Source organism: Variovorax sp. V15 (genome assembly GCF_041154425.1).
In the GTDB taxonomy this organism is placed as follows: Bacteria; Pseudomonadota; Gammaproteobacteria; order Burkholderiales; family Burkholderiaceae_C; genus Variovorax; species Variovorax guangxiensis.
Genome location: NZ_AP028659.1, coordinates 6,487,952 through 6,545,502, shown reverse-complemented (window position 1 = coordinate 6,545,502; position 57,551 = coordinate 6,487,952). Strand labels below are relative to the sequence as shown.

General features: G+C 67.5%; 50 protein-coding genes (2 of these 50 running past the window's edge). 41 read left to right on the top strand and 9 right to left on the bottom strand.

All coding sequences use genetic code 11. From position 1 onward, the window contains the following. The 8 genes from ACAM57_RS30900 to ACAM57_RS30865 form a co-directional block, all read left to right on the top strand. Window positions 1-643 carry the 3' portion of a transporter substrate-binding domain-containing protein gene (locus tag ACAM57_RS30900; RefSeq protein ID WP_125952686.1) on the top strand. It extends 110 nt beyond the left edge of the window, so 643 of the gene's 753 nt are visible here — the last part of the coding sequence; the start codon falls outside the window, past its left edge; its stop codon occupies window positions 641-643. 7 nt (window positions 644-650) lie between these two features. Then, window positions 651-1,319, top strand: a complete 669-nt coding sequence (locus ACAM57_RS30895; protein ID WP_369660077.1) for an amino acid ABC transporter permease — start codon at window positions 651-653, stop codon at window positions 1,317-1,319. Then, window positions 1,316-1,891 carry a HutD family protein gene (locus ACAM57_RS30890; RefSeq protein WP_369660076.1) on the top strand — a complete coding sequence of 192 codons (576 nt, stop codon included), beginning with the start codon at window positions 1,316-1,318 and terminating at the stop codon, window positions 1,889-1,891. The genes ACAM57_RS30895 and ACAM57_RS30890 overlap by 4 nt, the downstream gene beginning before the upstream one ends. Before the next feature lie 27 nt (window positions 1,892-1,918). Continuing rightward, a complete protein-coding gene (hutI, locus tag ACAM57_RS30885; RefSeq protein WP_369660075.1) occupies window positions 1,919-3,145 on the top strand; it encodes an imidazolonepropionase in 1,227 nt (408 codons plus the stop codon). Continuing rightward, window positions 3,142-4,527 carry a formimidoylglutamate deiminase gene (locus ACAM57_RS30880; RefSeq protein WP_369660074.1) on the top strand — a complete coding sequence of 462 codons (1,386 nt, stop codon included), beginning with the start codon at window positions 3,142-3,144 and terminating at the stop codon, window positions 4,525-4,527. Before hutI ends, ACAM57_RS30880 begins: the two co-directional genes overlap by 4 nt. Before the next feature lie 15 nt (window positions 4,528-4,542). After that, the gene (gene hutG / locus ACAM57_RS30875; RefSeq protein WP_369660073.1) at window positions 4,543-5,367 is read left to right on the top strand and encodes an N-formylglutamate deformylase; all 825 of its coding nucleotides are present in this window, start codon (window positions 4,543-4,545) and stop codon (window positions 5,365-5,367) included. A 41-nt stretch (window positions 5,368-5,408) separates the two neighbouring features. After that, the gene (locus tag ACAM57_RS30870) at window positions 5,409-6,461 is read left to right on the top strand and encodes a homocysteine S-methyltransferase family protein (protein WP_369660072.1); all 1,053 of its coding nucleotides are present in this window, start codon (window positions 5,409-5,411) and stop codon (window positions 6,459-6,461) included. A gap of 74 nt (window positions 6,462-6,535) precedes the next feature. Then, complete coding sequence (locus tag ACAM57_RS30865) at window positions 6,536-7,144, top strand: SH3 domain-containing protein (protein WP_369660071.1); 609 nt, start codon at window positions 6,536-6,538, stop codon at window positions 7,142-7,144. Between the two features lie 11 nt (window positions 7,145-7,155). On the opposite strand, the gene ACAM57_RS30860 is transcribed toward ACAM57_RS30865, so the two are convergent. The 3 genes from ACAM57_RS30860 to ACAM57_RS30850 all read right to left on the bottom strand — a co-directional run bounded on the left by ACAM57_RS30860 (window position 7,156) and on the right by ACAM57_RS30850 (window position 9,888). Continuing rightward, window positions 7,156-8,205: an NADP-dependent oxidoreductase gene (locus ACAM57_RS30860; protein WP_369660070.1), complete on the bottom strand. Its 1,050-nt coding sequence runs from the start codon at window positions 8,203-8,205 to the stop codon at window positions 7,156-7,158. Between the two features lie 90 nt (window positions 8,206-8,295). Continuing rightward, window positions 8,296-8,913: a TetR/AcrR family transcriptional regulator gene (locus ACAM57_RS30855; RefSeq protein ID WP_126022513.1), complete on the bottom strand. Its 618-nt coding sequence runs from the start codon at window positions 8,911-8,913 to the stop codon at window positions 8,296-8,298. Between the two features lie 33 nt (window positions 8,914-8,946). Beyond that, entirely contained in the window at window positions 8,947-9,888 is a 942-nt protein-coding gene (locus ACAM57_RS30850) for a LysR family transcriptional regulator (protein WP_184640506.1), read from the bottom strand. Between the two features lie 100 nt (window positions 9,889-9,988). On the opposite strand from ACAM57_RS30850, the gene ACAM57_RS30845 reads away from it, so the two are divergent. Next, a complete protein-coding gene (locus tag ACAM57_RS30845; protein WP_126022511.1) occupies window positions 9,989-10,429 on the top strand; it encodes a PACE efflux transporter in 441 nt (146 codons plus the stop codon). Window positions 10,430-10,450: 21 nt separating this feature from the next. Here the strand turns inward: ACAM57_RS30845 and ACAM57_RS30840 are convergent, their stop codons facing one another. Next, window positions 10,451-11,383, bottom strand: a complete 933-nt coding sequence (locus ACAM57_RS30840; protein ID WP_369660069.1) for a lipase secretion chaperone — start codon at window positions 11,381-11,383, stop codon at window positions 10,451-10,453. Between the two features lie 7 nt (window positions 11,384-11,390). Beyond that, window positions 11,391-12,281 carry an esterase/lipase family protein gene (locus ACAM57_RS30835; protein WP_369662499.1) on the bottom strand — a complete coding sequence of 297 codons (891 nt, stop codon included), beginning with the start codon at window positions 12,279-12,281 and terminating at the stop codon, window positions 11,391-11,393. Window positions 12,282-12,591: 310 nt separating this feature from the next. Between ACAM57_RS30835 and metH the strand changes: the two genes are divergently transcribed. Genes metH through ACAM57_RS30815 form a run of 4 tightly spaced genes read left to right on the top strand, consistent with a single transcriptional unit; the run spans window position 12,592 to window position 18,614 of the window. Then, entirely contained in the window at window positions 12,592-15,330 is a 2,739-nt protein-coding gene (metH, locus tag ACAM57_RS30830) for a methionine synthase (RefSeq protein ID WP_369660068.1), read from the top strand. A 52-nt stretch (window positions 15,331-15,382) separates the two neighbouring features. Further along, on the top strand, window positions 15,383-17,197 hold the full coding sequence (locus ACAM57_RS30825; protein ID WP_369660067.1) for an ArnT family glycosyltransferase: 1,815 nt from the start codon (window positions 15,383-15,385) through the stop codon (window positions 17,195-17,197). Beyond that, complete coding sequence (locus tag ACAM57_RS30820; protein WP_369660066.1) at window positions 17,194-18,216, top strand: glycosyltransferase family 2 protein; 1,023 nt, start codon at window positions 17,194-17,196, stop codon at window positions 18,214-18,216. Before ACAM57_RS30825 ends, ACAM57_RS30820 begins: the two co-directional genes overlap by 4 nt. Continuing rightward, entirely contained in the window at window positions 18,213-18,614 is a 402-nt protein-coding gene (locus tag ACAM57_RS30815) for a GtrA family protein (RefSeq protein ID WP_126022507.1), read from the top strand. The genes ACAM57_RS30820 and ACAM57_RS30815 overlap by 4 nt, the downstream gene beginning before the upstream one ends. Window positions 18,615-18,633: 19 nt before the next feature. On the opposite strand, the gene ACAM57_RS30810 is transcribed toward ACAM57_RS30815, so the two are convergent. From ACAM57_RS30810 to ACAM57_RS30800, 3 genes are all read right to left on the bottom strand, one after another. After that, window positions 18,634-19,833 carry an amidohydrolase family protein gene (locus ACAM57_RS30810; protein ID WP_369660065.1) on the bottom strand — a complete coding sequence of 400 codons (1,200 nt, stop codon included), beginning with the start codon at window positions 19,831-19,833 and terminating at the stop codon, window positions 18,634-18,636. Beyond that, complete coding sequence (locus tag ACAM57_RS30805) at window positions 19,788-20,534, bottom strand: TetR family transcriptional regulator (protein WP_126022505.1); 747 nt, start codon at window positions 20,532-20,534, stop codon at window positions 19,788-19,790. Before ACAM57_RS30805 ends, ACAM57_RS30810 begins: the two co-directional genes overlap by 46 nt. 106 nt (window positions 20,535-20,640) lie before the next feature. Next, window positions 20,641-21,414, bottom strand: coding sequence for a ferredoxin--NADP reductase (locus tag ACAM57_RS30800; protein WP_126022504.1), 774 nt, complete (start codon window positions 21,412-21,414; stop codon window positions 20,641-20,643). A gap of 323 nt (window positions 21,415-21,737) precedes the next feature. On the opposite strand from ACAM57_RS30800, the gene ACAM57_RS30795 reads away from it, so the two are divergent. From ACAM57_RS30795 to ACAM57_RS30660, 28 genes are all read left to right on the top strand, one after another. Beyond that, a complete protein-coding gene (locus ACAM57_RS30795) occupies window positions 21,738-23,351 on the top strand; it encodes a 6-hydroxynicotinate reductase (RefSeq protein WP_369660064.1) in 1,614 nt (537 codons plus the stop codon). A 2-nt stretch (window positions 23,352-23,353) separates the two neighbouring features. Then, window positions 23,354-24,271: a UPF0280 family protein gene (locus ACAM57_RS30790; RefSeq protein WP_126022502.1), complete on the top strand. Its 918-nt coding sequence runs from the start codon at window positions 23,354-23,356 to the stop codon at window positions 24,269-24,271. A gap of 21 nt (window positions 24,272-24,292) precedes the next feature. Then, the gene (locus ACAM57_RS30785; RefSeq protein ID WP_126022501.1) at window positions 24,293-24,934 is read left to right on the top strand and encodes an amino acid synthesis family protein; all 642 of its coding nucleotides are present in this window, start codon (window positions 24,293-24,295) and stop codon (window positions 24,932-24,934) included. 44 nt (window positions 24,935-24,978) lie between these two features. After that, window positions 24,979-25,563: an amino acid synthesis family protein gene (locus ACAM57_RS30780; RefSeq protein WP_093206762.1), complete on the top strand. Its 585-nt coding sequence runs from the start codon at window positions 24,979-24,981 to the stop codon at window positions 25,561-25,563. Window positions 25,564-25,642: 79 nt separating this feature from the next. Then, window positions 25,643-26,848, top strand: coding sequence for an ABC transporter substrate-binding protein (locus ACAM57_RS30775; RefSeq protein ID WP_369660063.1), 1,206 nt, complete (start codon window positions 25,643-25,645; stop codon window positions 26,846-26,848). Between the two features lie 148 nt (window positions 26,849-26,996). Continuing rightward, a complete protein-coding gene (locus ACAM57_RS30770; protein WP_369660062.1) occupies window positions 26,997-28,937 on the top strand; it encodes an ABC transporter permease in 1,941 nt (646 codons plus the stop codon). Further along, window positions 28,934-29,734: an ABC transporter ATP-binding protein gene (locus tag ACAM57_RS30765; protein ID WP_126022497.1), complete on the top strand. Its 801-nt coding sequence runs from the start codon at window positions 28,934-28,936 to the stop codon at window positions 29,732-29,734. Before ACAM57_RS30770 ends, ACAM57_RS30765 begins: the two co-directional genes overlap by 4 nt. Beyond that, complete coding sequence (locus ACAM57_RS30760) at window positions 29,731-30,465, top strand: ABC transporter ATP-binding protein (RefSeq protein WP_369660061.1); 735 nt, start codon at window positions 29,731-29,733, stop codon at window positions 30,463-30,465. Before ACAM57_RS30765 ends, ACAM57_RS30760 begins: the two co-directional genes overlap by 4 nt. Before the next feature lie 34 nt (window positions 30,466-30,499). After that, complete coding sequence (pncA, locus tag ACAM57_RS30755; RefSeq protein WP_369660060.1) at window positions 30,500-31,225, top strand: bifunctional nicotinamidase/pyrazinamidase; 726 nt, start codon at window positions 30,500-30,502, stop codon at window positions 31,223-31,225. Window positions 31,226-31,307: 82 nt separating this feature from the next. Continuing rightward, the gene (locus tag ACAM57_RS30750) at window positions 31,308-32,441 is read left to right on the top strand and encodes an ABC transporter substrate-binding protein (RefSeq protein ID WP_184640604.1); all 1,134 of its coding nucleotides are present in this window, start codon (window positions 31,308-31,310) and stop codon (window positions 32,439-32,441) included. After that, window positions 32,419-32,919, top strand: a complete 501-nt coding sequence (locus tag ACAM57_RS30745) for a (2Fe-2S)-binding protein (RefSeq protein ID WP_126022494.1) — start codon at window positions 32,419-32,421, stop codon at window positions 32,917-32,919. Before ACAM57_RS30750 ends, ACAM57_RS30745 begins: the two co-directional genes overlap by 23 nt. Then, entirely contained in the window at window positions 32,916-36,671 is a 3,756-nt protein-coding gene (locus ACAM57_RS30740) for a molybdopterin cofactor-binding domain-containing protein (protein ID WP_369660059.1), read from the top strand. Before ACAM57_RS30745 ends, ACAM57_RS30740 begins: the two co-directional genes overlap by 4 nt. 92 nt (window positions 36,672-36,763) lie before the next feature. Further along, window positions 36,764-37,945 (top strand): fumarylacetoacetate hydrolase family protein, encoded by a 1,182-nt coding sequence (locus ACAM57_RS30735; RefSeq protein WP_369660058.1) that lies wholly within the window; start codon window positions 36,764-36,766, stop codon window positions 37,943-37,945. A gap of 152 nt (window positions 37,946-38,097) precedes the next feature. Further along, window positions 38,098-39,198, top strand: a complete 1,101-nt coding sequence (gene tssA / locus ACAM57_RS30730) for a type VI secretion system protein TssA (RefSeq protein WP_369660057.1) — start codon at window positions 38,098-38,100, stop codon at window positions 39,196-39,198. Window positions 39,199-39,283: 85 nt separating this feature from the next. After that, the gene (gene tssB, locus ACAM57_RS30725) at window positions 39,284-39,853 is read left to right on the top strand and encodes a type VI secretion system contractile sheath small subunit (protein WP_184640478.1); all 570 of its coding nucleotides are present in this window, start codon (window positions 39,284-39,286) and stop codon (window positions 39,851-39,853) included. A gap of 30 nt (window positions 39,854-39,883) precedes the next feature. After that, a complete protein-coding gene (tssC, locus tag ACAM57_RS30720) occupies window positions 39,884-41,392 on the top strand; it encodes a type VI secretion system contractile sheath large subunit (RefSeq protein WP_019658415.1) in 1,509 nt (502 codons plus the stop codon). Between the two features lie 49 nt (window positions 41,393-41,441). Then, on the top strand, window positions 41,442-41,924 hold the full coding sequence (locus ACAM57_RS30715) for a type VI secretion system tube protein Hcp (protein WP_126022489.1): 483 nt from the start codon (window positions 41,442-41,444) through the stop codon (window positions 41,922-41,924). A 134-nt stretch (window positions 41,925-42,058) separates the two neighbouring features. Then, window positions 42,059-42,922 carry a type VI secretion system accessory protein TagJ gene (locus ACAM57_RS30710; RefSeq protein WP_369660056.1) on the top strand — a complete coding sequence of 288 codons (864 nt, stop codon included), beginning with the start codon at window positions 42,059-42,061 and terminating at the stop codon, window positions 42,920-42,922. Between the two features lie 8 nt (window positions 42,923-42,930). Further along, the gene (tssE, locus tag ACAM57_RS30705; RefSeq protein WP_126022556.1) at window positions 42,931-43,458 is read left to right on the top strand and encodes a type VI secretion system baseplate subunit TssE; all 528 of its coding nucleotides are present in this window, start codon (window positions 42,931-42,933) and stop codon (window positions 43,456-43,458) included. Next, the gene (gene tssF / locus ACAM57_RS30700; protein WP_369660055.1) at window positions 43,458-45,329 is read left to right on the top strand and encodes a type VI secretion system baseplate subunit TssF; all 1,872 of its coding nucleotides are present in this window, start codon (window positions 43,458-43,460) and stop codon (window positions 45,327-45,329) included. Before tssE ends, tssF begins: the two co-directional genes overlap by 1 nt. Continuing rightward, window positions 45,326-46,576, top strand: a complete 1,251-nt coding sequence (gene tssG / locus ACAM57_RS30695; RefSeq protein ID WP_369660054.1) for a type VI secretion system baseplate subunit TssG — start codon at window positions 45,326-45,328, stop codon at window positions 46,574-46,576. Before tssF ends, tssG begins: the two co-directional genes overlap by 4 nt. 124 nt (window positions 46,577-46,700) lie before the next feature. Further along, entirely contained in the window at window positions 46,701-49,451 is a 2,751-nt protein-coding gene (gene tssH, locus ACAM57_RS30690) for a type VI secretion system ATPase TssH (RefSeq protein WP_369660053.1), read from the top strand. A gap of 20 nt (window positions 49,452-49,471) precedes the next feature. Next, a complete protein-coding gene (locus tag ACAM57_RS30685; RefSeq protein ID WP_369660052.1) occupies window positions 49,472-51,811 on the top strand; it encodes a type VI secretion system Vgr family protein in 2,340 nt (779 codons plus the stop codon). Window positions 51,812-51,814: 3 nt separating this feature from the next. Beyond that, on the top strand, window positions 51,815-52,282 hold the full coding sequence (locus ACAM57_RS30680; protein ID WP_369660051.1) for a hypothetical protein: 468 nt from the start codon (window positions 51,815-51,817) through the stop codon (window positions 52,280-52,282). After that, on the top strand, window positions 52,279-54,948 hold the full coding sequence (locus tag ACAM57_RS30675; protein WP_369660050.1) for a DUF2169 domain-containing protein: 2,670 nt from the start codon (window positions 52,279-52,281) through the stop codon (window positions 54,946-54,948). Before ACAM57_RS30680 ends, ACAM57_RS30675 begins: the two co-directional genes overlap by 4 nt. Next, window positions 54,945-56,021, top strand: coding sequence for a pentapeptide repeat-containing protein (locus ACAM57_RS30670; RefSeq protein ID WP_369660049.1), 1,077 nt, complete (start codon window positions 54,945-54,947; stop codon window positions 56,019-56,021). Before ACAM57_RS30675 ends, ACAM57_RS30670 begins: the two co-directional genes overlap by 4 nt. Before the next feature lie 49 nt (window positions 56,022-56,070). After that, on the top strand, window positions 56,071-56,772 hold the full coding sequence (locus tag ACAM57_RS30665; protein WP_369660048.1) for a DUF3540 domain-containing protein: 702 nt from the start codon (window positions 56,071-56,073) through the stop codon (window positions 56,770-56,772). A 29-nt stretch (window positions 56,773-56,801) separates the two neighbouring features. Beyond that, window positions 56,802-57,182: a PAAR-like domain-containing protein gene (locus ACAM57_RS30660; protein WP_132751858.1), complete on the top strand. Its 381-nt coding sequence runs from the start codon at window positions 56,802-56,804 to the stop codon at window positions 57,180-57,182. 26 nt (window positions 57,183-57,208) lie between these two features. On the opposite strand, the gene ACAM57_RS30655 is transcribed toward ACAM57_RS30660, so the two are convergent. Then, window positions 57,209-57,551 carry the end of a PP2C family serine/threonine-protein phosphatase gene (locus ACAM57_RS30655; protein ID WP_369660047.1) on the bottom strand. It continues 482 nt past the right edge of the window, so only the last 343 of its 825 coding nucleotides appear in the window; its start codon lies off the right edge, out of view; its stop codon occupies window positions 57,209-57,211.

Genomic DNA, 57,551 nt, shown 5'->3' with positions numbered 1-57,551 from the left:
CACCTTCCCGCCGATGGAGTTCGTGGAGAACGGCAAGCGCACCGGCTTCGACGTGGAACTGGTCGAGGCCATCGGCAAGACGCTGGGCCGAAAGATCGAGTGGATCGACATCGACTTCAAGGGCCTCGTGCCGGGCCTGATCTCCAAGCGCTTCGACATGGCAGTCTCTGGCATCTACATCACCGACGAGCGCAAGAAGGTGGTCGACTTCACCGTGCCCTATTACGCGGGCGGCCTCGTGGTGATGGTGAAGGACGGCAACACGGCCATCAAGACGCCGGCCGACATCAACGGCAAGAAGGTCAGCGTGCAGGTGGGCACCAAGTCGGTGAGCTACACGAAGGAGAAATTCCCGCAGGTGCAGCTGATGGAAGTCGAGAAGAACCAGGAGATGTTCAACCTCGTCGACATCGGCCGCGCCGACGCCGCCGTGACCGGCAAGCCCGCCGCCTACCAGTACGTGCGCACGCGCGGCGGCCTGAAGGTGCTGCCCGAGCAGATCACCACCGAGGAATACGGCATGGCCATCCGCAAGGACACGCCCGAGCTGACCAAGGCGGTGAACGGCGCCATCGAGAAGCTGAAAGCGGACGGCACCTACGACCAGATCGTCAAGAAGTGGTTCAGCACGGCTGCCAAGTAAGCCCGCCATGGATCTCGATTTCTCGCCCGTCTGGGAAGGCTGGCACGACCTGCTGCGCGGCGCGCTGGTCACGGTGGAAATCACCGCCTGCGCGCTGGCGCTGGGCTGCGTGCTGGGCCTGCTGGTCGGCATCGGCCGGCTGAACCCGAAGCGGCGCTGGCTCTACGGCATCTGCACCGCCTATGTCGCGGCCATTCGCGGCACGCCGCTGCTGGTGCAGCTGTTCATCCTGTTCTTCGGCCTGCCGCACTTCGGCATCCTGCTGCCGGCCTTCGTGTGCGGTGTGCTGGGGCTCGGCGTGTATTCGGGCGCCTACGTGTCGGAGATCGTGCGCGGCGCGATCCAGTCGATCGACAAGGGCCAGACCATGGCGGCGCAGTCGCTGGGCATGACGCCCGGCCTCGCGATGCGCCACATCGTGCTGCCGCAGGCGGTGGTGCGCATGATCCCGCCGCTGGGCAACGAGTTCATCGCGCTCATCAAGAACTCGGCGCTGGTGTCGTTGCTGACCATCCACGACGTGATGCACGAGGGGCAGAAGATCATCAGCGTGTCGTACCGCTCGCTGGAGGTGTACCTGGCCATCGCGGTCGTGTACTTCGTGCTCACCGGCACGATGACGCTGGTGCTGCGGCACTTTGAGCAGCGCCTGCGCCAGGGCGGGATGGTGCGATGACCGGCGTGCTTCGTCGCTTCTCGCGCGCCTCGCTGCCCGCCACGCCGTGGAAGAACGGCGGCGGCACCACGCAGGAGATCGCCAGCTGGCCGCAGGGCGCGGGGCTCGACAGCTTCGGCTGGCGCGTGAGCATCGCCACCATCGCGGCGGCCGGGCCGTTCTCGGTGTTCGCGGGCGTGGACCGCAGCATCACGCTGCTCGAGGGCGACGGCGTGCGGCTCTTCACGCACGACGGGCGCATCGAACACCGGCTCGACACCGCACTGCAGCCATTCGCTTTCAGCGGCGACGAGGCCATCGACTGCACGCTGCTCGGCGGCGCCTCGAACGACTTCAACGTGATGACCCGGCGCGGCCAGTGGCGCGCCGAAGTTCGCGTGCTGGACGGCGCCACGGCCATCGAGCCTGCGCCGCACGGCGTGCTGCTGGCGCTGCGCGGTGCATGGCGCCTGGACGACGAAGCCTGCGGCGAGGGCGAAGGCCTGCAGTGGGCCGATGCCGCGTGCGGCTGGCAGGCGATGCCCGAGGGCGCCGGCGCGCGGCTGCTCGCGGTGCGCATCCTGCCGGCCTGAGCTGCCGACGCAACAACAGGAACAACGATGAAACCCGTCAACGAATTTCCCTCGGCCGACGGCCTCTGGACCGGCATCCGCCTTGCCGCCGATGCGGGCGTGGAAGCCGCCATCGTGGTGGAGCAGGGCGCGGTCCGCTGGGTCGGCGCCCGAAGCGCGCTGCCGGCTGAATTCGCCGGGCTCGTGCCGCACGATGGCGGCGGTGCGCTCGTCACCCCGGGGCTGGTCGATTGCCACACGCACCTCGTCTACGGCGGCCAGCGCGCCAACGAGTTCGCGATGCGCCTGGGGGGCGCCACGTACGAAGAAGTGGCGAAGGCCGGCGGCGGCATCGTCTCGTCGGTGCGCGCCACGCGCGAGGCCGACGAGGACACGCTCTTCGCGCAGGCCACCGCGCGGCTGGAGCAGCTGCTGGCCGACGGCGTGTGCGCCATCGAGATCAAGTCGGGCTACGGCCTCTCGCTGGAGCACGAGCGCAAGCAACTGCGCGTGGCGCGGCGCCTGGGCGAGGCCTACGGCGTGACGGTGCGCACCACTTTTCTCGGCGCGCATGCGTTGCCGCCCGAGTACGCGGGCCGCAGCGGTGAGTACATCGATCTCGTGTGCGACGAGATGCTGCCCGCGCTCGCGGCCGAAGGACTGGTCGACGCGGTGGACGTGTTCTGCGAGCGCATCGCCTTCTCGCTCGCCGAGACCGAGCAGGTCTTCAAGGCCGCGAAGGCGCTGGGCCTGCCGGTGAAGCTGCATGCGGAGCAGCTCTCTGACATGGGCGGCGCCGCATTGGCCGCGAGCTACGGCGCGCTCTCGTGCGACCACATCGAGCACCTGTCGGCCGAGGGCATCGCGGCGATGCGCAGATCCGGCACCGTGGCCGTGCTGCTGCCGGGCGCCTACTACACGCTGCGCGACACGCACCTGCCGCCCATCGCCGCGCTGCGCGCCGCGGGCGTGCCGATGGCGGTGTCGACCGACCACAACCCCGGCACCTCGCCCGCGCTGAGCCTGCTGCTGATGGTGAACATGGCCTGCACGCTGTTCCGCCTCACGGTGCCCGAGGCGCTCGACGGTGTCACCGTGCACGCCGCGCGCGCGCTGGGCCTGCAGGACACGCACGGCGCCATAGCGCCCGGCATGCCCGCCAACTTCGTGCTGTGGAACGTGCGCGAGGCGGCCGAGCTCGCCTACTGGTTCGGACAGCAGCCCGTGCGCACGGTGGTGCGGCAAGGGCGCATCGCCATTGGAGCCAACGCATGACGACAAACACCCTTTTCGCTGCCGACGCGCTGCTGCCCGAAGGCTGGGCCCGCAACGTGCTGCTGGCGTGGGACGACGCGGGCCGGCTCACGCAGGTGCAGGCCGGCGCGCAGCGCCCCGCCGGCACCGAGGCCGCGCGCGGCCCCGTGATCCCGGGCATGCCCAATCTGCATTCGCACGCCTTCCAGCGCGCCTTCGCGGGCCTCACGGAACACCGCGCCGAGCAGCATGACAGCTTCTGGAGCTGGCGCACGCTGATGTACCGCTTTGCCGCGCGCCTGGGCCCGCAGCACATGGAAGCCATCGCGACCTGGCTCTATGCCGAGATGCTCGAAGCGGGCTACACCGGTGTGTGCGAGTTCCAGTACGTGCACCACGACGTGGACGGCCGCCCCTATGCCGACGACGCCACGCTGAGCCTCGCGCTGCTGCGCGCGGCGAAGAAGGTGGGCATCGGCTTCACGCTGCTGCCGGTGCTCTACCAGACCGGCGGCTTCGGCGAGCAGCCGCCCACCGAAGGACAGCGCCGCTTCGTGCGCTCCACCGAATCGATGCTGCGCCTGCTAGAAGCGCTCAAGCCGCAGTGCGATGCTCAGGGCGCACGGCTGGGCCTCGCGCCGCATTCGCTGCGCGCCGTGCCGCCCGAGGGGTTGCGCGACGCCATCGCGGGGCTCGAGGCCATCGACCGCACGGCGCCCATCCACATCCACATTGCCGAGCAGACCAAGGAAGTGGACGACTGCGTGGCCTGGAGCGGCCTGCGCCCGGTCGAATGGCTGCTCGACCACGCGCCGGTGGACGAGCGCTGGTGCCTGGTGCACGCCACGCACATGAACGACGCCGAGTACGAATACGCGGCCCGCAGCGGCGCGGTCGCGGGCCTGTGCCCGACCACCGAGGCGAACCTGGGCGACGGCATCTTCGACTTCGCCAAGTGGCGCAGCCACGGCGGCGCCTGGGGCGTGGGCTCCGACAGCCACGCCAGCGTGAACGCGGCCGAGGAACTGCTGATGCTCGAATACAGCCAGCGCCTGGCCCGGCGCCAGCGCAACGTCGGCGCCAGCGCGGCGCAGCCGCACGTCGCGACCGCGCTCACGCTGGAGGCGGTGCAGGGCGGGGCGCGGGCCTCGGGCCGCGCCACGGGCGGGCTCGCGGCGGGGCAGCAGGCCGACTTCGCGGTGCTCGATGCCTCGCACATCGCGCTGCAGGGCCTGCCCGCGCCCGATATGCTTTCCGCCCACGTCTTCGCGAGCCATCGCACCTCGGCCATCGACGGTGTCTGGGTCGCGGGCCGGCCGCGTGTCTCGGCCGGGCGCCACGCGCTGCACGACGAAGCCGCCGCCGCCTTCGTGGCCGCGCGCACCCAACTACTCCAGGATTGATCGAACGAGACCCCCATGGCCTTCACCACCCACGAACCGCCGTTCCGTTTCCGCCAGGGCACCCGCCCGTTGCTGATCTCGATGCCGCACGTCGGCACCCACGTGCCGCCGGCGCTCGCCGCACGCCTCACCGAAGAGGCGCGCCATGTGCCCGACACCGACTGGCACCTCGAGCGGCTCTACGACTTCGCCGACGAGCTCGGCGCCTCTGTGCTGGTGGCGACGCATTCGCGCTACGTGATCGACCTGAATCGTCCGCCGGACGGCGCCAGCCTCTACCCCGGCCAGAGCGTGACGGGCCTGTGCCCGGTCGACACCTTCGACGACACGCCGCTGTACGCCGACGCCGCCGACGTGCCGGGCGATGCCGAAGTCGCCGAGCGCCGCGAAGCCATCTGGCAGCCCTACCACGCCAAGCTCGCCGAGGAGCTCGCCCGCATCCGCGCGCAGCACGGCGTGGCCGCGCTGTGGGACGCGCACTCCATCCGCTCGGTGCTGCCGCGCTTCTTCGAAGGCAAGCTGCCCGACCTGAACCTGGGCACCGGCAAGGGCATCAGCTGCGACCCGGCGCTGGCGCAGACGCTGCTGGGCATCGCCGAAAGCGCCACCGGCTACACGGGCGTGCTCAACGGCCGCTTCACCGGCGGCTACATCACGCGCAACTACGGCAATCCCGCGCAGAACGTGCACGCGGTGCAACTGGAGATGACCCAGTCGAGCTACATGCAGGAGAAGCTGCCCTTCGACTACCTGCCCGAGGTGGCGGCGGGCGTGCAGCCGCACGTGCGGCGGATGATCGAGGCGGTGCTGGCCTTCGTGGAAGGCCGCGCAAAGGGCTGACCGCGGGCAGGGGCAGGCCCCCTTCCTACAATCGGGGGTCTATGAAGCCCGTCACCTACACCCGCGGCCAGGCCCTGCCCGGCATCCTCGCCCAGCGCATCGCCATCCTCGACGGCGCCATGGGCACGATGATCCAGCGCTTCAAGCTGACGGAAGAGCAGTACCGCGGCGAGCGCTTCAAGGACTTCGAGCGCGACGTGAAGGGCAACAACGAGCTGCTCTCGCTCACGCGGCCCGACGTGATCCGCGACATCCACGAGGGCTACCTCGCGGCGGGCGCCGACCTCATCGAGACCAACACCTTCGGCGCGACCACCATCGCGCAGGAGGACTACAAGATGGCGCACCTCGCGCGCGAGATGAATCTCGAATCGGCCAAGCTGGCGCGCGCGGCCTGCGACAAGTTCAGCACGCCCGACAAGCCGCGCTTCGTGGCCGGCGCCCTCGGCCCGACGCCCAAGACGGCGAGCATCAGCCCCGACGTGAACGACCCGGGCGCGCGCAACGTCAACTTCGAGGAACTGCGCGCTGCCTACTACGAGCAGACCGAAGCGCTGGTCGAGGGCGGCGCCGACGTGATCCTGGTCGAGACCATCTTCGACACGCTCAATGCCAAGGCCGCGCTGTTCGCGGTCGACGAGTACTTCGACAACAGCGGGCAGCGCCTGCCGCTCATCATCAGCGGCACGGTGACCGATGCCTCGGGCCGCATCCTCAGCGGCCAGACCGTCACCGCCTTCTGGCACAGCGTGCGCCATTCGCAGCCGCTGGCCATCGGCCTGAACTGCGCGCTGGGCGCGGCGCTGATGCGCCCCTACATCCAGGAGCTGGCGCGCGTGGCCGGCGACACCTTCATCAGCTGCTACCCGAACGCCGGCCTGCCCAACCCGATGAGCGACACCGGCTTCGACGAGACGCCCGAGGTCACCTCGCGCCTGCTGCACGAGTTCGCGTCGGAAGGGCTGGTGAACATCGTGGGCGGCTGCTGCGGCACCACGCCGGACCACATCGCGGCGATCGGCAAGGCGGTCGCGCCGATGGCCGGCCGGGTGCTGGGCACCAACAACGCCGGCTTCTACAAAGAGGCAGCTTGAGCGCTCCGGTCGCGTCCGCGGCCGATTGACGGGCCCCAGCCCCCGGCCTACGCTGGGGCGCAAGGAGCCTTGCCATGAACTCATCACTCGCCTGGCGCTGGGCCGCCGTCGGCACTCTGGCCCTGGCGCTGCCGCTCGCCGCGCAGGCGCAGCAGGCCTTCACGCGCGGCGCGGTCAACCTGCGCGCGGGGCCTTCGGGCGACTATCCGCTGGTGGCCCGTCTCGGGCCCGGCCAGCCGCTCGAGGTGGTGGGCTGCACCAGCGGCTACGGCTGGTGCGACGTGGTGCTGCCCGATGGCGGGCGCGGCTGGATCTGGGCGCGCAACCTCGACTACGCCTACCAGGAGCAGCGCGTGCCGCTGGCCACGTACGGCGCGCTGATCGGCGTGCCGATCATCGGCTTCGCCATCGGCAGCTACTGGGCCGACTACTACCGCGACAGGCCCTGGTACGGCGACCGGCGCTGGTGGGGCGGCCGGCCGCCTCCGCCCGTGGCGGGCTGGCGTCCGCCACCGCCGGTACGGCCCGGATGGCAACCGCATCCGTGGCAGCCGGGGCCGGGGTTCCGGCCAGGGCCGCCGCCGGGCAAGCCGCATCCGCATCCCGGAGGGGGCGGTGGGCATCGTGGGGGAGGCCGTGGCGGTGACCATGGCGGAGGTCACGGCGGCGGGCACCGGCACTGAGGGCCGGTGCCTCAGGCTTCCGCGACGCGCACCACGCGCTTGCCGAAGTTGCGGCCCTGAAGCAGGCCGATGAACGCATCCGGCGCGTTCTCCAGGCCGTCGATGCGGTCCTCGCGCAGCGTGATCTTGCCGGCCTCGACCCACTCGTCCATCTCGCGCCGGAACGCATCGAAGCGCTCGCCGTAGTGGTCGAGGATGACGAAGCCCTGCATGCGGATGCGCTTCTGCAGCAGCGCCGCCGTCAGCAGCGGCAGCCGGTTCGGGCCCGGGGGCAGTGCCTCGCTGTTGTAGTCGGCGATATGCCCGCACACCGGCACGCGCGCGCCGATGTTGAGCAGCGGCAGCACCGCGTCGAACACCTCACCTCCGACGTTCTCGAAGTAGACGTCGATGCCCGCGGGGCAGGCGGCCGCGAGGCGCGCTGCGAACGCCGGGTCGCGGCGGTCGATGCAGGCGTCGAAGCCCAGCACCTCGACTGCGTGGCGGCATTTGTCCGCGCCGCCCGCGATGCCGACCACGCGCGCGCCCTTGAGCCTGGCGATCTGCCCTACCACCGAGCCGACGGCGCCGGTTGCGGCCGCCACCACCACCGTCTCGCCCGGCTTGGGGTGGCCGATGTCGAGCAGGCCGACGTGCGCGGTGAAGGCTGGCATGCCGAGCCCGCCGAGCGCCAGCGAGGGCTGGGCCATGTCGCCGAGCGGCATCAGGTCCTGGCCGTCGGACAGCGCGTAGTCCTGCCAGCCGGCGTTGCCGAGCACGAGGTCGCCCACCCGGAACTGCGGATTCCGGGACTCGACGACGCGGTTGACCGTGCCGCCCGGCATCGGCTCGCCCACTTGCACCGAGGCGGGCGCATAGAGCGGCGGCACCTCGTCCATCAACTGGCGCATGTACGGATCGAGCGACAGGTGCAGCGTGCGCAGCAGCACCTGGCCCTCGCCGGGCGCGGGGACGGCGGCTTCCTCCAGCCGGAAGTTCTCCGGCGTCGGCAGGCCGCGCGGCCGGGCGGCGAGGACGATGCGGCGGTTGACGGTATCGACGGCGTTGCTGTTCTGGGACATGGGGCGTGGCTCCTTGGTTAATAGACCAGTCGTCTAGTGCGTGGGCGAAAAAAGGCGGGAGCGCGTTCGCCTCCCGCCGGGTGATTTCCTTCAGTGGTCCGAAGACAGGCCCAGCTGCTGCCGGGTGTCGCGCATCGCCGCGTCCAGCGACGAGCGGTCGCGCGTGATCTTGGCCAGCAGGCTGGCGCCGAGCCAGCGCTGGTAGAGCGCGACGGCGACGCCCTGGGCGTCCTGCCCTTGCGGCATCGCCTTGATCGAGCCGTCGGCCCGGCCGGCTTCGATGCAGCCTGCGAGCCGGTCGGTGATGCCGCGGGTGCCGCGCGCCAGCGCCGCGCGCATGCTCTCGGACAGGTCGCAGACCTCGGCGCCAAGCTTGACGACGAGGCAGCGGCTCTGCGCCTCCTCGCCGGTCTGGGAGTCGAGCCAGTCGTCGAAGTAGGCGATCAGGCGCTGGGCGGCGGTGCCGGATCCCTCGGTCAGCAGGGCGTCGGTGCGCCCGAGGTACTCGCTGAAGTAGGCCTCCAGAACCGCCTCGCCGAAGACTTCCTTGGAGCCGAAGTAGTGATAGAACGAGCCTTTCGGCACCTTCGCCGCCGCCAGCACCTCGGCCAGTCCGACGCCGGTGAAGCCCTTTCGCAGCAGCAGCGGATGGGCCACGTCGAGGATGTGCTGGCGGACGTCGGTGATGGGTGCGGCTGCGGCGTTCATGGGCCGCACTCTAGCGGCAATTAGACCAGTCGTCTAGTCTTGCGAGCCAATGGTGTCGCCGCTGACTTTGGGGCTGCATTCGCCCGCCGCAGCCCGTCCCTTGGCGATCAGATTCACGAAATGCTGGGCTCCCAGGCCGAGTGGGCGCTCACGTGACCACACGACGTCCACCCACAGGTCGAGCCCGTTGCTGAGGTTCTCGAACGGAATCTCGACCAGCGCGCCCGCCGCCACATGGGGCCGCGCGAAGTTGCGCGGCAGCCAGCCCCAGCCCAGCCCGGCGGTGATCAGGCTCAGCGCGGCCAGCGCGTTGTCGGAGCGCCAGACGTGGCGCGCGAACACGAAGCGCGGGTCGCTGGTGGCGAGGTCGCGCCCGGCCACGACGATCTGGCGGGTGTTGGTCAGGTGGTCCTCGCGCAGCCGGCCGCCGTTGGCGGCGAGCACGGGATGGTCGGGCGCCATCACCGCCACCATGAGCTCGCTGCCCACTTCCTGGAAGCCCTCGCGCCCGTCGAGGCTGGGCCGCTCGAACACCAGCGCGAGCTGTGCGCGTCCGCTGTGCAGCAGCGCCAGCGCATCGGCCTGCGGCGCGGCAAGCACCTCGACCTGCAGCAGCGGATGCTCCCGCGCCAGCTCCGACAGCGGACCGGTCCACGGTGCGGCCAGCAGTTCGGGCGCGATGGCCAGCGTGAGCCGGTCTTCCAGTCCCTGCGTGAGCGCCAGCGCTTGAACCTGAAGCTGCTTCAGCTGGGCCGCCAGCAGCCGCGCCTGCGGCTCCAGCGAGCGCGCTGCGGCCGTGGGCTGGGGCTCGCGGCCGCTGCGGTCGAACAGCTGCAGGTCGAGCTCGGCCTCGAGGTTGGCGACAGCCATGCTCACCGCCGACGGCACCCGGCGCAGCGCCCGCGCGGCGGCCGAGAAGGAGCCGTGGTCGATCACGGCCAGGAAGACTTCGACGTTGTCGCTGGAAAAGGCCATGGCGCCGATCTTTCAATAAAACTGAAACAAGTTAACTTTTTATATCAGCCCGGGACAAATAAAGTCCAGTCATCGCATCAACGAACACAGAGAGAAAGCCATGCAAGGGATTCAGCGTCGCATCGTCTACATCAGCCTCTACGAAGGCATCGCCATCGTGGCCGCCAGCGCGGGCCTGGCCCTGATGACGGATGCCGGCCTGGGCCATTCGGGCGCGATGGCGGTGGCGGCCTCGGTCATCGCGGTGATCTGGAACCTGGTCTTCAACTCGCTCTTCGAGCGCTGGGAGTCGCGTCAGGTCGTGCGCGGACGCAGCCTGCGCCGCCGCATCGCGCACGCCATCGGCTTCGAGGGAGGCCTGATCGCCTTCCTGGTGCCGATGTTCGCCTGGGGCCTGGGCGTCACGCTCTGGCAGGCGCTGGTGATGGACCTGGGGCTGGTGGTGTTCTTCCTGGTCTACACCTTCGTCTTCAACTGGGCCTTCGACCGCGTGTTCGGCCTGCCGGCTTCGGCTGCGGCGAAGGTGCCGGTGGCGGCCTGAGGGCCGCCCGGGCAGAGAGGATCAAGGCGGCGTGGCCGCCTTTTTCTTTTGCTCGGCCGCCCGCATCTCGAGCGCGGCCTGCAGTCGCAGCGCCTCCTGCGGCGTGAAGAGTTCCGCCTGCAGCTGTGCCCGCGCGGCTTCGTCGGCCGCGGCGTAGCGCGACAGGCGGCTCTGCCAGTCCTGCTCCTGCCGGTCGAGCGTCGCGAGACGCTGCGCCGCCTCGTAGCCATACTGCTTGGAGCGCTCCTCGAAACGCTCCTGCGGACTGGCGCCGCGTGCTTCCAGTGCGGCGGTCTGCTCGCCCACGGCCAGTTGCGCGACGGAGGCGACGCGATCGGCGCGCTGCTCCGGCGTGAGCCATGTCTCCTCGGTCTTCGCCAGCGCCTGGCGCTTCTGCTCGGCGGTGAGGCCGGCGTTGCGCTCGATCTCCAGCTTCTCGACGCTGAAGCGGTCGAACTTCTCGTCGGCGGCGAACAGGCCCTCGACTTCCTCGGGCGCGAAGTAGCGCGAGCGGATGCCGGCGCGCGCATCGAGGATCCGGCGCAGCCCCGCCGGATCGCCGATGTTGGCTGCCGGCAGCGCCTCCAGCGCGTTGCGGTAGTCGATGTAGCGCTCCAGCAGGCCGAGCGCGCGCACGCGCCATTCGGGCGGCAGGTACCTGTCGATCCTGGCGCGCATCTCGGCCATCAGGCCTTCCTTGTCGCGCGCCTGGCTGCCGTCGAGCATCTGCTCGAAGGTGCGCAGCAGGGCGGGCGTCAGCAGCGGATCGGGGGCGTGGGGGCTTGCGTCTGGCGCGAATCTGGACACATCGGGAAGGTCCGACGAGGTGGCCGGCAGGGCTGCCGATACGACCGCGGGAGCCGGAGCCCCCTCGCCGCCGGCCAGCCACCACGCGGTGCCCGCGGCCAGCACCGCCGCGGCCGCCGCGAGCGGCAGCAGGAGCTTGCGGGGCATCGTCTCCTCAGAGGCCGAGTTGCTTCAGTCTCGCCGCCTGGTTCACGTACAGCGTCACCGGGCTCACCGAGAAAAGGTCGCGCAGGCCGAGCATCTGGTTGACCTCGTCCAGGTGGTTCTGCCTGTAGCTGCCGAGGTAGGTGCCCAGGTGCGAGCTGCAGGCCGATGCGAGCCCGTCGTTGGGCTCGCCGTGCACCACGCTCGTCAGCGACAGCGCGTAGTCGGAGGCGTCGAACACGTTGGTCAGCGGCTGGGTGCCCGACCAGGAGAAGTAGCGCACCCCGTTGACCAGCTCGGTGCCGTTGCCGCAGGCGGTGGTGGGCACGCCGTCGGGGAACTTGGCGTTGAACTTCGCCGAGCCGGCGGTGTTGAGCGAATCCAGCGCACCCAGCCCGTTCTGCGGCGTGTTGTTGCCCGAGAGAATGCCGATGAGGCTGGAGAACGCGTTGACCACGCTCACCACCACGGCGCGGCTGATGCTGCCGTCCGGCAACGTGTTGCCGAGCACGTCGGCCACCTTGCTGCCCTTGTGCGGGCTGCCCACGGTGGTGACGGAGGCCACCAGCTGCGGCGCCACGCCCGAGACGTAGCGCGCCGTGGGGCCGCCGTGCGAATGGCCGATCAGGTTGACCTTGCTCGCGCCGGTCAGCGCCAGCACGTCCTTGACCTGCTTGAGCAGCTGCTCGCCGCGCACCTCGCTGCTGTTGGTGGCCGCCACCTCGGCGACGAAGACCTTGGCGCCCTGCGCGCGCAGCTCGCCCGGAATGCCGTACCAGTAGTCGATGCCGGCGATGGTGTCGAAACCCAGCATGCCGTGCACCAGCACGATCGGATAGGCCGTCTGCGCGCTGGTGTTGGCCGCTTGTGCCGTCTGCGCCAGGGGCGCGAGCGCCAGCATGCCACACACCAGCAGCGCGCCGCCCGCCCGCCGGGCCGCGCCGCCCTGTTTGCTGCCCGTCGCCTCGGTCCTCGAAGCCGCATTCCTCTTCATTCGAATCATCGGAACTCCCTGTGTCGGTTGGTAGGGTGGGGGCACGCAAAAACGAACGAGCGTGCACTTTTCATTCTGCGAAACCGACCGGGCCGGATCGATCCGGACTTTCCCTTTCATGAATCGGACTTACTCCTGCAGCCCCTGCGGCGTATGGGAGGGCGATAGACTCCCCCAACCCGCGCACGAATAACCGCTTTTGCCTCCGAGTCCAACCATGTCTTCCCCAATGCCGCCTCCCATGAAGCTTTCAGGCCTGGAGCCGGTCTCCATCGGCGAAGGCACGCTGTTCGTCAACATCGGCGAGCGCACCAACGTCACGGGCTCCAAGGCCTTCGCGCGCATGATCCTCAACGGCCAGTTCGAAGAAGCGCTGGCGGTGGCACGCCAGCAGGTCGAGAACGGTGCGCAGGTGATCGACGTGAACATGGACGAGGCCATGCTCGACAGCAAGGCCGCGATGGTGCGCTTTCTCAACCTCATCGCCAGCGAGCCCGACATTGCGCGCGTGCCGGTGATGGTCGACAGCTCGAAGTGGGAGGTCATCGAGGCGGGCCTGCGCTGCATCCAGGGCAAGGGCATCGTCAACTCGATCTCCATGAAGGAAGGCGTCGACAAGTTCAAGCATGAAGCCAAGCTGGTGAAGCGCTACGGCGCCGCCGCCGTGGTGATGGCCTTCGACGAGAAGGGCCAGGCCGACACCTACGCGCGCAAGATCGAGATCTGCGAGCGCGCCTACCGCATCCTGGTGGACGAGGTGGGCTTCCCGCCCGAGGACATCATCTTCGACCCGAACATCTTCGCCATCGCCACCGGCATCGAGGAGCATGACAACTACGCGGTCGACTTCATCGAGGCCACGCGCTGGATCAAGCAGAACCTGCCGGGCGCGAAGGTGTCGGGCGGCGTGTCGAACGTGAGCTTCAGCTTCCGCGGCAACGACCCGGTGCGCGAGGCGATCCACACCGTGTTCCTGTACCACGCGATCAAGGCGGGCATGGACATGGGCATCGTCAATGCCGGCATGGTCGGCGTGTACGACGAGGTCGAGCCGAATCTGCGCGAGCGCGTGGAGGACGTGGTGCTCAACCGCCGCCCCGACGCCGGCGAGCGCCTGGTCGAGATCGCCGAGAGCGCCAAGGGCGCGGCCAAGGACGACAGCAAGAAGCTCGAATGGCGCGGCACGCCCGAGCAGCCCGTGCCGGTGGCGCAGCGCCTGTCGCACGCGCTGGTGCACGGCATCACCGAGTTCATCACCGAAGACACCGAAGAGGCCTACCGCGCGATCCTCGCGAGGGGCGGCCGTCCGCTGCACGTGATCGAAGGTCCGCTGATGGACGGCATGAACGTGGTCGGCGACCTGTTCGGGCAGGGCAAGATGTTCCTGCCGCAGGTGGTGAAGTCGGCCCGCGTGATGAAGCAGGCCGTGGCGCACCTCATTCCCTACATCGAGGAAGAGAAGCGCCAGGACGAGGCGGCCGGGCGCGACGTGCGCTCCAAGGGCAAGATCATCATCGCTACCGTGAAGGGCGACGTGCACGACATCGGCAAGAACATCGTCACCGTCGTGCTCCAGTGCAACAACTTCGAGGTGGTGAACATGGGCGTGATGGTCCCGTGCCACGAGATCCTCGCGAAGGCGAAGGTCGAGGGCGCGGACATCGTGGGCCTGTCGGGCCTCATCACACCGAGCCTCGAAGAAATGCAGTACGTGGCCGGCGAGATGCAGAAGGACGACCACTTCCGTATCCGCAAGATCCCCCTCTTGATCGGCGGCGCCACCACCAGCCGCGTGCACACGGCCGTGAAGATCGCGCCGCACTACGAGGGCCCCGTGGTCTACGTGCCCGACGCCTCGCGCAGCGTGAGCGTGGCGCAGAGCCTGCTGAGCGACCAGGCGGCCGCGTACATCGAGGAGATCAACGCCGACTACGTCAAGGTGCGCGAGCAGCACGCCAACAAGAAGCAGGTGCCGCTGTGGCCGCTGGCGAAGGCGCGCGCCAACAAGACGCCCGTCGACTTCGCCAGCTACCTGCCGCCGGTGCCGAAGTTCATCGGCCGGCGCGTGTTCAGGAACTTCGACCTCACCGAACTCGCGAAGTACATCGACTGGGGCCCGTTCTTCCAGACCTGGGACCTCGCCGGCCCGTTCCCGGCCATCCTGAAGGACGAGATCGTCGGCACCGAGGCCGTGCGCGTGTATGCCGACGGCCAGCGCATGCTCAAGCGCCTCATCGAGGGCCGCTGGCTCAGCGCGAGCGGCGTGGTGGGCTTCTGGCCCGCCAACACCGTGAACGACGACGACATCGAGCTCTACACCGACGAATCGCGCAGCGAGGTGGCGCTCACCTGGTACGGCATGCGCCAGCAGACCGAGAAGCACGAGATCGACGGCGTGATGCGCCCGAGCCGCTGCCTGGCCGACTTCGTCGCGCCCAAAGACAGCGGCGTGAAGGACTACGTCGGCATGTTCGCCGTGACCGCCGGCCTGGGCGTGGAGAAGAAGGAGAAGTACTTCGTCGACGACCTCGACGACTACTCCGCCATCATGCTCAAGGCCCTTGCCGACCGGCTGGCCGAAGCCTTCGCCGAGGCGCTGCACCATCGCGTGCGCACCGACCTGTGGGGCTACGCGAGCGACGAGAGCCTGAGCAACGACGACATGATCGCGGAGAAGTACCGCGGCATCCGCCCCGCGCCCGGCTACCCGGCCTGCCCCGACCACAGCGTGAAGAAGCCCATGTTCGACCTTCTGAACTGCGCGGACATTGGCATGAGCCTGACGGAAAGCCTCGCTATGATGCCCGCCGCCAGCGTGAGCGGGTTCTACCTGAGTCACCCCGATTCGACGTACTTCAACGTCGGCAAGATCGGACACGACCAGTTACAGGACCAGGCCGCGCGGCGCAAGGAAAGCGAAGCCGACCTCGAACGCCTGCTCGCGCCCAACCTTTGAACCTGCCGGCCGGCGCGGCCGTCCGGCACCGGGAGTCGTTATTCAGAAGCTGATGTTTGCAGCCGCGCACTACGCGGCCCTGGCGATTTTCGTGACGGGCTGCTGGGGCTATGGACGCGCGCTGCTGGGCCGCCTCGCGCCTCCCCCGCGCCGCGACGCGGGGCTCGAAGCCGCCATGGCCGTGGCCCTGGGCGTGGGAATCTTCATCTGCGCCTTGCAGGCCCTGGCCATCTTCGGAGCCTTCAGGCCCGGCGCGACCGCGGCGATCGTCGCCGTGGGCGTGGCGACCGCGGCGCTCCAGTTGCCCTCATGGCTGCGCGAGCGGCGCACGCTGTTGCTCGCGAACCTGCCCGCGGCGCCGTGGAGCTACGTCGAGCGCGTCGCGGCGATCGCGCTGGCGCTGGTCGTGCTGCCCGCGCTGGCCGCCCCGCTCGCGCCGCCCATCGCCTTCGACGAGCTGATGTACCACCTGCCCTATGCGCGGCAGGTCGCCGAGCAAGGCTCGCTGGGCATCCACGACTGGCTGCGCTACCCCTGGTTCCCGTACAACTACAACCTGCTGTATGCCGGTGCGCTGCAGCTGGGCGACGACGTGCTGCCGCACTTCCTGAACGGTCTGGCCGGAGCGCTGTCGGTGGTCATGGTCTACCGCCTGGGCATGCTGCATGCCGGCCGGCTCACCGCGTGCATCGGCGCGGCCATCTGGCTGGGGCTCGGCGATTACTCCAACGCGCTGATCGACATGGGCGTGGCGCTCTTCGTGCTCTCGGCCTGCGTGGCGCTGTGGTGGTGGCGCGAGTCCGAGATCGGCAAGCCTGTGCACGGTGGCATCCGCTGGCTCGGCCTGGCGGCCTTCTGCCTGGGCGTGGCCGCGGGCTCGAAGTACCAGGCGCTGGTCTTCCTGCCGCTGGTGGCGCCCTTCGTCTTCCGCCACGAGCGCAGCCTCAAGGCCTGGGCGCTGATGTTCGCCTGCTTCCTGATTCCCTGCGTGTACTGGTACGCACGCAACGCCATCATGACCGGCGACCCCTTCAACCCCATCGGCGCGCGCGTGTTCGGCTTCACCGAATGGACGCCGGCCGACTACGTGCAGCAGGTGGCCGACGTGCGCGTGCATGCCGAGCTGCCCAACGCGCTGCTGTGGTCGGTGTTCTTCGCGCCGTTCAGCCCCCTGTGGAAGCGCTCCGCGGCGGTGCGCGCGGCCGGCTGGTTCTGCCTGTACTCGGTGGTCGTCTGGGTCGCGACCTCGCGCTATCCGCGCTACCTGACGGCCTCGTTCCCGCTGCTGGCGGCCATCGCGGCCATCGGCTGGCAGGTGGTGTTCGGCTGGATCGCCGCGGGCTTTCGCCGCTTGGCCGGGGGCAAGGGTGCGGCAGCCGACGTTCCGCCCGCCGTCGTCACCGCGCGTACCCCGGCCCGCGTGGGCGACTGGGCGATCGTGCTGCTGCTGGCGGTGCTGGCCGCGGTTTCCGTGCGCCAGACGGCCACCAAGGTCGCGCTGGTCGCCACCACGCCGGAGGCCCGTGAAGCCGTGCTGCGCAAGCACGTGCCGGGCTACGCGGCCATGGACTACCTGCGGCGCAACGCCAAGGGTCGCGTCTACCAGATCGCGCTGAACGAGGCGATCTACTACGGCCCCAACCCCATCTGGGGCGACACCCTCGGGCCCTGGCGCTACACCGACTTCGGGCGCCTGTCGGGCGGTGATCTCGCGCGCAAGCTCTCGGGCATGGGCTTCGTTGCCATCGTGCTGCCCGACTCGGTGGTGCCGGTCTTCACCGCGCGCATCGACTTCGACAAGTACTTCGCCGTGGAATACCAGAAGGACGGCAGCCGGGTCTACCGTATCCTTCCCGTCGCACCATGAACGACGCGGCAGACATCTCCACCAGTACCCGGCAAGGCCTCGGAGGCAGCGGCGGCCGCGGCCTGCGCGTCGCCGTGGTCATCCCCTGCTACAACGAGGCGCTGGCCATCGAACAGGTGGTTCGGGGCTTTCGCGCCGCGCTGCCGGAAGCCGACATCCACGTTTTCGACAACAACTCCAGCGACGACACGGCCGCCGTGGCGCGCGCGGCCGGCGCCACCGTCACCCACGTGGCCCTGCGAGGCAAGGGCAACGTGGTGCGGCGCATGTTCGCCGACGTCGACGCCGACGTGTACGTGATGACCGACGGCGACGCCACCTACGACGCGGGCGCCGCGCCGCGCCTCGTCGAACGTCTGGTGAACGACAACCTCGACATGGTGGTCGGCAGCCGCGTGGACGACGGCCAGGACGTGCACACCTACCGCGCGGGCCACCGCTTCGGCAACCGCATGCTCACGGGCGCGGTGGCGCAGCTCTTCGGCGGCGGGCTCACCGACATGCTCTCGGGCTACCGCGTGTTCTCGCGGCGCTATGCCAAGTCGTTCCCGGCGCTGTCGCGGGGCTTCGAGACGGAGACCGAGCTCACCGTGCACGCGCTCGAACTGCGCATGCCCTATGCGGAGGAAGCCACTGCCTACAGCACGCGCCCCGAAGGCTCGGTGAGCAAGCTCTCGACCTATCGCGACGGCTGGCGCATCCTCAAGACCATCTGCAAACTGTTCGTGAGCGAACGGCCGCTGCAGTTCTTCTCGATCATCGGCGCGCTGCTGGCGCTGATGTCGGTCGCGCTGGTCGTGCCGGTCTTCATGACCTACGTGCAGACCGGGCTGGTGCCCCGCTTGCCCACCGCGGTGCTGGCCACCGGGGCGATGCTGGCGGCGATGCTGTCCTTCGTGTGCGGCGTCATCATGCAAGCCATCACCTTGGGCCGACGTGAGGCCAAGCGGCTGAGCTACCTCGCGATTCCGAGCGTGCGCGAACGGGTGTCGCGCGGCTTGGCGGCCGGCCCACGATGAAGATAGGCCGCGAGTTCCTCGTCTTCGCCGCCGTCGGCGTGATTGGGCTCGTGGTCGACGTGGTGGTGCTGTACCTGCTGGCGCCGCTGCTGGGCTGGTACGCGGCGCGCGTGGTGTCGTTCCTCGCGGCGGCGACCACCACCTGGGCCTTCAACCGCCGCTACACCTTCGCGGCCAGCGCGGCGGCCGGCCGTTCCATCTGGCGCGAATACCTGGGCTATCTCGCGACCATGACCGCGGGCGCGGTGCTCAACTACGGTGCCTACGTGCTCACGCTGCACTGGGTGGAAGGCCGCTGGGCCGCGGCGCTCGGCGTGGCGCTGGGCAGCCTCGCGGGCATGAGCGCCAACTTCCTGTCGGCGCGCTATCTCGTCTTCCGGTCTCACCGCAACGGCTGAGGCCGGCGGTGCGGCGCGCTCAGTGCGCGCCTGAGACGACGACCGGAATCTCTGTCGCAGGCGGCGTGTTGCGGCTGCGGCCGCAGCGCACGATGCCGTCGATCATCACCATGCCCACGCCCGGGATGTCGCCCAGCTGCACGCTCTCGAGCAGGCCCGGCGCGGGCGAATGTTGCGCGCGGTCCATGAAGACGAAGTCGGCGGCACGGCCCACCTCGACGAGGCCGCAGTTGAGCTTGCGGATCTTCGCGGTGTTGCCCGTCGCGAAGCAGAACACCAGCTCGGCCGGGATGTTTGCGATGGACGACAGCATCGCCACCATGCGCAGGATGCCCAGCGGCTGGACGCCCGAGCCTGCGGGGCCGTCGGTGCCGAGGATCACGCGGTGCGGGCACTTGAGCTCCAGCGCGGCCTTCGCCGCCGCGATGGCGACCTTCTCGTTGCCGTTGTGCACGATCTCGATGGCGCGCGAGCTCTTCTCGCAGAGCTCGCACACGTGCGCCTCGGGCAGCGAGGTGTGGCCGCCGTTGATGTGGCCGATGACGTCGGCGTCGGCCTCGAGCACCACGTCCTTGTCGATCAGCCCCGAGCCGGGAATGGACGGGCCGCCAGTGTGGATGGTGCTCTGGATGCCGTACTTGCGCGCCCAGGCCACCATCTCCTTGGCCTCGTAGCCGGCCTTGACCGAGCCCAGGCCCACTTCGCCGAGCAGGCCCACGCCGGCCTCGGCGAGTTCCTTGAAGTCGCTCTCGACCATGCCCTTCTCGATGACGGGCGCGCCTGCCAGCACCTTCACGCCGCCGGGGCGGAAGTTGTCGAAGGCGCGCTGCGCGGTGATGGCCAGGGCCTTCAGGCCCACGATGTCCTTGGGGCGGCCGGGCAGGTGCACCTCTCCGGCGGAAATCATGGTGGTCACGCCGCCGTGCATGGTGGAGTCGATCCAGCCGAGCTGGCCCTGGCGCGGGGTCCAGTCGCCGAACACCGGGTGCACGTGGCTGTCGATCAGGCCGGGCGCCACGCAGGTCTTCTTCGCGTCGATGACGGTGATGGCGCCTTCGAGGTCGCAGTCCTTTTCCTTGCCGATCGCGACGATCAGGCCGTCGTTCACGACGATGGTGTCGGCATCGAGGATGGGCTTGTCGATGTCGCCCGAGAGCAGCAGCCCGATGTTCCTTATGACGACCTTGCCCGACTTGCCGCCGGCTGCGATTTCTGCCATTTCGTGTTTTCCTCGTGGGGTGGGGTGTTGTCTTGCACTTCGTCCGCGCGCACGGTACGCAGCACGGTCTCGATCACGAAGTCTTCCCAGTGCGCGATCGCCTCGGGCGACTCCAGCGGCTCGCCGAGGAAGGCGGTGAGCGTGTGCCGGTTGGAGGTGTAGAAGTAGCCGGTGGAGGCGATCAGCAGGTAGATGTCGCGCGCCACCAGGTCCTTGCGGAACAGGCCCTGCGCGGCGCCGCTCGCCAGGATCTCCTCGATGATCGCCACCGCGCGCGACGAGTATTCGCGTGCGCGCAGCGACTTCGAAATGTGCCGGCCCTTGTGCAGGTTCTCGGTGTTCAGCAGCGTGACGAACTCGGGATTCTTGCGGTAATAGCCCAGCACGAAGCGGATGACTTCGGTGAGCGCGTCCACCGGCCGCGAGGCGTCGAGCGCGATGGCGGCCTCGGCGTCGTCCATGCGCTGGTAGATGCCTTCGAGCACTGCGATGAAGAGGCCTTCCTTGCTGCCGAAGTAGTAGTAGATCATCCGGTCGTACGACTTCGCGGCCTTGGAAATCTTCTCCACGCTGCCGCCGTCGTAGCCGTACCTGGCGAAGACCTTGGTCGCGGCCTTCAGGATGCTGTCGCGCGTGGCCTGGGCAGCCGCCTCGCGCACGCCCGTGCGGCGCTGCGGCTTGGTGACTGCCTTGCGTTCCATCAGCGGCCGGAATGAAGGGCGAGGCGGTCGCCGCCGGGCCGCCCCAAGGCGGACCGCGTCTCCCCCATGGGGGGTGGAGTTACACGAGGGAAAAGCCGGGGGGCTTTCATTTCTCTGCGAAGGCGCGCTCGACGACGTAGTCGCCGGGGGTCGACGTGTTGCCTTCCTTGAAGCCGCGAGCCTCCAGGATGTGCTTCAGGTCGACCAGCAGGCCGGGGCTGCCGCACAGCATGACGCGGTCTTCCTCGACGTTCAGCGGCGGCAGGCCCAGATCGTCGGTGAGCTTGTTGCTCTCGATCAGGTCGGTGATGCGGCCCTGGTTGCGGAACTCCTCGCGCGTGACCGTGGGGTAGTACAGCAGCTGCTTGGCGATCATCTCGCCCAGGAACTCGTGCTTGGGCAGGTGGTCGGTCACGAGGTCGTGGTAGGCCAGTTCGTCGACCTGGCGCACGCCATGCACCAGGATGACCTGCTCGAACTTCTCGTAGGTGTCCGGGTCGCGGATGATGCTCATGAACGGTGCGAGGCCGGTGCCGGTGCCGAAGAGGTACAGGCGCTTGGCAGGCAGCGTGTAGTCGATCAGCAGCGTGCCGGTGGGCTTGCGGCCCACGATGATGGTGTCGCCCACCTGGATGTGCTGCAGGCGCGAGGTCAGCGGGCCGTCTTCCACCTTGATGCTCAGGAACTCGAGATGCTCCTCGTAGTTCGGGCTCACGATGCTGTACGCGCGCAGCAGGGGCTTGTTGTTGACCTTCAGGCCGATCATCGTGAAATGACCGTTGGAGAAGCGAAGCGCCGGGTCGCGCGTGGTGGTGAAGGTGAACAGGCGATCGGTCCAGTGGTGGACGCTCAGGACGCGTTCTTCGCTGAATGCACTCATACGGAACTCAAGAGTTGGTTGGTAACAGGGGAGGTTGGCTGAGCCTGCGTGCACGCCTTTGGGGCGCAAGCCGCCGGCCGGCTCCGAACCCTCCATTGTCGTTGGTCGGAGAAACCCCGATGAACACCGCGAGAAAACACCATTGCAAGCATCGGGCCCGTTTGCTACATTGACCTTTGATGTAGTGAATGCAACATGAAAGTGTAGGGAATGCTACACAAACGAAAGTCGATGCACAAGCGGGCGGACGGCACGTTTGTTGCAAACCCCGGCAGCCTGGATTTGCCTTTCGCTCACCACCGAACGCCCACGAGATCGCCCCGATGACAGAACACACCAAGACAGATGGCCTCCCCGGCATGGACATGCCCGTGGTGGCCGAAGCCGGCAGCAGCGCCTTCGGCAAGGCGCCGCTGCGCAACGAGCGCATGAGCACGGCCAAGGTCGAGTGCAACGCCTGCCCGGTGCTCTGCCAGATCTCCGACGGCCGCACCGGCGCCTGCGACCGCTACGCCAACAAGGAGGGCGTGCTGGTGCGCGTCGATCCCGTGGTGCTGCTGCGCCGCACGGTCGAGAGCGAGAAGCCCGCGCTGGTGCCCTTCAACCGGCCCGGCGCCGAAGAGGCCCCCGCCAGCCCCGACTGGAACGGCGACCTGATGCACGCCGACGAAGTCTTCGTCACCGGCGTGGGCTCCTCCACCACCTATCCCGACTACAAGCCTGCCCCTTTCATCGTGGCCTCCAAGGCCCAGGGCGTGGACATGGTCACCGTCGTCACCGAAGGCATCTTCAGCTACTGCAGCTTCAAGGTGAAGATCGACACCGACCGCTTCCTCGGCCCCGAGCAGGCCAACGTGCGCTACCGCGGCGAGGTCGTGGGCCACGTCACCACCGCCGAATACGGCTCGCAGATGCTCTCGCTGGGCGGCGTGCACCACCTCACCGGCGGCAGCAAGAAGGAAGGTCGCATGACGGCCGAGCTGATGCAGCTGCTGGGCAACAAGAAGGCGGTGGAGTGCACCATCGACGGCGGCTCCACCCTCGTCATCCAGGCCGGCAAGGCGCCCATCGTCAACGGCGTGGAAGAGCAGCGCATGCGCGTGGGCTGCGGCTCGGCCGCGGTCGGCATCTTCGCGCGCCAGTTCGCCGGCGTGGCCGACGAGGTGGTCGTGGTCGACGACCACATCACCGGCGTGCTCACCGAGCACCAGGCGGGCCGCTGCCTCGACATGGCGCCCTCGGGCATCCAGATGCTGGGGCGCAAGTCCACGCCGGGGCGCTACTTCCAGGTGGCGAACCCGGGCAACGGCTGGGGCGGCACCGACATCGCCGATCCGCTCGCGATCATCGAAGGCTGGGAAGAGGGCGTCGCCCGCCCCGGCCTGCGCCTGCTCATGACGTCGACCACCGGCGAGCACGCGCAGTGGTACGTGCTCGACGATGCGCTCAAGCCCGTCGAGCAGCCGATGCCGCCCGAGGTGAAGCGCATCGTCGACCGCATCGGCGAGAACTGCGAACCGTCGCTGTGCACGGTGCTGTTCCTCGGCGGTGCGGGCGGAAGCCTGCGCGCGGGCGTCACCGAGAACCCTGTGCTGCTCACGCGCGCCATCAAGCGCGCGCTGGTCAACGTCACCTGCGGCGGCGCGCCGGCCTATGTGTGGCCCGGCGGCGGCATCACGGTGATGGCCGACGTCATGCGCATGCCCGACAACAGCTTCGGCACCGTGCCCACGCCGGCCATCGTCGCGCCCATCGAATTCAGCATGCGGCGAGACGACTACGAGGCGCTCGGCGGCCACGTCGAACACATCTTTCCGCTCGAGCAGGCGCTCGCTCGCGGTGCATGGCAGGAAGACGGCGCACCGCTCGCGCGCCAATGGCTCGCGGTGGACGACGCCAACCCGTGGCCCCTGGGCCACGCCCCGATGCTGGGCTGATCATGTCCGCCCAACGCACAGCGCTCGACAAGAGTCGCTGGCATTTCAACCACGGCCCGATCGATATCGTGGCCGAGGCGCATGGCGACCCGTACGCCGTGGCCGCCGCGCACGACGCGGCGTGGGCGCGCTTCGTCCACGTGCTCGACGAGCTCGTGCGTGAGCTGCCGCTGCTGCGCCTGCCCGTCGTGGACAAGATGCGCCCGCGCAACGTGGTGGCACGCCGCATGTGGGATGCCTGCGCCGCTTTTTCGCCGATGTTCATCACGCCGATGGCGGCGGTGGCCGGCTCGGTTGCGCAGGAACTCATCGCGTTCTACGAGCGCCCCGGCGTGGAGCGCGCGTGGATCAACAACGGCGGCGACATCGCGCTGCATCTTGCGCCGGGGCAGTCCGCGCGCGTGGGCGTGTTCGCCGACATCGCGCGCTTCGACCTGCGCGGCCATCTGGCCGGCGAAGGCGGCGTCCTCACCACCGACGGCCAGTTCGAGCTGCGCGCCGACCAGCCCGTGCGCGGCGTCGCCACCAGCGGCTGGCGCGGGCGCAGTTTCTCGCTGGGTATCGCCGACAGCGTGACGGTGCTGGCCGCCACCGCAGCGCAGGCCGATGCCGCCGCGACAGTGATCGCCAACGCCGTCGACGTGGACGACGAGGCCATCGCGCGCCGCCCGGCGAGCGAGTGCAAGGACGACAGCGACCTCGGCGACACCCTCGTCACCGTCGACGTGCCCGCGCTGGCCCCCGCGCAGGTGCGCAGCGCACTCGATACGGGCGCGATATGCGCCAAGGTCCTGCAAAAAGGAGGGCTCGTATGGGCCGCTCTACTCGTTTGCCAGGGGCAGTGGAGACTTGTCGAACCCTTATGCTCGAAGGCGCTCGATGCAGAGTCGCCGAAATCCGTTGGTTCAGTATTTGCTTAACGAAAAGCAAGGTTCTTTTTCATGATCGAAATCCGCCGCGTCTTCACCCAGGTCGAGCACATCCACCACGAGTTCGGACCGCGCGCCGACACCCCGCTGGTGCGTGGTGCCATCGGCGCGGTGCTGACCAATCCGTTCGCGGGCCGCTACGAGCCCGACATCCTGCCGATGATGGCGCTGCTCGACCCGGTGGGCGTCGACATGGCGCACCGGCTGCATGCCGCCATGGACGTGCCGCTCGAGCAGATCGCCACCTACGGCAAGGGCGCCATCGTCGGCGCCGATGGCGAACTGGAGCATGGCGCGCTGTGGCACGTGCCCGGCGGCTACGCGATGCGCGAACTGCTCGGCTGGAAGGGCAGCCGCGCCGCCTACACCGCTGGCAAGGCCGAGGAAAAAACCGGCCAGCCCGGCAACGCGCTCTCGATCGTGCCTTCGACCAAGAAGGTCGGCCCGCCCGGCGCCACGCTCGACGTGCCGCTGACCAACATCAACGCCAGCTACGTGCGCGGCCAGTTCGACGCCATCGAGGTGCGCGTGCCCGGCGCGCCTGCGGCCGACGAGATCGTCTTCATCCTCGCGATGAGCACCGGCTACCGCATCCATGCCCGCGTGGGCGGGCTGCTCGCGAAAGACATCAGCAAGTGGGACGGCCTGCGCTGACCCGCGAAGACCCGCACAGAGACAAGACAAGGAACACACAGAACATGACCGCCAACATCCGCAAGCTCGTCATTCAGGTCGATGAAACCCGCAAGGAAATGGGCAAGGACATCACGCCGCCCACGCGCCGCGCCGTCGCCATCGCCGTCATCGAGAACCCTTACGCGGGCCGCTACAGCGAGAACCTCGACGAGCTCATCGCCATCGGCGAGGAACTCGGCGCGCTGCTGGGCCAGAAGGCCGTGAAGGCGCTGGGCATCGAGCCCGGCCAGGCGCAGAGCTACGGCAAGGCCGCCATCGTCGGCGAGCGCGGCGAGCTCGAGCATGCCGCCGCCATCCTGCATCCCAAGCTGGGCGCGCCGCTGCGCGTTGCAGTGGAGAAGGGCGCCGCGCTCGTGCCCTCGGCCAAGAAGCAGGGCACGCTGGGCACCGCCATCGACGTGCCGCTGGGCCACAAGGACGCCGCCTTCGTGCGCAGCCACTTCGACGCGGTGGAAGCCCGCGTGAGCGACGCGCCCCGCGCCAACGAGATCGTGGTGGCGGTGGCGGTCACCGACAGCGGCCGTCCGCTGCCGCGCATCGGGGGCCTGCAGGTCTCCGAAATCAAGGGCGAGGACGGACTGCGCTGAGACGCGCCGCATCGTCCAGCCAGAGCCCCGCGCCCATACAACTCGAATTCTTTCTGCCTTAACCCCTAGGAGCTTCTCGATGAATCCATTGCGCCATGTTTTCTGCGCCGCTTCCGTCGTCACGCTGGCTTCGGCCCTCGTTCCCGCGCACGCGCAGGGCGTGATCAAGATCGGCGAAATCAACAGCTACAAGGCGCAGCCCGCCTTCCTCGAGCCCTACAAGAAGGGCATGGAGCTCGCGGTCGACGAGATCAACGCCAAGGGCGGCATCAACGGCAAGAAGATCGAGCTCATCAGTCGCGACGACAACGCCAACCCCGGCGACGCCGTGCGCGTGGCCGAGGAGCTCATCTCGCGCGAGAAGATCGACGTGCTGGCCGGCGCCTTCCTGTCGAACACCGGCCTGGCGCTGACCGACTTCGCCAAGCAGAAGAAGTTCTTCTACCTCGCCGCCGAGCCGCTCACCGACAAGATCGTCTGGAGCAACGGCAACAAGTACACCTACCGCCTGCGTCCCTCGACCTACATGCAGGTCGCGATGCTGGTGCCCGAGGCCGCCAAGCTCAAGAAGAAGCGCTGGGCGCTCGTGTATCCCAACTACGAATATGGCCAGTCGTCGGTCGCCACCTTCAAGACGCTGCTGAAGGCCGCGCAGCCCGATGTCGAGTTCGTCGCCGAGCAGGCGCCGCCGCTGGGCAAGGTCGACTCGGGCAGCGTGGTGCAGGCCCTGGCCGATGCCAAGCCCGATGCCATCTTCAACGTGCTCTTCGGCGCCGACCTCTCCAAGTTCGTGCGCGAAGGCAACACGCGCGGCCTCTTCAAGGACCGCGAGGTGGTGAGCGTGCTGACCGGCGAGCCCGAGTACCTCGACCCGCTGAAGGACGAGGCGCCCAACGGCTGGATCGTCACCGGCTACCCGTGGAGCGGCGTAAAGACGCCCGAGCACAAGGCCTTCCTCGATGCCTACCAGGCCAAGTTCAAGGACTATCCGCGCCTGGGCTCGGTGGTCGGCTACAGCGCCATCCACTCGATCGCGGCCGGCATCAAGAAGGCCGGCGGCACCGACACCGAGAAGCTCGTGGCCGCCTTCAAGGGCCTGCAGGTCGACACGCCCTTCGGCAAGATCAGCTACCGCGCGCAGGACAACCAGTCCACCATGGGCGCGTACGTGGGCAAGACCAAGAACGACGGCGGCAAGGGCGTGATGGTCGACTACGTCTACCTCGACGGCGCGAAGTTCCAGCCGTCGGATGACGAAGTGAAGAAGATGCGCCCGGCAGACTGAGCGCAAGCCAACCCCTGACACCTATACCAAAGCGGACCATTCCAGGAATACCGCGGAACCGGCTTCGCCGGGCCGCAGGTATTGCCCCCGGTAGGGGGTGGGCGGCCACACGAAGTGGGCAAGCCTGGGGGCGAGCAAAGGATCCTTGATGAGTTTTTCAGGTTTTGTTGTTCAGTTGCTCAACGGATTGGCCGGCGCGTCCTCGCTCTTCTTCGTGGCGGCCGGTCTCTCGTTGATCTTCGGCGTGACACGCATCGTCAACTTCGCCCATGGATCGTTCTTCATGGTGGGCATCTACCTCGCGTACACTCTCGTCGACAAGCTGGGCTCGAGCCTGGGCTTCTGGCCTGCGCTGCTGATCGCCGCGCTGGCGGTCGGCGTGCTCGGTGCGCTGATCGAGGTGCTGCTGCTGCGCCGCATCTACAAGGCGCCGGAGCTGTTCCAACTGCTGGCCACCTTCGCGCTGGTGCTCGTCATCAAGGACGCGGTGCTGTGGCTCTGGGGCCCCGACGAACTGCTCGGTCCGCGCGCGCCCGGCCTCAGGGGCTCGGTCGAGATCCTCGGGCGGCAGTTCCCTTCCTATGACCTGTTCCTGATCGTCATCGGCCCGGTGGTACTCGGCCTCGTGTGGCTGCTGCTCACCCGCACGCGCTTCGGCACGCTGGTGCGCGCCGCCACGCAGGACCGCGAGATGGTCAGTGCGCTGGGCGTCAACCAGGCCTGGCTCTTCACGGCAGTGTTCGCGCTCGGCGCGCTGCTCGCGGGCCTCGGCGGCGCGCTGCAGTTGCCGCGCGAACCCGCCACGCTGGAGATGGACCTGAACACCATCGGCGCCGCCTTCGTGGTCGTGGTGGTCGGCGGCATGGGCTCGCTGCCCGGCGCCTACATGGCCGCGCTGCTCATCGCCGAGATCAAGGCGGTGTGCATCTGGCTCGGCGTGGTGCAGATCTTCGGCATCGACGTCTCGTTCTCCAAGCTCACGCTGATGGTCGATTTCCTCGTGATGGCCATCGTGCTGGTGTGGCGCCCCTGGGGCCTGTTCGGCCGCCCGCAGGCACCCAGCCGCTACGTGGGCATGCAGGAAGAACCGCTGCGCCGCCCGGGCAGGGCCTACGTGGTGGCGGCCGCCGCGTTCGCGCTGGTGCTGGCGGTGCTGCCGTTCCTGACGGTGAACTCGCCCTACACCACGGTGCTGATGATCGACCTGATGATCGCGGCCCTCTTCGCCACCAGCCTGCACTTCATCATGGGGCCGGCCGGCATGCATTCCTTCGGCCATGCGGCGTACTTCGGCCTCGGCGCCTACGGTGCGGCGCTGCTGGTGCGCGCGCTGCACCTGCCGATGGAACTCGCGCTGATCGTCGCGCCGCTGGTGGCGGCGCTCGGCGCCTTCGTCTACGGCTGGTTCGCGGTGCGGCTGTCGGGTGTGTACCTGGCGATGCTCACGCTCGCCTTCGCGCAGATCACCTGGGCCATCACCTACCAGTGGGACAGCTTCACCGGCGGCAGCAACGGCCTGACCGGCGTGTGGCCTTCCGAGTGGCTTTCCGACAAGCAGGCCTACTACTGGCTCACACTGGTGCTCGTGGGCCTCGGCGTGTGGTGGCTGCGGCGCGTGCTGTTCTCGCCCTTCGGCTACGCGATGCGCGCGGGCCGCGACTCGGTGCTGCGCGCCGACGCCATCGGCATCGACGTCAAGCGCATGCAGTGGGTGGCGTTCATCATCGCGGGCACCGTGGCGGGCCTGGCGGGTGCGCTCTTCGCCTTCTCCAAGGGCAGCATCTCACCGGAGACGCTGTCGGTCGGCAAGTCGGTCGACGGCCTCGTGATGGTGCTGCTCGGCGGCATCCAGACCCTCGCGGGCCCGGTGGTCGGTGCCGTCACCTTCACCTGGCTGCACGACACCGTGGCGCGCAACACAGACTACTGGCGCGCGATGCTCGGCGCCATCATCCTGATCCTGGTGCTGCTGTTCCCGCAGGGCATCGCGGGCTCCATCAAGCAGCTTGCGGACCGCTGGCGCGCGCCGAAGGAAGGCGAAGCCGAAAAGACCGAAGCCAAGGCCAAGCTCGAGGAGGTGAAGGCATGAGCAACACGCTCCTCAAGGTCGAGAACCTCGGCAAGTCCTTCGGCGGCGTGAAGGCCGTGGACGGCATCAGCTTCGAGCTGCCGCCCGGCGAGCTGCTCGCGCTCATCGGGCCCAACGGCGCCGGCAAGTCGACCACCTTCAACATGGTCAACGGCCAGCTGAAGGCCGACCAGGGCTCCATCACGCTCGACGGCCAGGAACTCGTGGGCCGCAAGCCGCGCGAGATCTGGCGCATGGGCGTGGGCCGCACCTTCCAGATCGCCGAGACCTTCGCCTCGCTCACCGTGGTCGAGAACGTGCAGATGGCGCTGCTGTCGCACGACCGCAAGCTCTTTTCCACATGGCGCCGTGCCGCCGACCACAAGCGCGAGGAGGCTCTGGCGCTGCTCGACCAGGTCGGCATGAAGTCGCAGGCCGACCGGCCCTGCAGCGTGCTGGCATACGGCGACGTGAAGCGCGTCGAGCTCGCCATCGCAATGGCCAACTCGCCCAAGCTGCTGCTGATGGACGAGCCCACCGCCGGCATGGCGCCCAAGGAGCGCAACTCGCTCATGGCGCTGACCAAGGAACTCGTCATCCAGCGCGGCATGGCCGTGCTCTTCACCGAGCACAGCATGGACGTGGTGTTCGCGTACGCCGACCGCATGATCGTGCTGGCGCGCGGGCGCCTCATCGCCCAGGGCAAGCCGCTGGAGATCCGCGACCATCCCAAGGTGCAGGAGGTGTACTTCGGCACCGGCAAGACATTCGAGAAGAAGATCGCCGAGAAGGCCGCAGCCATTGGAGAAGCAGTATGAGCACGCATGAACCTCTCCTGCAGGCCAAGGCACTGTGCGCCTGGTACGGCGCCGCGCAGATCCTCTACGACGTCGATCTCGAAGTGCGTCGCGGCGAAGTGGTCGCGCTCATGGGCCGCAACGGCGCGGGCAAGTCGACCACGCTCAAGGCGCTGATCGGCATGCTCACCAAGCGCCGCGGCGCGGTGCGCTTCCTGGGCCACGACATCTCGAAGAGCGAGCCGCACCATGCGGCGCGCCTGGGCCTGGGCTTCGTGCCCGAAGACCGGCGCGTGTTCACCGACCTCACGGTGATGGAGAACCTCGAAGTCGGCAGGCAGCCGGCGCGCCGCTGGGCCGACGGCACCGACGCGCCGCTGTGGACGCCCGAGCGCCTGTTCAAGCTCTTCCCCAACCTCGGCGAGATGCCCAACCGCCCGGGCGGGCGCATGAGCGGCGGCGAGCAGCAGATGCTGACCGTGGCGCGCACGCTGATGGGCAACCCGTATCTCGTGCTGCTCGACGAGCCTTCCGAAGGCGTGGCGCCGGTGATCGTCGAGCAGATGGCCAACATGATCCTGGAGCTCAAGGCGCAGGGCGTGAGCATCCTGCTGTCGGAGCAGAACATGCACTTCGCCGAGCTGGTGTCCGACCGCGCCTATGTGCTCGAGAAGGGGCAGATCCGCTATCACGCCACCATGGCCGAGCTTGCGGCCAACGACGAAGTCCGCCGCGCCTATCTGAGTGTCTGAGCCTTCTTTCTTTCAACCCACCGGAGTCCACGCCATGCATCGCAGAACCCTCGTGAAATCCGCCGCCGGCCTCGGGCTGGCCAGCGGCCTCGGCAGTCTCGGCTTCAACGTCTTCGCGGCCGGCAAGATCAAGCCCGGCGCCAAGGCGGCGCTGATCGTGGTCGACGTGCAGAACTGCTTTCTCGACGGCGGCACGCTCGCGGTGAAGGGCGGCAACGAAGTCATCCCGGTGATCAACGCGCTCGCGCCGGCGTTCGAGAACATCGTGGTCACGCAGGACTGGCACACGGCGGGCCACGCATCTTTCGCCAGCACCTACAGCGGCAAGAAGCCCTTCGAGACCACCAAGCTCAGCTACGGCACGCAGGTGCTGTGGCCCGACCACTGCGTGCAGGGCACCGACGACGCCGCGCTCGGCAAGGACCTGAAGGTGCCCACCGCGCAGCTCGTCATCCGCAAGGGCTTCCACAAGGAGATGGACAGCTACTCGGCCTTCGAGGAGGCCGACCACAAGACGGCCACGGGCCTCGCCGGCTACCTGAAGGCGCGCGGCATCAAGACCGTGTTCGTCACCGGCCTGGCCACCGACTTCTGCGTGGCCTGGACCGCGATGGACGCGCGCAAGGCCGGCTTCGAGGCCTACGTGATCGAGGACGCCACGCGCGGCATCGACCTCAACGGCTCGCTGGCGGCGGCCTGGAAGCAGATGACGGCCAAGGGCGTCAAGCGCATCCAGTCGGCCGACATCCAGGCCGCCTGAGCGCGCCGCCGTGAAGAAGAACGACAAGAACGGGCAACACACGGATCCACGACGCATGAAGCTTTCCATCACCAGGCGCGCCATGGTCGCGGGCGGCGCCGCCCTTGCATTCGGCCCCGGCCTGCTGCGCACGGCGCGCGCGGACAACGGTGTGAGCGACACCACCATCCGCATCGGCCAGTCGGCCGTGTTCAGCGGACCGGCGAAGGACTTCGGCATCGACTACCGCGCGGGCATCAAGCTGTACTTCGACCGCGTCAACAAGTCGGGCGGCGTGAACGGCCGCAAGATCGAGCTCGTCACCTACGACGATGCCTACGATCCCGCGAAGACGGCCGTCAACACCGCCAAGCTGATCGACGAGGACAAGGTGTTCGCGCTCACCGGCTACGTGGCCACCGGCAACCTCGCGGCGGCGATGCCGCTGGCGGAGAAGGCCGGCGTGCCGATGTTCGCGCCGCTGGTGGGCACCACGTCGTTCCGAACCAAGGTCAACCGCTACCTGTTCCATGTGCGCGCGGGCTACGACCTGGAGCTGCGCAAGATCATCAGCCACCTGTCGACCATCGGCATCCAGTCGATCGCGGTGGTCTATCAGGACAGCGCCTTCGGCAAGTCGAACCTCGCCACCTGCGAGGAGCTGGCGGCCGACTACAAGGTGAAGGTGCTCAAGACCTTCCCGCTGGCCATAACAGCTGAAGACGCCAGGCAGGTCGTCACCGGCTTGGCCGACGCGAAGCCGGGCGCGGTCGTGATGATCATGGCCGGGCGCATGGTCGAAGTGTTCATGCGCGACTACCGCGCCAACGCCGTGGGCGCACCGCTGTACACGCTCTCCGTCGGCATCACCGACGCGGCCGGCTCGGCCAAGCGGCTCGAAGGCAAGCTCGCGGGCCTGGTCACGGCCAGCATCGTGCCGCCGCCGCAGGCGCTGCGGGTGCCGATCGTGGCCGACTACCAGCGCGACCGCGCCGAGTTCGGCGAGAAGATCGACAGCTACACCGCGTTGGAAGGCTACATCGTCGCGCGCGTGATGGTCGAAGGCCTGCGCCGCGCCGGCAAGACGCCCACGCGCGACAGCTTCATCGCCGGCCTCGAGAGCATCGGCAGCACGCGCTTCGGCGACTTCCCCATCGAGTACAGCGCGAAAAACCACAACGGCTCGACCTTCGTCGATCTGGAGATATACGCCCGTGACGGCCAGTTGCGGCGCTGAGCCGCTGCGCCTGCTGGTCAACGGCCGGGCGCAATCGATAGCAGGAGTTCCGCGCGAGGCGACGCTGCTGCACCTGCTGCGCAACGACCTGGGGCTGAACGGTCCCAAGTACGGCTGCGGGCTGGGGCAGTGCGGCGCATGTACCGTGCACGTCGATGGCGTGGCCGCGCGCTCGTGCGTGATTCCGGCGCACGGCGTGGCGGGGCGCGCCATCACCACGCTCGAAGGATTGGGTTCGCGCGGCAGCTGGCATCCGGTGCAGGCCGCCTTCGAGGATGCGCAGGCCGCGCAGTGCGGCTACTGCCTCAACGGCATGGTGATGCAGGCGGCTGCGCTGCTGGCGCGCGACCCGCAGGCCAGCGAGGCGCGCATCCGCGGCGAGCTTTCGGGCAACCTATGCCGCTGCGGCACGCACATCGAGATTCTTGATGCGGTGCAGCGCGCGGCGGTGCGCATGCGCGAGCAACCCGCCACATGACGCGCCGCGCCGATCTTCCGCGCACGCGCGCCGAATTCCTCGCCTCAGACGGCGTGCTGCTGGTGGTGCGCGAGACGCCGGCCGCGCCGGTGCCCGCCAAGGGACAGCCGGCCTTCGTTGCCGGCAACCCCGTCGAGGGCGACGAGATTCTTCTTGCGGTATGGGACGACGGCAGCGCCTCGGCGCTCAACGGGCACGTCGACCTGGGCACCGGCATACAGACGGCACTGGGCCAGATCGTGGCCGAGGAACTCGACCTCGGCATGCCCTGCGTGCGCGTGATGCTCGGCGACACCGCGCGCGCGCCCAACCAGGGCGCGACCATCGCCAGCGCGTCGATCCAGATTCATGCGCAGCCCTTGCGGCTGGCGGCGGCACAGGCGCGTGCATGGCTGCTGGCGCGTGCTGTCGAGCGCTTGGGCGTGGCCGCGGATGCGCTGCAGATGCGCAATGGCGTGGTGCGCGTCGCCGAGCTGCCCGACCGGCACGTCAGCTATGCCGAACTCGTCGCCGGCCAGCGCACCGTGCTGCGGCTCGATCCGCGGGCGAAGCCCAAGGACCCGGCCGACTACCGCGTGGTCGGCACGCGGCAGGCGCGCGTCGACATCCCGGCCAAGCTCGCGGGAGAGCTCGTGTTCGTGCACGACATGCGGGTGCCTGGCATGCTGCACGGCCGTGTGGTGCGCCCGCCGTATGCCGGCGCGGACCACGGCGAGTTCATCGGCAACACGCTGGAGTCGGTCGACGAATCGTCGATCGCGCACATTCCCGGCATTCGCGCGGTGGTCGTCATCCGCGACTTCGTCGGCATCGTGGCCGAGCGCGAGGAACACGCCGAGCAGGCCCTTCGCGAGCTGCGCGTGAAGTGGAAGCCTTGGCCCGGCATGCCCGACCTGGGCGACCTCGCCCAGGCCCTGCGCGACAACCCCTCGACGCAGCGTCTGCTGGTCGACGAAGGCGACGTGGACGGCGCCATCGCATCGGCCGCGAAGCCCATGCGCCGCACCTACGTGTGGCCCTACCAGATGCATGCCTCCATCGGCCCCTCGTGCGCGCTGGCCGACTGGCAGCCCGCCGACGGCAGCGGCATGCAACTGCGCTGCTGGACCGGCTCGCAGAACCCGCACGTGCTGCGCGCCGATCTCGCGAAGCTCATGGGCGTGGACGACGTGCAGGTCGACGTGGTCCGCATGGAGGCGGCGGGCTGCTACGGCCGCAACGGCGCCGACGACGTGGCCGCCGATGCCGCGCTGCTCGCGCGCGCCGTCGGCGCGCCTGTGCGAGTGCAGCTCACGCGCGAGCAGGAACACGCGTGGGAGCCCAAGGGCGCGGCGCAGCTCATGGAGATCGACGGCGGCCTCATGCCCGACGGCAACGTCGCCGCCTACGATTTCGAAACCTCGTATCCCTCGAACGGCGCGCCGACGCTGGCGTTGCTGCTCACGCGCACCATCGAGCCGGTGGCGCAGGCCTTCGAGATGGGCGACCGCACCGCCCGCCCGCCCTACAGCTACGACAACCTGCGCGTGAAGGTCAACGACATGGCGCCGATCGTGCGCGCCTCGTGGCTGCGCGGCGTGTCGGCGCTGCCGAGTTCGTTCGCGCACGAGTCCTACATCGACGAACTGGCGACGGCGGCGGGTGTCGATCCGGTGCAGTTCAGGCTGCGGTACCTGGAAGACCCGCGCGCCGTCGAGCTCGTGCAGGCCACCGCGCAGAAGGCCGGCTGGCGCATGCGCACCGGGCCGCAGGAGAACGCCGACGGCGGGCTCGGCGAGGGCGGCGACATCCTCTTCGGCCAGGGCTTTGCGTACGCACGCTACATCCACAGCAAGTGGCCGGGTTTCGGCGCGGCGTGGGCCGCGTGGGTGGCCGACGTGGAGGTCAACCGCAAGACGGGCGAGGTGCATGTGCGCCGCGTGGTGGTGGGGCACGACGCGGGGTTGCTGGTAAACCCGGCGGGCGTCGAGCACCAGGTGCACGGCAACGTGATCCAGACCACGAGCCGCGCGCTGAAGGAGCGCGTGGAATTCGCGCCGCAGCAACAGCAGCAGCAGGATGCGGCGACGGGTGCGCAGCTGCCTGGCGTCCTGCCTTCCGGCGTGGTCGCCAGCCGCGAATGGGGCGGCTACCCGATCATCAACTTCCGCGAAGTGCCGGTGATCGAGGTGATGCACATGCCGCGGCCCGGCGAGCCTTCGCTGGGCGCGGGCGAGTCGTCGTCGGTGCCGGGCACTGCGGCGATCGCGAATGCGATCTTCGATGCGACGGGCGTGCGCTTCAGGGCGCCGCCATTCACGCCGGAGACGGTGCTCGCGGAATTGAACAAGGGCTTGCTGCCTCCGGCTCCTCCGGGAGATGGCGGGGGAGGCGAGCTGCGTGGGAATGGTGATGCCGTCGTGCCCCCATCCGGGCCTTCCCCCGGTGCCGGAAGGAGCAATGTGGTCTGGCCTCGGCGCAAGGGGCTGTGGGCCACTGGTGCTGCATTGGTTGTCGGTGGCATCGGCGTCATCGCCGGCCTGCTCGGCTGGCGATCGGCCATCGCGCCGGTGTCGCTCACCGCGCCGGTCTACAGCCAGGCCACCATCGAGCGTGGCCGGGTGCTCGCCTCGGTCGGCGATTGCGCCGTGTGCCACACGGCACCCGGCGGCATGGCCAACGCGGGTGGCCGCGCCATGGACACACCCTTCGGCACGCTCTACACCACGAACCTCACGCCGGATGCCGAGACGGGCCTGGGCCGCTGGTCCTTCAGCGCTTTCCAGCGTGCGATGCGCGAGGGCGTCTCGCGCGACGGGCACTATCTGTATCCCGCATTCCCCTACACCGCTTTCGCGAAGACCAGCGACGACGATCTGCAGGCGCTGTATGCGTACTTCATGTCACTGCCCGCCGTGCGGGCGGAAACGCCGAAGTCCGAGCTCAAGTTTCCGTTCAGCATTCGCCCGCTGATGGCCGGCTGGAACGCGCTCTTCCATGACCCGGCGCCGATGCAGCCCGTGGCCACGCAGAGCGCGGAGTGGAATCGTGGTGCCTATCTGGTCAACGGCCTGGGGCATTGCGGCGCCTGTCATACCCCGCGCAATGCGCTGGGCGCGGAGCAGGGCGGCAGTGCCTTCCTGTCGGGCGCGATGGTCGATGGCTGGGAGGCGCCGGCGCTCACGCAGCTGGCATCGAAGTCGGCGGTGCCGTGGGATGCCGACGAGTTGTATCGCTACCTGCGCAACGGCCACACGCAGCGGCACGGCGTCGCGGGCGGGCCGATGGCCGAGGTTGTGCGCGAGCTCGCGCAGGTGCCGGACGAGGACATTCGCGCGATGGCCACGTATCTGGGCTCGTTCAACCCCGCGCCGGCCGCGGATCCTGCCGCTGTCGCGCAACAGGTTGTGGGCAACGCGGCGCGCACGCAGGGGCGACTGCTGGGCCCCGCACAGCGCATGTTCGACAGTGCCTGCGCCTCTTGCCACCACGACGGCAACGGGCCCACGCTGCTCGGCGTCAACACGCCGCTCGCGCTCAACAGCAACCTCACGAGCGCGCGGCCGGACAACCTGCTGCGCACCATCCTCGACGGCGTGCGCGAGCCGGCGAGCCGCGACATCGGCTTCATGCCCGGCTTTCGCGATGTGCTCGACGACCGGCAGATCGCCGAGCTTGCCGGCTACATGCGCGCACGCTTCGCGCCGCAGGAGCCCGCGTGGACCGACCTGCCTGCCGAGGTGGCGCGCGTGCGCGCGACGCCGGGGCACTGAGGCCGTAGACAAGGAGGGCCGAGCGGGCTGTTTTCTGCGTGCGCCGCTACGATGCAACGTAGCAGCCACATTCATCACGGAGACACCACGCCATGCCGCTCGATCTTTCCACTTCTTCCAGCCTGCCCCGCGACGCCGGACGCGCCACGCTCGTCGGCCGCCTCTGGCACCCGGGCGTGGGCCCCGCGCTGGTCGCAGTTCACGAAGGTGGCCTGCACGACCTGTCGAAGCTCGCTCCCACCATGAGCGATCTGCTCGAAGGCAACACACCACCTGCGGAAGCGGTTCGCGCCGCACTCAGGAGCGCGCCGCGCATTGCCGCGCTCGACGAAGCCCTTGCCAACAGCGACGAGGCCGCGCGCGACACGGGCAAGCCCTGGCTGCTCGCGCCATGCGACCTGCAGGCCATCAAGGCGAGCGGCGTCACATTTGTTGCGAGCCTGCTCGAGCGCGTGATCGAGGAGCAGGCGCGGGGCGATGCATCGAAGGCGGAAGCCACGCGAGCGGCCATCGGCAGCGTGCTCGGCGACAACCTCGCGGACATCGTGCCCGGCTCGCCCGAGGCGATGAAGGTCAAGCAAGTGCTGATAGCGCAGGGCGCCTGGTCGCAGTATCTAGAGGTCGGCATCGGGCCCGACGCGGAGATCTTTACCAAGGCGCCCGTACTTTCAGCCGTCGGTACCGGGGCCGATGTAGGCATTCATCCGGGCTCCGCATGGAACAACCCGGAGCCCGAGGTCGTGCTCGCGGTGAACAGCCGCGGCGAAACATTGGGCGCGGCGCTGGGCAACGATGTGAACCTTCGCGACTTCGAAGGCCGAAGCGCGCTGCTGCTGGGCAAGGCGAAGGACAACAACGCGTCGTGCGCGATCGGCCCGTTCATTCGCCTGTTCGATGAACACTTCGGTATTGCTGACGTGAGGCGCATCACCGTCGAGCTGGAAGTGACGGGGCCCGAAGGCTTCACCCTGGAGGGCTCGAGTTCGCTGTCGAAGATCAGCCGCGACCCGCTCGACCTCGTGGCGCAGACGATAGGAGCCAATCACGCTTATCCGGACGGCTTCATGTTGTTTCTCGGAACGATGTTCGCACCGACACAAGATCGTCACGGGCCTGGGCAAGGATTCACGCACGTCGTGGGGGACCGCGTGCGCATTGCCGCACCGGAACTCGGTGCCCTGGTGAATCGCGTGATGCATTCGGACAAGGCGCCGATGTGGACTTTTGGTATCAGTGCGTTGATGCGCAATCTGGCTGCGCGCGGTTTGCTCTGATTGGCATGTAGGCGTTCTGTATGAGTTTCAAAAAGGGGTGTACTCCTTAGTAATTCATACGAGTCGTGTTGCAATCTGTTGCTGTTGACCGCATCACTTGTTCCCCTCAAGATTGCTGCTGTTAAGAAACGTTTGAACGAGGGGAGTAGAGGTTGGCGCAGAGCGAGATCGATCTATTGCAGGAGCCCGTCGAGGGCCCGCTACCTTGCGGTGAAGACCTGGAATACGACCCCGATTTCATGGCGTTGCACCAGGCGACGGCGGGCAAGCGCGAACAGCAGTTCGGCTCGACCATCATCCCCGCCGAGCCGCCCGATTGGGCCCGTGTGGAACGCATCGCGAAGCAGCTGTGCTCGCGTACGCGAGACCTGCGCGTGCTGGTGCCTCTCACGCTGGCCTGGACCGAGAGCCGAGGCTTGCCCGGGTATGTAGAAGGTCTGCAACTCGTCGACGTCGTGCTTCAGAGATTCTGGGACGACGTGCATCCACGCGTCGTCGACGACGGCTTCGAAGACCCGCTGCCGCGCATGAATGCGCTGGCCGCATTGGCCGAAGCCGAAGGACTGGGACGCAGCGTGCGCGATGCGCGGCTGCTCGACGAAGGCGCAGGCGCGTCGATGAGCCTGCGCCAGGTCGAGGCCTTGCTCGATTCGAGCAAGACCGATCATCAGATCGATTACCCCGGCGGTATCGGCCGGTTGAAGGACGCGGTGCGGCGCGCGCAGGACAAGGCGGCGCCACCTGTGGTGGCATTGCGCGCAGCGCTGGAGTTGCTGCAGCGAATTCGCGAGACCTGCGAGCGCGCGCTGGGACAGAGCTGGGCGCCCGATTTCTCGCGGCTCGAGCGTTCGTTGCGCACCGTTGCCCAACTGTTGCCGGAGCAGGCGCATGTCGAGGAGGCAGTGGCCGGCGAAACCCACGCCGGAGCCGTTGCGCAAGAGGGCGGTGCGGCCGGGACCGTGGCGAATGGTGCTGTTGGCGGTACTGCGGCAAATGTCGGTACCGGCCTACGTCAGGTATTTATTAAGGATATTGAAATATCGAGCCGTGAAGATGTGCAGGTGCTGCTCGAGAAGGCCTGCCAGTTCATGGAACGCACGGAGCCCAGCCATCCGGCGCCCATGCTCATACGCAGGGCGCAGCGGCTGCTGGATCTCAACTTCTTCCAGATCATCGAAGAGCTCGTGCCAGAGGGATTGCAAAAGATAGAGAGCCTTGCAGGACGTCCGTTGAACGGGGGCAGCGCGGAGTAACAGGCGGAGGCCGTCGCGGGCCCCGCGAGCCGAGAGGCCGGCCGGGGGTCGTACCCACACGCATTACAGATTCAAGAGGAAGCTTATGGCAGACAACCGTGTCAGAAACAGTGGTCAGAAGTTCATTGCGCGCAACCGCGCGCCGCGTGTGCAGATCGAGTACGACGTCGAGATCTACGGCAGCGAGCGCAAGATCCAGCTGCCCTTCGTGATGGGCGTGATCGCCGATCTCGCGGGCAAGCAGATCGACCCGATGCCCGACCTCGCCGAGCGAGAGTTCATGGCGGTGGACATCGACAACTTCGACGAGCGCATGAAGGCCATCAAGCCGCGCGTTGCCTTCCAGGTGCCCAACACGCTCACCGGCGACGGCCAGATGAACGTCGACATCACCTTCGACAGCATGGACGACTTCTCGCCCGCGCGCATCGCCCGCCAGGTCGGCGCGCTGCAGCAGCTGCTCGAGGCGCGCACCGAACTGTCGAACCTGTTGTCGTACATGGACGGCAAGAACGGCGCCGAACAGCTGATCGCGCAGGCGCTGCAGAACCCGGCACTGCTGAAGTCGCTGGCATCGGCCCCGAACCCCGCCGTTGCAAAGGCAGTGGAAGCCGCGAACGAAAAGGCCGGCACGCCCGGCACGTCTTCCGAATAAGCGCGAGCAGCAGCAAGGACCGCCATCATCATGAGCACCGCCCCCAAACAGACCACCGCGCGCGCACCGGCTTCCGTCGAGACGCTGGAGCCGAACGAGTTCTCGAACCTGCTGCAGCGCGAGTTCAAGCCCAAGACCGACCAGGCCCGCGAGGCGGTGGAAAACGCCGTCAAGACGCTGGCCGTGCAGGCGCTGGAAAGCACCGTCACGGTCTCCAACGATGCGTACCGCACCGTTCAGGCCATCATCACCGAGATCGACCGCAAGCTCTCGGAGCAGATCAACCAGATCCTGCACCACGAGGAGTTCCAGCAGCTCGAAGGCGCATGGCGCGGCCTGCACTATCTGGTGAACAACACCGAGACCGACGAGCAGCTGAAGATCCGCGTGATGTGCGCATCCAAGCGTGAAGTCGCTCGCTCGCTCAAGCGCCACAAGGGCATCGGCTGGGACCAGAGTCCGCTCTTCAAGAAGATCTATGAAGCCGAGTACGGCCAGTTCGGCGGCGAGCCCTTCGGCGCACTGATCGGCGACTTCCACTTCGACCACAGCCCGCCCGACGTCGAGATGCTCGGCGAAATGGCCAAGATCGCCGCGGCAGCGCACTGCCCCTTCATCGCCGGCGCTTCGCCCACCGTGATGCAGATGGATTCGTGGCAGGAGCTTTCGAACCCGCGCGACCTGACCAAGATCTTCCAGAACACCGAACACACCGCATGGCGCTCGCTGCGCGACTCGGAAGACGCGCGCTACATCGGCCTGGCCATGCCGCGCTTCCTGGCTCGCCTGCCGTATGGTGCGCGCACCAACCCGGTCGATGAGTTCGAGTTCGAGGAAGAGACCGACTCCGCAGCCCACAACCGCTACACCTGGGCCAACTCGGCCTATGCGATGGGCGTGAACATCAACCGCTCGTTCAAGCAGTACGGCTGGTGCACGTCGATCCGTGGCGTGGAATCGGGCGGCGCTGTCGAGAACCTGCCCACGCACACCTTCCCGACCGACGACGGTGGCGTGGACATGAAGTGCCCGACCGAGATCGCCATCAGCGACCGCCGCGAGGCCGAGCTCGCCAAGAACGGCTTCATGCCGCTGGTGCACCGCAAGAATTCCGACTTCGCGGCCTTCATCGGCGCGCAGTCGCTGCAGCTGCCGGCCGAGTACTACGACGCCGACGCCACGGCCAACGCGAACCTCGCGGCACGCCTGCCGTACCTGTTCGCCTGCTGCCGCTTCGCGCACTACCTGAAGTGCATCGTGCGGGACAAGATCGGTTCGTTCCGCGAGCGCGAGGACATGGAGCGCTGGCTCAACGACTGGATCATGAACTACGTCGACGGCAGCCCCGGCACCTCGTCGCAGGACACGAAGGCAATGAAGCCGCTGGCGGCGGCGGAAGTCCAGGTGGAAGCCATCGAGGACAACCCCGGCTACTACGCCGCCAAGTTTTTTCTCCGGCCGCACTATCAGCTCGAAGGGCTGACGGTGTCGTTGCGGCTGGTTTCGAAGCTGCCATCCAACAAGAAGGACAGCAGCTAATTCAACGGCGTCCCGGAATCGGGCGCAAATAACTCTGGGGGTTTAAATCATGGCAGTAGACATGTTCATGCGCGTTGAAGGCGCAAACGGCGAATCGAAGGACTCGAACCACAAGGAGTGGACGGACATCAAGTCGTTTGCGTGGGGAGCAACGCAGCCTGGCAACATGGTCAGCGGCGGTGGCGGTGGCGTTGGCAAGGCCAGCTTCAACGACCTGCAGGTTCTGGCGCGCATCGACAAGGCGGCACCGTCCGTCATGAAGAACTGCGCAAGCGGCAAGCACCTGGGCAAGGTGGAAGTGTCGGTGTGCAAGGCCGGTGGTTCGCAGATCGAGTACACGCGCGTCACGCTCGAAGAAGTGCTGGTGACCTCGGTGCAGTACACCGCCGAACAGGGCTCGGACGCCGTGTTCGTGCAGTACGCCTTCCAGGCCGCCAAGGTGAAGCAGCAGTACTGGGAACAGACCGACAAGGGCGGCAAGGGCGCCGAGACGGTGCTGGCCTGGAACATCAAGGAAAACAAGGAGTCCTGATCTCCTTTTCCCGATGCGCGGCCGGCCTTTCGGGCCGGCCGCGACGTTTTTCCCGACGGCCTCCACGGCCGTCCTTCGCACGGCGGCCTTCTCAACGTTCGCGCCGCGTGCCAGCAAGTCAGCGAGGAAGCTTCATGGGCGATGGGTTTGCAGTACTGGGCGAGCGCTCAGTGGCCGAGCACACCGAATGGGTACAGCGGCAGATCCGCTCCAATCCCCAGAATGCAGGCTTGCGTCTTGCCTTGTGCCACTTTCTCGCATTGCGTGGAGAGTGGCAGCGGGCCGAAGACCAGCTCAAGCTCGCCACCAAGCTGGATCCCACTTTCACGCCCGCCAGCGTCACCTGCTCGATGGCGCTTTCGGGCGAACGCCACCGCAGCGAGTTCTGGTCGGGCGGACGTGCTCCGGCCATCGTCGGCGGCAATGCCGAATGGGTCGAGCAGTTGATCGCCGCCGCAGCCCTGCCAGCGGATCGTGCCGAGGAAGCCGCGGCCCTGCGCGAAAGCGCGCGGCAGGCCGCGCCCGCACTGCATGGCAGGCTCACCAGCGTCGACCGCTCCGATTCGCGTGCCGTGCAGGCGCTTGATGGCGAGCCGGTGCAGCACAGCGATTTCGAATGGCTCTGCGACGGCGACGTGCGCATCGGTACCGTGTTCGAGTTGCTCACGCCCTCGGGCTACGCATGGCTGCCGCTGACGGAAGTGCGCCGCGTCAAGTTTTCCCGGCCGCAGCACCTCGTCGACCTGCTGTGGGCTCCCACCGAATTCGAACTGCACGACGGCCGCGCGCTCAACGGCCTGGTGCCGGTGCGCTATCCGGGCCAGCTCGAGGGCCTCGACGACGAGGCCGCGCTGGGCCGCCGCACCGACTGGCTGCCGCTGGCCGGCGAAGAGCAGTACGCAGGCCTGGGCCAGCGCACGCTGATCAGCGAGGCCGGCGACCATTCGCTGCTCGACCTGCGCCTCATCGAGTTCTCGCGCGAGGGCAGCGCCGGATGAGCGGAATGATGGACACCGACGGCGACCAGCAGGAAAGCGTCGCGCGCGACCGCCTGCAGCCGGTGCTGCTCGACCGCCTTACCGACAAGGCGCCGCAGACCCGACAGGAGCGCGCGGGGGCCTTCCTCATGAGCGGCAGGCTGCTGCGCGACTCGGTGCTGCGCGACCTGCAGTGGCTGCTCAACACCACCAACTTCGGCGCCGAGCACAACATCAACACCATGCCGCGCGCGCGCCGCTCGGTGCTGAACTTCGGCGTTCGCGGCTGGGCCGGCGGGCGCATGTCCGAAGTCGACTTCGCCGATGTCGAGGCCGCCATCCGCGCGGCCATCATCGACTTCGAGCCGCGCATCATGAAAGACAGCATCGACGTGCGCTGCGTGACCGATGCGACCGATCTCGAGCACCACAACCTGCTCGCGCTGGAGATCCGCGGCACCCTGTGGTCGGTGCCGTATCCCATCGAATTCATCCTGCGTTCCGAACTCGATCTCGAAAGCGGGCACATGGTCCTTCGGCCTACCGGAGGCCTCTGATGGATGCCCGGCTGCTGGACTACTACAACCGCGAGCTCACCTACATGCACGAGCTCGGGGCCGAGTTCGCGCAGCGCTATCCGAAGATCGCGGGCCGCCTCGGCATGCGAGGCATCGAGGTCAGCGACCCGTACGTGGAGCGGCTGCTCGAAGGCTTCAGCTTTCTCACCGCGCGCATCCAGCTCAAGATGGACGCCGAGTTCCCGCGCTTCTCGCAGCGGCTGCTCGAAGTGGTCTACCCCAACTTCCTCGCGCCGCTGCCTGCCATGGCGGTGGTGCAGATCGACGGCAACCTCAACGAAGGCTCGCTGAAGGCGGGCTACGAACTGCCGCGCCACACCATCCTGCGCGGCCGGATGATCAAGGGCGAGCAGACGGCCTGCGAGTTCCGCACCGGCCATGCCGTCACGCTGTGGCCCATCCGCATCGCCGAGGCCGGCATCGGCCCGGTGCCGGCGGAGATCGCGCATGCGATGCCCATGGTCGCCCGGCAGGCGAAGAGCGCCATCACCATCAAGCTCGAAGCAGTGGGCGGCGCGCGCTTTGCCGACATGCCGCTGGACCGGCTCGAATTCTTCCTCTCGGGCGCGGAGTTGCATGCGCTGCGCATGCTCGAACTCGCGACGCACCACAGCGTCGGCGTGGTGTGCCGCAGCGGGCCCGGCACCACGGCGCGCATCGTGCCGCTGGGTGACGATGCCATCCGGCACGAGGGCTTCGAGCCCGACCAGGCACTGCTGCCCTATGACGCGCGTTCGTTCCAGGGCTACCGCCTGCTGCACGAGTACTTCGCCTTCCCAGACCGCTACCTGTTCTTCAGCGTGAACAAGCTGCGTGCGGCGGTCGCGGCCATGGGCGGCACGGCGATGGAAATCGTGATCCTGCTCGACCGCGCGGATGCCGACCTCGAACGCCTGGTCGACGCCAAGCATTTCTCGCTGTTCTGCACGCCCATCATCAACCTCGTGCCGCGCCGCAGCGACCGCATTCCGGTGGGGCCGGGCCAGCACGAGCACCATGCGGTGATCGACCGTACGCGTCCGCGCGACTTCGAGATCTTCACGGTGGAGCGCGTCACCGGCCACATGGCCAACGGCTCGGAGGAGCGCGAATTCCGGCCCTTCCTCGGCTCCTTCGCAGCCGACGATGGCGACTTCGGCGCCTACTTCTCGCTGCGCCGCGAACCGCGCCTCGTGTCGGACCGCGCGCGCGCGCAGGGTACGCGCACCAGCTACACCGGCAGCGAGGTCTATGTGTCGCTCGTCGACCAGCACGACGCGCCGTTCCCGCACAGCCTGCGCCACATCACGCTCGACGCGCTGTGCACCAACCGCGACCTGCCGCTGCTGCTGCCGACCGGGCTTGAATCCGACTTCACGCTGCGCGTGTCCGCGCCCGTGCGTTCCATCCGCATCCTGCGCGGGCCCTCGCGGCCCTACCCGGCGCTGGCCGAGGGCGCGCTCACCTGGCGCCTCATCAGCCACCTGGGCCTCAATTACCTGAGCCTCACAGACGTCGACCCCACGCAGGGCGCGGCCGCGCTGCGCGAGATGCTCGACCTGTACGGCAACCTCGCCGACCCCTCGGTGCGCCGCCAGATCCAGGGCGTGCGCTCGATGGCGCTGGCGCCGGTGTTCCGCCGCCTGCCCGAGCCCGGCCCGATCGTGTTCGGCCGCGGCGTGGAGATCGCGCTCAAGATCGACGAGGTCGCGTTCTCGGGCGCGAGCCCGTATCTCTTCGGCGCGGTGCTGGAGCAGTTCTTCAGCCGCCACGTGTCGCTCAACGCGTTCACCGAATTCGCGCTGGCCAGCCTGCAGCGCGGCGAAATCGCGCGCTGGACCCCGCGCGTGGGACGCCGCCCCGCCGTATGAGCGAAACGGGCTTCACCGACGCGGTGCAGCAGCACCAGGAGCAGCAGGAAGCCGCTTCGGCCGGACATGCGCAGGGCGTGGTGCCGGACGCGGCAGAGATCGCCGTCGATCACGAGGTCCTCCAAGCGTCCGCGCAAGGAGCAGGCCTGCCCCCCGCGCGCGGGATCGCGCAGGCCGACCCGGAGCTCTGGGCCAGGCTGCTCGAGCAGCCCTTCGAGCACGACCTTTTCATGCTGCTGCGCCGCCTGGACGCGCAGGACGACCATCCGCTGCTGGGCCGCGCGCCACGCCCGCTCGACGAGCCGCTGCGCCTCGGGCAGGAGCCCTCGATGGCCTTCGCGCCATCGAACGTCTCGGGCGTCGAGGCCGACGGCGACGGGCCGCCGCGCATCTCGATCTACGGCTTCGGCCTGTTCGGCCCCAACGGCCCGCTGCCGCTGCACCTGACGGAGTACGCGCGCGAGCGCAAGCGGCACCACGCCGACAACACCATCAGCGCGTTCGCCGACCTGTTCCACCACAGGCTCATCCTGCTGTTCTACCGGGCCTGGGCCGACGCCCAGTCGGTCAACAGCCTGGACCGCACCGATGGCCACCGCTTCGTCGACTACGTCGCGAGCCTCATGAACATGGGCCAGCCCGGCCTCAAGGAGCGCGACCGCATCGCCGACCATGCGCGCACCTTCATGGCGGGCCACCTCGTTCGCCAGACGCGCAACCCCGAAGGGCTGATCCAGATCATGCGGCTCTACTTCGACGTGCCGGTGCGCATCGACGAGTTCGTGAGCGACTGGGTGATGATCGACGAGCGCCAGGTCAGCCGCATCGGCACGCTCGGGCGCAACCACCGGCTCGGAGGCGGCGCCACCATCGGCCTCGCGGTGCGCGACGCGCAGAGCAAGTTCCGCCTCGAACTCGGTCCGCTCTCGCAGGAGCAGTACCGCGAGTTCCTGCCGGGCAGCAAGCGGCTGCAGCAGGTGGTCGACTGGGTGCGCCAGTACGTCGGCATCGAGTTCGCGTGGGAGCTGCGGCTCGTGCTCAAGAAGCAGGACGCGCGCGGCATGCGGCTCAACAGCAACCAGCGGCTGGGCTGGGGCAGCTGGCTGGGCACGCGCATGTCCGACACCGACGCTGGCGACATGCTGTTCCAGCCCGAAGCATTGTTTTCCCGTTCCGCATCGGCGGCTCCTACCGATGCATTCCTTACCCGCTCTTCCGCAACTCCGCTCGAGACGCCGACGACATGACCACATCACGGTCTTTTCGCGAAACACCGTGGAACCGGCTCTGCCGGGCCACAGGTGTTGCCCCCTGCAAGGGGGTTGGCGTAGCGACACGAAGTGCGCGAAGACTGGGGGTTAGCTTTAATCCATGACCGACATCCGCCGCGTCTCCCTGTTCTCGAAGCTCAATCCGATGCTCTACAAGGCATTGGAGACCGCCACCGCCTTCGCCAAGCTGCGCGGCAACGCCTACGTCGAGCTGGTGCACTGGCTGCACCAGATCCTGCAGCAGCAGGACAGCGACATGCTGCGCATCATCAGGCGCGCGGGGCTCAACCTCGACGCGGTCGAGCAGGACCTGGTGCGCGCCCTCGACCGGCTGCCGCATGGCGCCACGTCGATCAGCGACATCTCCGAGCACGTCGACAACGCCGTGGAGCGCGCGTGGGTCTATGCGAGCCTGCGCTTCGAGGCCACCTCGATCCGCGGCGCCTACCTGCTCGCGGGCATCATCAAGACGCCGGGGCTGCGGCAGGTGCTCTCGGGCATCTCGCGCGAGTTCGACAAGATCGTGCCCGACGTGCTGGTGGCTCAACTTGCCTCGTGGACCGAAGGCTCGCCCGAGGACGACTTCGATGCCGCTGCGGCCAGCGCAGCAGGCGGCGCGCCGGCCGCGGCGCACCACCAGGGCGACGGCCCCGCAGCCGGTGGTTCCGCGCTCGCCAAGTACGCGAGCGACCTCACCGCCAAGGCGCGCGCGGGCGAGCTCGATCCGGTCTATGGCCGCGACGACGAGATCCGCCAGATCATCGACATCCTGATGCGCCGCCGCCAGAACAACCCGCTGCTCACCGGCGAGGCCGGCGTCGGCAAGACGGCGGTGGTCGAAGGCCTGGCCTCGCGCCTCGCCGCGGGCGACGTGCCGCCCTCGCTGAAGGACGTGTCGTTGTGGGTGCTCGACCCCACGCTGCTGCAGGCCGGCGCGGGAGTGAAGGGCGAGTTCGAACAGCGGCTGCGCCAGGTGATCGACGAAGTCGAGAAGAGTCCGAAGCCCATCGTGCTCTTCGTCGACGAGGTGCACACGCTGGTGGGCGCGGGCGGCCAGGCCGGCACCGGCGACGCGGCCAACCTGCTCAAGCCCGCGCTCGCGCGCGGGCGGCTGCGCACCATCGGCGCGACCACCTGGTCGGAGTACAAGAAGTACATCGAGAAAGACCCGGCGCTCACGCGGCGCTTCCAGACCATCCAGGTGCACGAGCCCACCGAGCCCAAGGCGGTTCTGATGCTGCGAGGCATCTCGGCGGAGCTGGAGAAGCATCACGGCGTGCTCATCCTCGACGCCGCGCTCGAGGCGGCCGTGAGTCTGTCGCACCGCTACATTCCCGCGCGCCAGCTGCCCGACAAGGCTGTGAGCCTGCTCGATACCGCATGCGCGCGCGTGGCGCTGAGCCAGCATGCGCTGCCCGCCGCCATCGAAGACCTGCAGCGCCGCATCGAGGTGCTGGGCATCGAGTCGGGCATCGCGGGGCGCGAGGCCGCCATCGGCGTGGGCGAGCACCAGCGCGTGGAAGACATCGCAGCGCAGGTCGAGCAGGCGAAGGCCGAGCTCGAGGTGCTGGAGAAGCGGCGCGTGGAAGAAAGCGCGCTGGTCGAGCGCATCGTCGCGCTGCGCAAGCAGCTCTCGCCGGCGGCAGTGCCGCAAGCTCAGGCCGAGGCATCGGACGCGGGAGACGCCGAGGATGTCGAAGCCGCGGCCAATGCCGACGTGGACCCCGATACGCCTCCCGCCGAACCCCAGCGCACGCCCGACGAAATTCGCGCCGAACTCAACGAAGCGCAGGACAGGCTCTCGCAGCTGCAGGGCGAGTCGCCGCTCATCCTCGCCGCCGTCGATGCGCAGGCTGTCGCCACCGTGGTGGCCGACTGGACCGGCATTCCCATCGGCCGCATGGTGCGCGACGACGCGCAATCGGTGCTCAAGCTCGGCGAGATTCTCTCGGCGCGCGTGGTCGCGCAGCCCGATGCGCTGGAAACCATCTCGCGCCGCATCCGCACCGCGCGCGCGCGGCTGGACAACCCCAACAAGCCCGTCGGCGTGTTCCTGCTATGCGGCCCCTCGGGCGTCGGCAAGACCGAGACGGCGCTGGCGCTCTCCGAAGCGCTGTACGGGGGCGAGCAGAACCTCGTCACCATCAACATGAGCGAGTTCCAGGAGTCGCACACCGTCTCCACGCTGAAGGGCGCGCCGCCCGGCTACGTGGGCTATGGCGAAGGCGGCGTGCTTACCGAAGCCGTGCGCCGCAGGCCCTACAGCGTGGTGCTGCTCGACGAGATCGAGAAGGCGCACACCGACGTGCACGAGATCTTCTTCCAGGTCTTCGACAAGGGCTGGATGGAAGACGGCGAAGGCCGCCACATCGACTTCCGCAACACCGTGATCATCATGACCTCGAACGTCGGCACCGACCTGGTCATGCAGCTGTGCGAAGACCCGACCCTGCGCCCAGACCCCGAGCCGCTGGCCGCCGCGCTGCGCGAGCCGCTGCTCAAGGTGTTCGCGCCCGCGCTGCTGGGCCGCCTCGTTGTAGTGCCTTATTACCCGTTGCACGCAGAGGCGTTGCATCGCATCATCCGCCTCCAGCTCGATCGCATCGCGACGCGCCTGCAGGCGAACCACGGCATCGCACTGGCCTACGACGACAGCGCCGTCGAGCTCGTCGCACGCCGCTGCACCGCCATCGAATCGGGCGGCCGGATGATCGACGCGATCCTCACGCACACCATCCTTCCGCGCCTGAGCGAGGAAGTCATCGGTGCCACCGTCAGTGCGCGCAAGCTGAGCGGCGTGCAGCTCAGCGCCGCGGACGACGACTTCCGCTACGAATTTTCCGAAGCGTAAAAGTACAAGGAGAAATTGCCATGGCCACCAGAGTCGTACGAGCACATACCCCCTTGGGTGAAGACCAGTTGCAGTTTCGCTCGATGAGCGGCAGCGAAGGTCTCTCGCAGCTGTTCGAGTTCGAGATCGACCTGCTGAGCCCCAGTGCGTCGATCGACATGAAGGCCATGCTGGGCAAGCCGATGTCGCTGGAGATCCAGACAGCCAGCACGCCGCGCTTCCTGAATGGGCAGGTTGTTCGTTTCACGATGATCGGCCGCGAAGGCGGCACCGCGCGGCACACGATCTACCGCGCCACCGTGCGTCCCTGGCTCTGGTATCTCACGCGCTCGAGCGACAACAAGATTTTCCAGAACAAAACGGTGGTCGAAATTCTCGAAGAGGTGCTGGGAGACTACGGCTTTGCCTTCGAGAAAAAGCTCACGGGCTCGTATCGGCAATGGGAGAACTGCGTGCAATACAACGAGACCGACTTCGCCTTCGTGAGCCGGCTCATGGAACTGGAAGGCATCTACTACTACTTCAAGCACGAGCAGAACCAGCACACGCTGGTGCTGGCCGACGATGCAGGTGGGCACGAGCCGATGCCCGGCTACGAGACCATCAACTACTTCGCCGCCGACCGTGACGTGACCGAAGACATGGAGGTCATCGACGACTGGCAGGTGACCTCGGAGGTCCGTTCGGGCAGTTACACGGTGGACGATTTCAACTTCACCACGCCCGGGGGGGATCTGGTCAACGTGCGGTCACAGCCGCAGCCCTACGACCATGCCAGCTACGAAATGTACGAATGGCTCGGCGAGTTCACCAATGCGGGAGAGGGTGAACACTATGCGCGAGTGCGGCTCGAGGAAGCGCAGTCGCTGGCAGATCGCAGCGTGGGTCATGCGACGGTTCGGGGCATGGCCCCGGGTTACACGTTCAGCATGCGGAACTCCCCGCGCTCGGACGACAATCGTGAGTATCTGGTCGTTTCCGTGAACTACAAGCTGCGCGAAGGCGGATATGCCACCGGCGCTGCGCCGAGCGATTACGCTTTCAACTTCGTCGTACAGCCCACGTCGTTGCCATTCAGGGCTCCTCGCGTCACCAACGTCCCCCGCACCACCGGCCCGCAGACCGCTGTGGTGGTCGGCCCCGAAGGCGAGGAGATCTGGACCGATCAGTATGGACGCGTGAAGGTGCAGTTCCGCTGGGACCGCAGCGGGCGGCGCAACGAGAACTGCTCGTGCTTCGTACGTGTGTCTCACGTCATTGCGGGTGATGGCTTCGGTGCGGTCTTCACGCCGCGCATCGGCCAGGAAGTGGTGGTCGATTTCGTCGGTGGCCGACCTGACCGTCCGATCATCGTGGGCCGCGTCTACAACCCGCGCGAAATGCCTCCATTCAACCTTCCGGGCGAGCAGACCAAGAGCGGCTTCGTTACGCGCTCGACGCCTGGTGGCTCGCCGGAGACTGCCAATTCGCTCGTCTTCGAAGACAAGATGGGGGCCGAGTTCGTGGCGCTGCATGCGGAACGCAACCTGAATGTCTCTGTGGAGCAGGATGAAACCCATGACACTGGCGGCACGCGCACCACCGTCATCACAGGGCACGAGTCGGCCACCTACAAGGACGGCGAGGAGCGTCACATTACCAACGGCGCGCTGGAAGACATCAAGGGCGGAGAAACGCGCACCGTGCAGGGCGGAGCGAAGGAAACCATCAGCGAAGGCGAGACGCGCGACATCACCGGTGGCGCGAAGGAAACCATTGCTGGCGGCGAGACGCGCAACGTGACCGGCGGGATGAACGAGACCATCAGCGATGGCCTTACCCAGACCATCACCGGTGGCATCAAGGAAAACATCGGTGGTGGCATCAACTCGACCATCACCGGCGGCGTGGTGCAAACCATTTCGGGCGGGGTGAACCTCACCGTCAACGACGGCATGAATTTCACCGTCAACGGCGGCTTTCACAGCAATGTCGTGGGGGACCACACCACTGTCGTGGACGGCGGCAAGACCACTACCACGACGGGGCCGGACACCACCAATACTCCAGCGAAGACCACCAACACTCCCGAGCACACCGTGAACGCCAAGAACGAGGGCTGGTGGCGGTGGACGGACAACCATGGGACCTTCGAGCACACAGGGGCGTGGGCATTGGCGGCGGACCTTTATGGCCTCAAGGCCCAGGCTTCGCTGTTGAACGCGCAGTTCAACGGTACCTTCATGAATATCTCCCGGATCAACATGATCACTGCCAGAGTCAAGCTCGAGAACTCGAGCATCACTGCCAAGAGCGAGACGGTCAAATCCGTGCGCGGCGGGCTGTGCTTTGCCGCCAAGAAACTGTTCATCCGGATCTGAACGGTGAAGCCATTGGAGGCGCTTCACGGCATGAATTGGTGGGACGTTGCGGGCGTGGCGTTTGTGCTGGTGCTGTTCGGCGTCGGTGGCGTTTGGGCTTTGACCGCGCGCATGCCGCCCAGTGCCACGGAGGAGGAGTACCGGGAAGACGAGCGGCGATGGCAGTCGCTGCAGCGCTCGGGCACGCGCGGCGAGGCGACCGTTCTTCGGCTGACGCGTCCTGCCAATCAGCTGGCGATTTCGGGGGGCGAGGCCCTGGCGCTGGCCGCGACCGACCTCCGGTTGTCATTCCAGGACCGCCAGGGTGTTGTTCACGAGGTAACCGTTTCCACTTTCATCGAGCGTGAACTGATGAGCAACTTCGCCACCGGGCGCAGTGTCCCGATCGTGTATGCAGAGGACAACCCTGACCTTGTCGCTATCGATCGCGACAAGGCGCTGCTCGAGATTCACAACACGCCCAATTCATGAGAATCATCAAACCGCTGCGCCTGGGCGCCATGCATCGCCCGTTCCAGAAGGACGGACGGGACTGGCTCGCGCTGACCGCGATCGGAATGACGACACTTCGTGGAGAGCGGGTCTTGCTGCCGGAGCCGGAACTCTGGGAGACCGCTGCCCAGGCCTTGGGCAGCGACGGCGTGCTGGACGCCTCGATGCCCAAGAGCCAACCAGAGTTTCTGGCCACGGGCTATGCGTTCACCCATCACCAGGACGACAAGACTCAGACAGCGGTGAGCGTGCGGGTCGGTCGGCGCAGAAAGGCACTGGCCGTGTTCGGCGACCGTTTCTGGATAAACGGCCGACCCAGTCCGCCGCAGGCCTTCGATGCGATGCCCATCGATTGGCAGCATGCCTATGGTGGCCCGGATCACGAAGAGAATCCGGTGGGCATCGGGCGTAGTGAGGAAGTCGTCAATGGCCTGCGCGCGCGTCGCTTGCCCAACATCGAGAACCCGGACCATCTGCTGCAGCGGCCTGATCAGGAAGTCGTGCCCGCCGGGCTCGGCGCTATCGAGATGCAGCGGCCTTCGCGACTGGGAAGGTTGGGGCACCAGTACGACGATCACTGGAAAGACCATCTGTTCCCGGGCTTCTCCAGGGACATGGACTGGCGCTACTTCAACGCTGCCTCGCCGGACCAATGGCTGGATGAGAGCGATGGAGGACTTGCTGGAGCTGCCTTCGAGATCCGCAACATGCATCCGAAGTATGCGGTGATCCGCGGCACCCTGCCGGCCTGGCGAGCCCGAGGCTTCATCGTGCGCGGCGTTGAACCTCCCATCGGATCCGAAGCGATGCCGCAGGCGAAGGACTTCGAGCAAGTGCCGATGCAGTTGACGACCGCCTGGTTCTTTCCGCATCTGGACCGGCTGGCGCTGGTCTTCCATGGCGCTGTGCCCATTACCGAGAACGATGCCGAGGACGTGAGCCACATGATGGTTGCGCTGGAAGATCCGCAGGATGCGCCGCGCGACCCCGACCACTACTGGCAGGTTCTCCACAGCCGCTGCGATCCCGAGGGCGCGCCTTTCGTCGTGCTGGATGACACGGCCTTGCTGCCCGGTAGATGCATCGGCCCGTGGCTCGATAGCGAAGACGAGGCGCAGCCGGATGCACTGGAACAAAACATGCGCGAGCGCGCCAAGCGTGCACGCGAGCGACTATCGCAGGCCTACAGCGCTTCGGGTGGTGACTTCTCGCGCTACCAGATGCCTGCAGATCCGACTCCTCAAATTCCGACGCTGAAGGACCTGCCTGCCTTCATCAAGAAGACCGAGGCCCTTGTGGCAGAGCAGAAGGAAAGGCTCGCAGCGGCGCGCAGCAAGATGGAAGTGCTAGCGAAAGAAAACGCACCCATGTCCCGCAAGGCCGGCATGGACACTTCGCTGTTCTTCGAGAAGTTCGACCAGGCTGTGGTCAAGGGGCCACCCAGGACCAACACCCGCAAATTGTTCGACGGCATCACCGGCGTTGCGAAAGCAGTGGGAGTGCCCCCCATGGCGCAGGACAAGCAGGACGAGCTGCGGCGTGTGACCGAGCGCGGTGGGCATGGCCTGACGGAGGCCTACAGGCGCATGGCTCATCACCAGTCCGCTGCCGACTCCATGGACGGTATGGCCGTCGTGCGCGCGCGCGAAGAGGTGCAGCGTATCCTGGCGGGCGATCGGGATTTTTCCGACAAGGATTTCACCGGCGCCGACTTCTCTGGCATGGACCTGCGAGGCACCCGCTGGCATCGCGCCTTGCTGGAGGGCGTGGACTTCAGCGGCTGTACCTTGGACGACAGCGACTTCAACGAGGCGGTGCTGGTGCGCGCCAGGCTGCACCGGGCATCGTTGCGGCGCGCGGTCTTCGACGGCTGCAACCTGTCGCTGGCCAGCCTGGAAGACTCGGTCTTCGAGGCAGCCACGTTGCGCCAGATGCACATCGAGAAGCTGGAGGCCCGGCGCTGCGATTTTTCCGGTGCCGTGGTGGAAGAGATCCAAGGGCTGTCCCTGTACGTCGAGCGGTGCCGCTTCGATCGTGCGCGTATCACTGCACTGCAGGTGCTGGAGGCCAGCGTTTTGCGTCAGACGCACTTCGACGATGCCATCTTCGAGCGCTCGTCGTTGATGGAAGCCGAACTACACGATGTTCGCTTCGTCGGTGCCGCCATGACCCATTGCGCCTGGGTGGCGATGCCGACTGTCGAGCGTGTGGATTTGTCGGAATCCACTCTGCTCAAGACCTGCTTCATCGGTGGCACGACGCTGCAAGGAGCATTGTTCCGGAACGCGAAGCTGACAGACTGCTGCCTGCGTGAGGTGCCATGCGATGACGCGGACTTCTCCGGCGCGCGAATCCTCAACAGCGACTTCGGCTCTGCGTCGCTGCGCCGCTCCAACTTCGAAGGAACTGACGCGCCGGGAGCGATGTTCATCCGTGCCGACTTCACCCAGGCTTCGCTCATCGAAGCGGAACTGAGCAATGCCATGCTGAGCAAGGCCATCCTCGCATCGGCAGACCTGCGGCGCGCGAACCTGTTTCGCTCCGATCTGTCGGAATGCCTGGTGGACGAACACACGTTGTTTGACGGCGCGCATGCAGCGCAGGCCGTCACGACGCCGAAGCGCAAGAGCGAGACCATGGCATGACGCCTGCGGATGTGATGGCCAATGTGAAAGCGGGTGAGCGAATCGAAGGCAAGCGGCTCGCCGGGCTCGATTTCCGAGGACTTGATCTGTCGGGCGGATTGTTCGCGCACACTGATTTTTCTGACGCGAACTTCGCCGGCGCTGACCTGCGCGGCAGCCTGTTCGAAGATTGCCGGCTGGCACAGGCCGACTTCGATGGCGCACAACTGGGCCGATGCGCATTCGACCGTTGCGATGGATCCCATGTCCATATGCGTGGCGTCTTCATGGACGACATTGCCTTCCACGAATGCAACCTGACCGGGGCAGTATTCGACCAGGCAGAGAGCACCATGAGCAACTTCGTGGCTTGTGCGTTGGACGATGCTTCTTTTCAGGCGCTGCGCTGCGACATCCTTGTATTTGCGGAGGGCAGCCTGTCACGAACCGACTTCTCGGATTGCTATCTCAAATACACCACCTTCTACGAAGCGGACCTGCGGACCGCACGCTTCGGCGGTTGCAGATTCCAGCAGGCGGTTTTCGTCGAAGCGAATCTCACCGGGCAATCCTTCCGTGAACAGAGTTTCGCGCATTGCCAATTCATCGACGCTCAGATGCGCGACTGCGACTTCGAGCGCGCGACGCTCTTGGCATGCAACTTCATGGGAGCCATGCTGGAAGGGGCGCGCTTCAACGGCGCACATGCACCCAATTGCGTATTCCTGAACGCCAAGATGCGCGGCGCTCAGGCAAGTGATGCCTTCCTGATGCAGGGCATCTGGGTTGATGCCCAGATCGACGGAGTGAACTTCGCCCGCTCGAACCTCGAGCAGGCCGTGTTCCATCGGGCACGCTGCAGCGGCGCCGACTTTCGAGGCGCGCGGTTGGTGTTTGCCGACTTCGCCCATGCCGACCTCCGCCAGGCGGACCTGCGTGAGGCAACGCTGTTGCGCACCCAGATGCACCGTGCCTTGCTCGATGGTGCGCGGATCGGCGACCGCAGCGGTTTTCTTCAACCCGATCCCGATGTCCTGGCTGCCGAAGAATTTTCGGCACGCCGTTCCCAACGCCGTAGACAGGAGAGACCATGACCATATCGTTCGCCGTCGTCCAATACCGTGCGCCCTGCGCTGTCCTGCCATGAGCGCGCATACCTCCGCCGTCGTTGCATTCGATAGACCCACGCGCGCTGAGGTCGAGGCCTTCGAACGCCGATCGGGCGGCATGGTCAACGCGCTGGGCGTTGTCACAGGTGCGCTGCCGGGCGGCATCTACACCGTGATGTGCGACGAGGTGCCGGTGCGCTGCCAGCGCGCCGCAAGCTGCCTGCTACGGCCGGAGATGGGGGATACCGTGCTGGTGTCCGGCCCCGATGCGCAGCGCCTGTACCTGACCGCGGTGGCGGAACAGGCCGATTCCAGCATGTCGCGCATCGACACCGAGGGCGGCATGACGCTGGCGGCCAACTCTGGCGAGGTGAGCATCGAGGCGGACACCCAGCTCGCGCTCAAGGGGCGGCAGGGCGTGCACATCGGCACCTCGCGGCTGGCGCTGGAGGCGGCTGAGGCCGATTGCCGCATAGGCCGGTTGGATTACGAGGGAACGGATGTCGAAGCGAGGGCGCTCAATGTGCGCGTCATCGGCCGGCTCTACGAAGCCGTGGTCGACCGGCTGGTGCAGCTCAGCCGCTCGGCCTTTCGCATGACCGATGGTGTGGAGCAGATACGCGCTGGCAGGCTGGACTACCAGGCCGACGAAATGCTCCGCGTTCATGCAAAGAACACCTTCGTTACCGCAGAGCGGGTCGTGAAGGTGGATGCCAGACAGATTCACGTGGGCTGAAGCCTTTTCCTGATTCGAGGAGTTCAATCATGTGTCTAGCAAGTTGCCAGCTTGGCGGGTCGAGCATCGCCGTTCCCGATATCTGCCGTGCGCCAGTGGCTCCAGTGCCGTTGATCAACAAGGCCGACGGCATCATGGCGGTACCGAGCCAGGGGAAAGTCTTGTACAAGTGCACGCCAGCGCACAACAGGGCTACGGTGAATCCCGTCTCGATGCTGGACACCGCGGGCGTCGGACTGGGGGTGAGAGTGCCGCTGGTGATGGGGCCTGCGTACTACACTTCGTCGGGCAAGAAGGTGATCCTGGGCGGCGCACTCTCGGTACGTCTGACCGACCAGCAAAACCAGAACGGTGGCAATGCCCGCGGCTTCCGTGTGATTCCGAGTCAGTACAACATCCTGCACATGTAGTGCCTGGATGCGCTGCGCCGGTTCCACTAGGCGCCAAGCACGGGTGCTGCGCCCGCCAGCGTCACCTGCTGCGGAAACCCCACCCACACCGCCAGCGCCGAGTAGTTGTCCTGCGAATCATCGGCCTTGGCTTCCGCCGCGCGGCGGATCAGTGCCAGCCATTCCTCCGCGCTGTCGGCCAGCTGCAGCGAACGCTCCATCACCTGCTGCGAGATCAGCTGCCAAAGCCCGTCGGTGCAAAGCAGGAATGCATCACCATCGGCCAGCCGCTGCGGCGCGGTGATGGTCGCCTCGGCCGTTGCTCGCGCACCGAGCGCGCGGTACAGCAGATTGGTTTTCACCAGCCGCTCGCCGCCGTTCTGATGGCTC

Coding starts and splice junctions, on each gene's coding strand:
- ACAM57_RS30895 (WP_369660077.1), top strand. CDS start 651: ATGGATCTCGATTTCTCGCCCGTCTGGGAAGGCTGGCACGACCTGCTG.
- ACAM57_RS30890 (WP_369660076.1), top strand. CDS start 1,316: ATGACCGGCGTGCTTCGTCGCTTCTCGCGCGCCTCGCTGCCCGCCACG.
- hutI (WP_369660075.1), top strand. CDS start 1,919: ATGAAACCCGTCAACGAATTTCCCTCGGCCGACGGCCTCTGGACCGGC.
- ACAM57_RS30880 (WP_369660074.1), top strand. CDS start 3,142: ATGACGACAAACACCCTTTTCGCTGCCGACGCGCTGCTGCCCGAAGGC.
- hutG (WP_369660073.1), top strand. CDS start 4,543: ATGGCCTTCACCACCCACGAACCGCCGTTCCGTTTCCGCCAGGGCACC.
- ACAM57_RS30870 (WP_369660072.1), top strand. CDS start 5,409: ATGAAGCCCGTCACCTACACCCGCGGCCAGGCCCTGCCCGGCATCCTC.
- ACAM57_RS30865 (WP_369660071.1), top strand. CDS start 6,536: ATGAACTCATCACTCGCCTGGCGCTGGGCCGCCGTCGGCACTCTGGCC.
- ACAM57_RS30860 (WP_369660070.1), bottom strand. CDS start 8,205: ATGTCCCAGAACAGCAACGCCGTCGATACCGTCAACCGCCGCATCGTC.
- ACAM57_RS30855 (WP_126022513.1), bottom strand. CDS start 8,913: ATGAACGCCGCAGCCGCACCCATCACCGACGTCCGCCAGCACATCCTC.
- ACAM57_RS30850 (WP_184640506.1), bottom strand. CDS start 9,888: ATGGCCTTTTCCAGCGACAACGTCGAAGTCTTCCTGGCCGTGATCGAC.
- ACAM57_RS30845 (WP_126022511.1), top strand. CDS start 9,989: ATGCAAGGGATTCAGCGTCGCATCGTCTACATCAGCCTCTACGAAGGC.
- ACAM57_RS30840 (WP_369660069.1), bottom strand. CDS start 11,383: ATGCCCCGCAAGCTCCTGCTGCCGCTCGCGGCGGCCGCGGCGGTGCTG.
- ACAM57_RS30835 (WP_369662499.1), bottom strand. CDS start 12,281: ATGCTGGCGCTCGCGCCCCTGGCGCAGACGGCACAAGCGGCCAACACC.
- metH (WP_369660068.1), top strand. CDS start 12,592: ATGTCTTCCCCAATGCCGCCTCCCATGAAGCTTTCAGGCCTGGAGCCG.
- ACAM57_RS30825 (WP_369660067.1), top strand. CDS start 15,383: ATGTTTGCAGCCGCGCACTACGCGGCCCTGGCGATTTTCGTGACGGGC.
- ACAM57_RS30820 (WP_369660066.1), top strand. CDS start 17,194: ATGAACGACGCGGCAGACATCTCCACCAGTACCCGGCAAGGCCTCGGA.
- ACAM57_RS30815 (WP_126022507.1), top strand. CDS start 18,213: ATGAAGATAGGCCGCGAGTTCCTCGTCTTCGCCGCCGTCGGCGTGATT.
- ACAM57_RS30810 (WP_369660065.1), bottom strand. CDS start 19,833: ATGGCAGAAATCGCAGCCGGCGGCAAGTCGGGCAAGGTCGTCATAAGG.
- ACAM57_RS30805 (WP_126022505.1), bottom strand. CDS start 20,534: ATGGAACGCAAGGCAGTCACCAAGCCGCAGCGCCGCACGGGCGTGCGC.
- ACAM57_RS30800 (WP_126022504.1), bottom strand. CDS start 21,414: ATGAGTGCATTCAGCGAAGAACGCGTCCTGAGCGTCCACCACTGGACC.
- ACAM57_RS30795 (WP_369660064.1), top strand. CDS start 21,738: ATGACAGAACACACCAAGACAGATGGCCTCCCCGGCATGGACATGCCC.
- ACAM57_RS30790 (WP_126022502.1), top strand. CDS start 23,354: ATGTCCGCCCAACGCACAGCGCTCGACAAGAGTCGCTGGCATTTCAAC.
- ACAM57_RS30785 (WP_126022501.1), top strand. CDS start 24,293: ATGATCGAAATCCGCCGCGTCTTCACCCAGGTCGAGCACATCCACCAC.
- ACAM57_RS30780 (WP_093206762.1), top strand. CDS start 24,979: ATGACCGCCAACATCCGCAAGCTCGTCATTCAGGTCGATGAAACCCGC.
- ACAM57_RS30775 (WP_369660063.1), top strand. CDS start 25,643: ATGAATCCATTGCGCCATGTTTTCTGCGCCGCTTCCGTCGTCACGCTG.
- ACAM57_RS30770 (WP_369660062.1), top strand. CDS start 26,997: ATGAGTTTTTCAGGTTTTGTTGTTCAGTTGCTCAACGGATTGGCCGGC.
- ACAM57_RS30765 (WP_126022497.1), top strand. CDS start 28,934: ATGAGCAACACGCTCCTCAAGGTCGAGAACCTCGGCAAGTCCTTCGGC.
- ACAM57_RS30760 (WP_369660061.1), top strand. CDS start 29,731: ATGAGCACGCATGAACCTCTCCTGCAGGCCAAGGCACTGTGCGCCTGG.
- pncA (WP_369660060.1), top strand. CDS start 30,500: ATGCATCGCAGAACCCTCGTGAAATCCGCCGCCGGCCTCGGGCTGGCC.
- ACAM57_RS30750 (WP_184640604.1), top strand. CDS start 31,308: ATGGTCGCGGGCGGCGCCGCCCTTGCATTCGGCCCCGGCCTGCTGCGC.
- ACAM57_RS30740 (WP_369660059.1), top strand. CDS start 32,916: ATGACGCGCCGCGCCGATCTTCCGCGCACGCGCGCCGAATTCCTCGCC.
- ACAM57_RS30735 (WP_369660058.1), top strand. CDS start 36,764: ATGCCGCTCGATCTTTCCACTTCTTCCAGCCTGCCCCGCGACGCCGGA.
- tssB (WP_184640478.1), top strand. CDS start 39,284: ATGGCAGACAACCGTGTCAGAAACAGTGGTCAGAAGTTCATTGCGCGC.
- tssC (WP_019658415.1), top strand. CDS start 39,884: ATGAGCACCGCCCCCAAACAGACCACCGCGCGCGCACCGGCTTCCGTC.
- ACAM57_RS30715 (WP_126022489.1), top strand. CDS start 41,442: ATGGCAGTAGACATGTTCATGCGCGTTGAAGGCGCAAACGGCGAATCG.
- ACAM57_RS30710 (WP_369660056.1), top strand. CDS start 42,059: ATGGGCGATGGGTTTGCAGTACTGGGCGAGCGCTCAGTGGCCGAGCAC.
- tssE (WP_126022556.1), top strand. CDS start 42,931: ATGGACACCGACGGCGACCAGCAGGAAAGCGTCGCGCGCGACCGCCTG.
- tssF (WP_369660055.1), top strand. CDS start 43,458: ATGGATGCCCGGCTGCTGGACTACTACAACCGCGAGCTCACCTACATG.
- tssG (WP_369660054.1), top strand. CDS start 45,326: ATGAGCGAAACGGGCTTCACCGACGCGGTGCAGCAGCACCAGGAGCAG.
- tssH (WP_369660053.1), top strand. CDS start 46,701: ATGACCGACATCCGCCGCGTCTCCCTGTTCTCGAAGCTCAATCCGATG.
- ACAM57_RS30685 (WP_369660052.1), top strand. CDS start 49,472: ATGGCCACCAGAGTCGTACGAGCACATACCCCCTTGGGTGAAGACCAG.
- ACAM57_RS30675 (WP_369660050.1), top strand. CDS start 52,279: ATGAGAATCATCAAACCGCTGCGCCTGGGCGCCATGCATCGCCCGTTC.
- ACAM57_RS30670 (WP_369660049.1), top strand. CDS start 54,945: ATGACGCCTGCGGATGTGATGGCCAATGTGAAAGCGGGTGAGCGAATC.
- ACAM57_RS30665 (WP_369660048.1), top strand. CDS start 56,071: ATGAGCGCGCATACCTCCGCCGTCGTTGCATTCGATAGACCCACGCGC.
- ACAM57_RS30660 (WP_132751858.1), top strand. CDS start 56,802: ATGTGTCTAGCAAGTTGCCAGCTTGGCGGGTCGAGCATCGCCGTTCCC.